The 43389-nt window shown below is 72.3% G+C and carries 29 protein-coding genes and 1 other RNA gene (1 of these 30 running past the window's edge); 12 read left to right on the top strand and 18 right to left on the bottom strand.

What is annotated here, in order from left to right; genetic code table 11:
- Together QQX09_RS13570 and QQX09_RS13565 are read right to left on the bottom strand one after the other, a co-directional pair.
- A partial coding sequence (locus tag QQX09_RS13570) for an Ig-like domain-containing protein (RefSeq protein WP_301135714.1) occupies window positions 1-4983 on the bottom strand: 4983 nt, incomplete at its 3' end.
- Between the two features lie 271 nt (window positions 4984-5254).
- Window positions 5255-6271 (bottom strand): LacI family DNA-binding transcriptional regulator, encoded by a 1017-nt coding sequence (locus QQX09_RS13565; protein ID WP_301135712.1) that lies wholly within the window; start codon window positions 6269-6271, stop codon window positions 5255-5257.
- Window positions 6272-6791: 520 nt separating this feature from the next.
- On the opposite strand from QQX09_RS13565, the gene QQX09_RS13560 reads away from it, so the two are divergent.
- From QQX09_RS13560 to QQX09_RS13545, 4 genes are read left to right on the top strand one after another with little or no spacing between them, the layout of a single operon-like run.
- Window positions 6792-7865, top strand: a complete 1074-nt coding sequence (locus QQX09_RS13560) for a LacI family DNA-binding transcriptional regulator (RefSeq protein ID WP_301135710.1) — start codon at window positions 6792-6794, stop codon at window positions 7863-7865.
- Between the two features lie 45 nt (window positions 7866-7910).
- Window positions 7911-9266 carry an ABC transporter substrate-binding protein gene (locus QQX09_RS13555; RefSeq protein WP_301135708.1) on the top strand — a complete coding sequence of 452 codons (1356 nt, stop codon included), beginning with the start codon at window positions 7911-7913 and terminating at the stop codon, window positions 9264-9266.
- Window positions 9267-9274: 8 nt separating this feature from the next.
- Window positions 9275-10243, top strand: a complete 969-nt coding sequence (locus QQX09_RS13550) for a carbohydrate ABC transporter permease (protein WP_301135702.1) — start codon at window positions 9275-9277, stop codon at window positions 10241-10243.
- Window positions 10244-10248: 5 nt separating this feature from the next.
- Complete coding sequence (locus QQX09_RS13545; RefSeq protein ID WP_301135700.1) at window positions 10249-11175, top strand: carbohydrate ABC transporter permease; 927 nt, start codon at window positions 10249-10251, stop codon at window positions 11173-11175.
- Between the two features lie 271 nt (window positions 11176-11446).
- Here the strand turns inward: QQX09_RS13545 and QQX09_RS13540 are convergent, their stop codons facing one another.
- The 4 genes from QQX09_RS13540 to uxaC are packed head-to-tail and all read right to left on the bottom strand — an operon-like array spanning window position 11447 to window position 16120.
- Window positions 11447-12550 (bottom strand): sugar kinase, encoded by a 1104-nt coding sequence (locus QQX09_RS13540; protein WP_301135698.1) that lies wholly within the window; start codon window positions 12548-12550, stop codon window positions 11447-11449.
- Between the two features lies 1 nt (window position 12551).
- On the bottom strand, window positions 12552-13208 hold the full coding sequence (gene eda / locus QQX09_RS13535; RefSeq protein ID WP_301135695.1) for a bifunctional 4-hydroxy-2-oxoglutarate aldolase/2-dehydro-3-deoxy-phosphogluconate aldolase: 657 nt from the start codon (window positions 13206-13208) through the stop codon (window positions 12552-12554).
- Window positions 13205-14647: a Gfo/Idh/MocA family protein gene (locus QQX09_RS13530; RefSeq protein ID WP_301135719.1), complete on the bottom strand. Its 1443-nt coding sequence runs from the start codon at window positions 14645-14647 to the stop codon at window positions 13205-13207. The genes eda and QQX09_RS13530 overlap by 4 nt, the downstream gene beginning before the upstream one ends.
- 39 nt (window positions 14648-14686) lie before the next feature.
- The gene (gene uxaC / locus QQX09_RS13525; protein WP_301135717.1) at window positions 14687-16120 is read right to left on the bottom strand and encodes a glucuronate isomerase; all 1434 of its coding nucleotides are present in this window, start codon (window positions 16118-16120) and stop codon (window positions 14687-14689) included.
- A 218-nt stretch (window positions 16121-16338) separates the two neighbouring features.
- On the opposite strand from uxaC, the gene QQX09_RS13520 reads away from it, so the two are divergent.
- On the top strand, window positions 16339-17316 hold the full coding sequence (locus QQX09_RS13520; protein ID WP_301135693.1) for a LacI family DNA-binding transcriptional regulator: 978 nt from the start codon (window positions 16339-16341) through the stop codon (window positions 17314-17316).
- 18 nt (window positions 17317-17334) lie between these two features.
- A complete protein-coding gene (locus QQX09_RS13515) occupies window positions 17335-18882 on the top strand; it encodes a mannitol dehydrogenase family protein (protein WP_301135691.1) in 1548 nt (515 codons plus the stop codon).
- Window positions 18883-18971: 89 nt separating this feature from the next.
- Here the strand turns inward: QQX09_RS13515 and manD are convergent, their stop codons facing one another.
- Both manD and uxuA read right to left on the bottom strand, forming a co-directional pair.
- Entirely contained in the window at window positions 18972-20180 is a 1209-nt protein-coding gene (gene manD, locus QQX09_RS13510; RefSeq protein ID WP_301135688.1) for a D-mannonate dehydratase ManD, read from the bottom strand.
- Window positions 20177-21391 carry a mannonate dehydratase gene (gene uxuA, locus QQX09_RS13505; RefSeq protein ID WP_301135685.1) on the bottom strand — a complete coding sequence of 405 codons (1215 nt, stop codon included), beginning with the start codon at window positions 21389-21391 and terminating at the stop codon, window positions 20177-20179. Before uxuA ends, manD begins: the two co-directional genes overlap by 4 nt.
- Window positions 21392-21626: 235 nt before the next feature.
- Between uxuA and QQX09_RS13500 the strand changes: the two genes are divergently transcribed.
- A complete protein-coding gene (locus QQX09_RS13500) occupies window positions 21627-22613 on the top strand; it encodes a LacI family DNA-binding transcriptional regulator (RefSeq protein ID WP_301135682.1) in 987 nt (328 codons plus the stop codon).
- Complete coding sequence (locus tag QQX09_RS13495; RefSeq protein WP_301135679.1) at window positions 22610-26185, top strand: glycosyl hydrolase 115 family protein; 3576 nt, start codon at window positions 22610-22612, stop codon at window positions 26183-26185. Before QQX09_RS13500 ends, QQX09_RS13495 begins: the two co-directional genes overlap by 4 nt.
- Before the next feature lie 5 nt (window positions 26186-26190).
- On the opposite strand, the gene QQX09_RS13490 is transcribed toward QQX09_RS13495, so the two are convergent.
- Window positions 26191-26652, bottom strand: coding sequence for a hypothetical protein (locus QQX09_RS13490; protein WP_301135676.1), 462 nt, complete (start codon window positions 26650-26652; stop codon window positions 26191-26193).
- 147 nt (window positions 26653-26799) lie between these two features.
- Here QQX09_RS13490 and QQX09_RS13485 point away from each other — a divergent pair, with 147 nt between their 5' ends.
- A complete protein-coding gene (locus QQX09_RS13485) occupies window positions 26800-28518 on the top strand; it encodes a CocE/NonD family hydrolase (protein ID WP_301135673.1) in 1719 nt (572 codons plus the stop codon).
- A gap of 15 nt (window positions 28519-28533) precedes the next feature.
- On the opposite strand, the gene QQX09_RS13480 is transcribed toward QQX09_RS13485, so the two are convergent.
- The 5 genes from QQX09_RS13480 to rnpB all read right to left on the bottom strand — a co-directional run bounded on the left by QQX09_RS13480 (window position 28534) and on the right by rnpB (window position 35710).
- A complete protein-coding gene (locus QQX09_RS13480; protein ID WP_301135671.1) occupies window positions 28534-29844 on the bottom strand; it encodes a S1C family serine protease in 1311 nt (436 codons plus the stop codon).
- Between the two features lie 325 nt (window positions 29845-30169).
- Window positions 30170-31753, bottom strand: a complete 1584-nt coding sequence (locus tag QQX09_RS13475) for a bifunctional phosphatase PAP2/diacylglycerol kinase family protein (protein ID WP_301135668.1) — start codon at window positions 31751-31753, stop codon at window positions 30170-30172.
- Window positions 31754-31842: 89 nt separating this feature from the next.
- Window positions 31843-33993, bottom strand: a complete 2151-nt coding sequence (locus tag QQX09_RS13470) for a DEAD/DEAH box helicase (RefSeq protein WP_301135665.1) — start codon at window positions 33991-33993, stop codon at window positions 31843-31845.
- A 249-nt stretch (window positions 33994-34242) separates the two neighbouring features.
- A complete protein-coding gene (locus tag QQX09_RS13465) occupies window positions 34243-35277 on the bottom strand; it encodes a hypothetical protein (protein WP_301135663.1) in 1035 nt (344 codons plus the stop codon).
- A 56-nt stretch (window positions 35278-35333) separates the two neighbouring features.
- An RNA gene (gene rnpB / locus QQX09_RS13460) (RNase P RNA component class A) lies at window positions 35334-35710 on the bottom strand.
- Window positions 35711-35884: 174 nt separating this feature from the next.
- On the opposite strand from rnpB, the gene QQX09_RS13455 reads away from it, so the two are divergent.
- Window positions 35885-37066 carry an aminotransferase class I/II-fold pyridoxal phosphate-dependent enzyme gene (locus QQX09_RS13455; protein WP_301135661.1) on the top strand — a complete coding sequence of 394 codons (1182 nt, stop codon included), beginning with the start codon at window positions 35885-35887 and terminating at the stop codon, window positions 37064-37066.
- 48 nt (window positions 37067-37114) lie between these two features.
- Window positions 37115-37888 (top strand): YaaA family protein, encoded by a 774-nt coding sequence (locus tag QQX09_RS13450; protein WP_301135658.1) that lies wholly within the window; start codon window positions 37115-37117, stop codon window positions 37886-37888.
- A gap of 15 nt (window positions 37889-37903) precedes the next feature.
- Here the strand turns inward: QQX09_RS13450 and QQX09_RS13445 are convergent, their stop codons facing one another.
- Window positions 37904-38668, bottom strand: coding sequence for an SDR family NAD(P)-dependent oxidoreductase (locus QQX09_RS13445; RefSeq protein WP_301135655.1), 765 nt, complete (start codon window positions 38666-38668; stop codon window positions 37904-37906).
- Window positions 38669-38855: 187 nt separating this feature from the next.
- On the bottom strand, window positions 38856-39641 hold the full coding sequence (locus QQX09_RS13440; protein WP_301135653.1) for an SDR family NAD(P)-dependent oxidoreductase: 786 nt from the start codon (window positions 39639-39641) through the stop codon (window positions 38856-38858).
- A 154-nt stretch (window positions 39642-39795) separates the two neighbouring features.
- On the opposite strand from QQX09_RS13440, the gene QQX09_RS13435 reads away from it, so the two are divergent.
- Window positions 39796-40659: a formate/nitrite transporter family protein gene (locus QQX09_RS13435; protein ID WP_301135651.1), complete on the top strand. Its 864-nt coding sequence runs from the start codon at window positions 39796-39798 to the stop codon at window positions 40657-40659.
- Window positions 40660-40772: 113 nt separating this feature from the next.
- On the opposite strand, the gene QQX09_RS13430 is transcribed toward QQX09_RS13435, so the two are convergent.
- Both QQX09_RS13430 and QQX09_RS13425 read right to left on the bottom strand, forming a co-directional pair.
- Complete coding sequence (locus QQX09_RS13430; RefSeq protein ID WP_301135649.1) at window positions 40773-42383, bottom strand: phenylacetate--CoA ligase family protein; 1611 nt, start codon at window positions 42381-42383, stop codon at window positions 40773-40775.
- Window positions 42380-43389, bottom strand: the 3' portion of a protein-coding gene (locus tag QQX09_RS13425; RefSeq protein WP_301135647.1) for a nitroreductase family protein. It continues 13 nt past the right edge of the window; only the last 1010 of its 1023 coding nucleotides appear in the window; its start codon lies beyond the right edge, outside the window; the stop codon is at window positions 42380-42382. Before QQX09_RS13425 ends, QQX09_RS13430 begins: the two co-directional genes overlap by 4 nt.

Genomic DNA, 43389 nt, shown 5'->3' with positions numbered 1-43389 from the left:
GGTGATCTCGATCGAGGAGGTCACCACGGCGTTGCCGGTCACCCGGACCTGCACCTCGGCGGTCTTGGGATCGCCCGAGTACATCGTCACCTCGACCGCGAGGGTCGTGGTGCCCTCGGTCCAGCCCTGGAGCGCGCCGGTGTCGGGGTCGATCGTCGCGACGGCGGGGTCCGAGGACGCCCACGCGATGCCGGCCACGTCGGAGTCGCCGTCGCCGCCGGTGAGCCGCGCGATCAGCTGCTTCGGGTCGCCCGCGTCGATGTCGAGGATCGTGGCGGCGCCGCCCTCCTCGAACACGGTCGCGCCGTCCTCGTCCTCGATCCAGAAGAACTCCGAGGCGCGGATCGTGTCCGTCACGGTGACGGGCACGTCGACGTGGAGGTCGGGGTCGGCGACCGAGGTCGCGCGCACCGTGGTCGTGCCGGACACCACCTCGCCGAGGCTCTGGACGAGGTTGGTCGCGCTCACGAGCCCGTCGCCCGTGACGGTCGCGACGGACGCGTCGGCGGACGACCACACGACGCCCTGCGAGGCCCCGGCGGGCAGGACCGACGCGGTGAGCTGCGCGCGCGCGCCCAACGTGCCCTCGATGGGGATGAGGCGCACCGCGTCGATGTTGGTCTCGATGCTGCGCGGGGCGGGCGCCGCCGCGTACACGGCGACGTCGTCGAGCATCGTGGTCCACGTCATGGCGCCGGAGCGGGTGGTCCACGTCTGCAGCGTCGCGACGTCGCCCGTGTAGTCCATGTCCGCGAAGGGCACCGTGTGGGTGGCGGTCAGCGTCGGGTCCTCGACGCTCGTGATGGTGAACACCGTCTCCTCGGCACGGAGGTCGATCTCCGCGTGCACGCGGTACCAGGTGTCGTTCACGTCGAAGCCCTCGCCCACGGGCGTGGTGCCGCTCAACGGGTCGTTGGAGGTGCCCGCCGAGGACTTGCCGCCGCTGCTGAACACCAGCTCGGTGCTCCAGTTGGTCTGGATGCTGAGGTACCGCTGCTGGGAGCTGTCGGTGATCGTGACGTACGCGCCCTTCGACCCCTCGGGCGCCCCGACGTTCCAGTCGAAGTCGACCGCGACGCGGTCGTTGACGAGCCCGTCCCCGAAGGACTTCTGCAGGCCACGTCCACCGGAGCCGCTGCCGCTCGCGACCAGGACCTGGTCGCCGTCGACCGCCTGGACGCTGCCGGTCATGTAGCCGCCGTAGCCCGGGATCGGGCCCGTGCCCCAGGCGTCGCCGATGGCGATGTTCTCGAAGCTGTCGCTCGAGCTCGGGACGTACACCGGGATCGTGGCCGCGTGCTCGCCGTCCGCGGTGGCCGCGGTGATCCGGGCGACGCCCGGACCGACGGGCGTGATGATGCCGAAACCGTTGACGCGGGCGACGGACACGTCGTCGGAGGTCCAGGTCAGCGCATCGTCCGTCGCGTCGGCCGGCGACACCGTCGCCTCGACCGTGAGGGTCGGGACGGGGCCCGTCGGCGCGTAGGTGGAGAAGGCATCCGCGCGGAACCAGTGCTCGTCGAGGTCGAACGCGACGCCGGTCACGGGGACGGCGTCCTCCTGGACCGTGACCACGGCGCTCGCCGTGAAGCCGCCGTCGTCGGCGGTGGCGGTGACGGTCGCCTGGCCTAGGGCGACGCCGGTGACGGCGCCGTCGGCGTCGACGGTCGCGACGGACTCGTCGTCCGACGCCCACGTGACGGCGGTGTTCGCCGTGTCCTCGGGCAGTACGAGCGCCTGCAGCGCCTTGGTGGTGCCGAGCTGCAGCGTCATGGTCTCGCGGTCGAGGATGACGCCGGTGGCCCGCACGGGGACCACGTGGATGAGCGTTTCCCCGAAGACGGTGTCGTCGTCCTCGGCGATCGCGCGGATGGTCACGTCGCCCTCGGCGACCGCGGTCACCAGGCCGCTGTCGTCGACCGTGGCGAGCGCGGGGTCGGAGCTCTCCCAGGCGAGGTGGTAGAAGCTCGCGTCGGCGGGGAGCACGGTCGCCTCGAGCTGCAGGGTCCGACCGGTGTCGAGGGTCGCCTCGGCGACGTCGAGCTCGACCGCGGTGACGGGCACCTTGGTCGCGTCGACGGTGAACGAGACGCTCGCGCCGCCGTCGACGGACTCCACCGTGATGGTGGTGGTGCCGGCGGCGTGGATGTCGAGCTGGACCAGCGATCCTGCGTCGGTGCGCTGCATCGCGCGTCCGGCCACGGTCTGGTGCGTCTCGCCGAAGAACGAGGCGACCTCCGGATCCGACGAGGTGTACACGACCGCCTGGCGGCTGGCGTCGGCGAGGGTCGCGGAGAGGTCGAGGCCCTCCTTGACCTCGGCGGCCACGGTCCCGCCGTCGGAGACGTCGGTGCCGTCGACGGTCACCGCGATCTCCGTGGCGGGGACGACGTCGGGGACGGTGACGGACATCGAGGCCGAGTGGCCCGCCGCATCGGTCGCGGTGACGGTCGCGGTTCCGGGAGCCACGCCGATCACGAAGCCCTCGTGGGTGACCTTGACGACCGAGTCGTCGCTGCTCGTGTAGGCGACGACGCTGTCGGTCAGCACCGCGTCGGTGGGCGTGACCACGGGCTTCACGTGCCGCTTGGTGCCCGCCTCGAGCGTGATCGCGGAGTCGACGAGGGAGATGCCCGTCGGCTCGGCAAGGTCCACGGCGTAGACCCCGTCGGCGTAGCCGTTGTCGGTGCCCAGCGGCGTCTGGACGTCCGCGTCCTTCTGCTTCGGCACGCCGCGCATGAGGTACGCGTAGAGGCTGTCCATCGCGTCGCCCGACTTGCCCGGCTGCGCGCTGCCCATCTCCTGGATCGAGACGTCGCCGTTGTTGAAGAGGATGCGGTTGTTGACGTCGGCGGTGCCGCCGTCGCTCGAGCCCACGCCGGGCGTGGGGATCCAGACGGCCTCCCAGTAGTAGAAGCCGCGCTTCTGGCCGTACGGGTTGGGGTAGTCGAGCGGCGCCTGCATGTAGTCGAGCAGCCAGTTGTACTGGCCGTTGGGGCTGTTGCGGTAGTACTGCGACTGGCCCAGCTGGGTGGTCTGCTGGTCGTGGGTGGGCTTGTACCGGGTGAAGCTGAAGCCCGCCTCGACGTCGATGTACTCGCGGTAGCGGCGGTCCGCGTCGGCGTTGATCGCCTCGCCGATCTCGATGATGTTGCCGCTGGAACGGCCGCCGTACAGCGAGTAGTTCTCGCCGTCGAAGAGCGCGCCGGCCGCCTCGAGGCCGTCGAAGAAGTTCGCGCTCGCGCCCGTGTCGTAGCCGTTGTTGGTGTGGACCGAGGTGATGACCTCGGGCGCGACGTCGGCGACGGCCTCGTAGGTCGCGGTGATGATCGCCGCGTGCCCCTCGGAGGTGGCGCCGCGACCCGCGGGCCAGAGCAGTCCGCCGTTCTGCTCGTTGCCCGCCTTCACGCCCGCGATGTCGACGTCGAGCGCGACCAGGTCCGTCATGAAGTCGTGGACGTAGGTGTAGACGACGTCCTCGAGGTGGGCGAGGTCGCTGTGGCTGCGGTTGCCGTCGTAGTCGACGTTCGTCCAGACGGAGGGCGTGTAGGCCTTCGCGGCGCTCACCCACGCGTCGCTGTAGTGGAAGCTCGGGTGGTAGCTCATGCCGAGCTCCGTGGCCCGGACGGCGAGCTCCTGCGTGTGCTCCTCGTCCCAGTAGCCGCCCTGGATCATCTGCTTCGGGTACGGCTGGCCGTCGGGGCCGGTCCAGCTCTGGAACACCGGCAGCAGGTTGTCGTAGCCGATGATCTGCTCGCCCGCGTCGACGAAGATCATGCTCGTCACGGAGTTGACGCCGCGGTTGGCGAGGATGCGCAGGGCGTCCTGCTGGACGCCGTTCGCGAAGTACTTACCGCCCAGGTCCTCCTCGGCCTGGAGGAAGGACACGTCCGCGCCCTTGATCTCGTTCTCGTCGTCGAGGACGAACAGGTCGAGGTTGTCGATGTACGCGGAGTCGCCGCCGTTGCCGGTCCACGAGTCGGCTCGCACGGCACCCGCGGCGGTCTCCACCGTCACGGAGTCGACGTACGCCGCGTCGTGGACGGTGTTGGCGTAGATCTCGACCTCGTGGTCGTCGGGGCCGGTGACGAAGGTGGCCGTGACGAGCCCGTAGCCGGCGGTACCCGACGGCGCCTGCCGGAGCACCATGCCGTCGACGGTGCGCACGCCCAGGTTGACCCGGTCGCCGAGCGACGTGCGCGCGACGGTCTCGCCGTCGCGCCCGCGCCAGCTCTCGTGCCCCGTGGTCTCGAAGGTGTCCGCGCGGTCGACCTTCGCGCGCATCGTCACGGCGTACCGGGTGCTCGGCTCGACGGCGACGGTCTGCGAGACCTCGGCGCCGGCCTCGAGCCGCACGGCGGCCTCGCCCGTGTCGGCGTCGGTCGAGCTCACGCTCGCCGGGCCGGACGCGGTCCAGCCGGTGAGGCCGTCCTCGAAGCCCCAGTTGGCGAGCGAGCCGTCCGCCGCATCGAGCGACAGCACCAGGTCGTCGATGTCGAGGGCGGAGGAGCCCGCGGTGATCGTCACCGTGGCCTGGCCGTTGTAGACAAGGACGTTGCGGTGCGCGGTGCGGGACCACGTGTCCGCGCCGTCGAGGGCGCTGTCGAGCAGCACGACCGAGTCGGGGCCGCCCGCCTCGGACACGACCACCTTGGCGTTGTTGTCGCTCGCGCCGCCCCGCAGGCGCAGGTCGAGCGTGTAGCTGCCCTGCGGGAGCCCGGTGAGCGTCGCGGTCAGGGAGGTGCCTGGCGTGAGGGCGGCGTATGCGCCGCCGTCGTGACCGCCCGTGCCCTGCGCGCTCGCCAGCCCGGTGGCGTCCCACCCGGACAGCCCGTCCGAGAAGTCGAAGGAGACGGGGCTGGAGCCCCCCGTCGGCACCTCCGCGGCCGCGGCCGGTGCGCTCACCGCCAGCGTCGAGAGCGCGATCGCCGCCAAGGAGATCGCACCGATGGTCTTGTGCCGAAGGTCGCCCTTGACCGTCATCTTCCACCTCATCGTGTCCACAGCTTCTGGGTCGCGGGCGGAGGATCGCCGGCGATCGTGGTCAGCATTACGGACGGATGACGCCATGTCAAGAAACCGGTTCCCCGCCGGGGCGTTCCGGGCGTGTCGCACAATTCGGGCAGGTATCCGGGCGGATCGAAGGGGGACCGCTCACAGGTGTGCGCGATGAGCGTGGGCAGCTCTCACGCTTCAGGAAGGGACGATGCAACGGCCGCCCGCGCGGTCGCGCCTCAGGAGGTCGCGGGGCGCGTCAGGGCGCGAGGCCGACGCTCGCGCGCTGCACGAGCGCGGGCGTGAACACGCGCAGATCCGCGTCCACGACGCTGCGGAGCCGGTCCTCGAGCGCTCGCCAGGCTGCCTCGCCGACGGCCTCGAGGTCCACGCTCATCGTGGTGAGCGGCGGCGTGGAGAAACGCGCGAACGGGATGTCGTCGAAGCCCGCGACCGAGAGCTCGTCGGGCACGACCACCCCTCGCTCGCGTGCCGCTCCCAGCAGGCCGAGCGAGACGAGGTCGTTGAAGCCCAGCACGGCGGTCGCCCCTGTGCTCATCACCGCGTCGAAGGCCTCGTAGCCGGCGTCCATCGAGGACCCGCCCGGCATCCGCAGCAGCTCGATGTCGGGGTTCTCCTCGGCGATCAGCGTGAGCCCGCGCATGCGTGCCGCCTGGGCGTTGGACCCGATCGGCCCATCGAGATGGAGGATGCGGCGGTGGCCCAGACGGATGAGGTGCCTGCACATCGAGGCGACGCCGCTCGCGGAGTCGACCACGACGCGGGTCGCGGGCAGCGGCTCGTCGCGGTTGATGAGGACCGCGGGCTGGACGCGCGGCAGCAGTGCCTCGAGCTCGTCGGTGCGCATGCGCGGCGAGCAGACGATCACGGCGTCGGTACGGCGCCTGACGTCCTCCACGAGCGGCGGCTCGTCCTGCGCGCTCTCCGCGGAGTCGGCGACCAGCACGCGGTAGCCGGCCGTCGCGGCGGCCTGGTTCACGCCGTGGAGGATCTGCTGGAAGGTCGGGTTCCCGAGGTCCGGGACGATGACGCCGACGGTGAGGGTCTTGCCGAGCGACAACGACTGCGCGACGCGGCTGGGGTTGTAGCCGAGCTCCTCGACCACCTGCCGCACCCGCGCCGCGATCTCTGGGCTCACCGTGGGGCGACCGTTCATCACACGCGACACGGTCGCACGCGACACGCCCGCGGCCTCCGCCACGTCGCTGATCGTCGCTCCCGCGCTCGGACGCGTGCGTCCCGGACGTCTCGCCATGTGCCTCGTTGCCCCACCGTTCTCCGGCGCGCCTGTGCGCGCTCTCGCTCGGACTATAGCCCGGAATCGGTTTCCCACGCCTCAGGCGGGCCGCCTTCCACGCGGAGATGGCTCGGGCCCGAGGCGTAGGGAGGTCGACGTACGGCGCCCGCTGCGGGAAACGCGCGGGAGCCCGGTTTCCCCGTCTGTAGCCCTGGTCGCCGACCTTCGGCCGCGGAGCCCGGATCGTGCACCCGCACCCCGCTCCGACGGGGTCGACACGGCCCCGCCTCCAGACCTTCGTACACGCAGAGTGGGCCGCACGCTCCGCCCGAACGCACGCATCGCCCCAGGTAAATACCGCTACTAGCGCGAGCTCGAGGCGCCGGGCGCCGCGACGCGGCGGCCTCGCGCGCCGGGTATCGATTCGGTAACACGCGCCGCGCCGGTTGACATCCCGGCCGCCCGGGATTAGCGTGCGAGGCACACGGAAGTGAGAAACCGGTTACTCAGTGGAGAGGCCGGAACGGTGGAGGCAACGATGCACAACCAGGTGACGGGCGAGCAGCCCCAACCGACGGTCACGCGGATCGTCGGCGCCTCCGGCCGCCCCACCATCCGCGAGGTCGCCCAGGTCGCAGGGGTCTCCCGCGGGACCGTGTCGCGCTACCTCAACGGACAGAAGTGGGTGGGCGCGGACAGCGCCACCGCGATCCGCCAGGCCATCGACACCACGGGCTACAGCCCCAACCGCGAGGCCCGCTCGCTGGCCTCGGGCCGTGCGACCACCGTGGTGTTCCTCCTCACCGCGAGCCACGAGGACCTCTTCAACTCGCGCATCTACTCCATGCTGATGAGCGACATCTCGAACGCTCTCCTCGAGCGCGGCATGTCGCTCGTGCTCATGACCGCGTGCAACGCCGCGGAGCGCGCAGCCGCCCTCGAGTTCGTGCGGGGCGGTTCGGTGCACGGCGTCATGCTGCTGGCCTCGCGGGTCGGCGACCCGCTCATCGGCCACCTCGCCGCGGCGGGCGTGCGCACGGTGTGCTGCGGTCGGCCCATGGCCTGGGAGTCGCAGGTGAGCAGCTCGTCCGCGGACGACCGCACGGGCGGCCGGGAGGCCACCGCGCTGCTGGCCGCCGAGGGCCGTTCGCGCATCGGCATCATCACCGGCCCGCTCGGCGTCGGCGGTGCGGTCGACCGCCTGGAGGGCTACCTCGAGGCGCTGGACGCCGCCCACCTCCCCCGCGACATGGGACGCGTGATCGAGGGCGACTGGACGCGCGACAGCGGTCGGGCGGGCGCCGAGGCGCTGCTCGCCGCCGATCCCTCCCTGGACGCCGTCTTCGCGTCCAACGACTCCATGGCCGCCGGCGCGATCGACGCGCTGCGCGCGGCCGGGCGGTCGGTCCCCCACGACGTCTCGGTCGTCGGCTTCGACGACTCCGGCCTGGCGGCTACCCTCGATCCGCCGCTCACCACGCTCCGGCAGCCGTTCGCGGCGATCGGCCGCGAGATGGTCCGCCTGCTGCTGGAGCAGCCTGCTGACCAGATCACCCACACCACCCACCCCGCGCAGCTTGTGGTGCGGGGCTCGACACGCGGCGAGTCCTGACTCCTCGCACCACCTGAGAGAACCCACCACCGAAAGGGGACACCGATGTCCAACCTCTTCTCGAGCCGCCGGTTCCGGCTCGCTACCGGCAGCCTCGCGATCGCCGGCACCGCGATGGTGCTCGCGAGCTGCAGCTCGGGCGGCGGCTCCGAGGCCGGTGCCAGCGCGGGCGGCAGCCTCGGCACCGCCGAGGACCCGGTGACCGTGACGGTGATGTACGGCTCCTCGGACTTCACCGAGGACATGATCGCCGAGTTCGAGTCCGAGAACCCGAACATCGACATCAACTTCATCGAGTACGACGCGACCCGCCTCAACGCGATGCTCACCGCGGGCGACGCCCCCGACCTCGTGCGCGGCGGTCCGAACGCGAACCTCTTCGCCAAGGGCCAGGCCACCCCGCTCGACGACTACATCGCGAACAGCGACGTCGTCACCGCGGACGACCTGGTGTCGGCGAACGACGCGTGGCGCTTCGACGGCACCACCCGCGGCGAGGGCGAGTACTACGGCCTCCTCAAGGACTGGAGCCCGGACACCACGATCTGGCAGAACGAGGCGCTCTTCGAGGGCACCGGCGTCGACCCGCTCGACCTCACCGAGCCCGCGAGCTGGGACGAGGTCCTCGAGAAGGCGAAGGCGCTCAAGGAGGCCGGCGTCAAGTACCCGCTCGGCATCGAGTGGCAGTGGGGCCTGTCGAACCTGCTCATGACGATGGTGCTCCAGCAGGGCGGCGCGGTCTACTCCGAGGACATGGCGACCGTCGACCTCGAGACCCCCGAGGCCGAGCGCGCGCTCCAGTGGCTCATCGACTACGGCCAGTCGGGCGTCGGCATCACCACCGGCAACCCGCTGCCCGACGGCCAGGACGCCCCCACCTTCGTCGCTGGCGAGATGGCGATGACGATGGACGGCTACTGGTTCGGCGGCAACCTCCAGAGCGACGAGGCGGCCGCGGTCGCCGAGACCGCCTCGATGGCGCCCGCGCCGACCTTCGGCGAGCGCATCAGCCCGATCTTCGGCGGCGTGGGCGCGTACATCCCGGCCACCGCCAAGAACAAGGACGCCGCCTGGGAGGTGCTCGAGTACTTCGTGAGCAGCACCCCCGCCGAGCAGCGTGCCGCGACCGGCTGGGGCCTTCCCGCCCTCGAGTCGCTGTGGGACCTCCTCCCCAGCGAGCAGCCGTTCCAGGAGCAGGCCAAGGAGGCCGCGCTCGCCGAGACCGACTACGTGCAGCCGCTGCCGGACTCGATCTACATGACCAACAACCAGTGGGACCAGGTTGTCGACGCCGAGCTCATGAAGGGCATCGACGGCGGCGCCTCGGTCGAGGATGTCGCGAAGTCCATCGAGGACCAGATCAACACCCTCCTCGCCCAGGGCAAGGACCAGCTCGGATAATGTCCACCATGACAGAAGCTCCGGTCGCGGTCGCGGGTTCGTCCCGCGGCCGCGGCTGGCGCCGTTACCGCACCTCCACGTTCTACCTGTTCGCGTCGCCCTGGATCCTCGGGTTCCTGGTGCTGACGCTGATGCCGGTGGTCTACACCTTCGGCGTCAGCCTGACGAACTACGACGGCTACTCGCCCCTGTGGCGCTGGGTCGGCTTCCGCAACTACATCGAGGTGCTGACCGCCGACCCGGGCGCGCTCGCATCGATGGGCCGCTCGGTGGTCTTCGCCGCCGTCGTCGTGCCCCTCACGGTTGCGCTCGGCACGGCGCTCGCCCTCCTCGTCAATCGACGCCTCAAGGCGCGTGGCGTGTGGCGTGCGATCTTCTTCCTGCCGTCCGTGGTGCCCGTCGTGGCGACCGCGATCATGTTCCGCCTCATCTTCAACCGCGATGCGGGCCTGCTCAACTACATCATGGGCTTCTTCACCGACGCCAAGATCACGTGGCTCGCGGATCCGTACGCGTTCTACGTGCTCATCCTCATGATGCTCTGGGGCGTCGGCGGCGGCATGATCATCATCCTCGCGGCGCTCCAGGACGTGCCCGTCGAGATCGAGGAGGCGGCCCGCATCGACGGCGCCTCGTACTGGCGCATCGTGCGGAGCATCATCCTCCCGCTGATCTCGCCGGTCCTGTACTTCCAGGTCATCACCGGCGTCATCGGATCCCTCCAGATCCTCGTGCAGCCGATGCTGCTCGCGGAGACCAGCTCGATCGCGACCTCGGCCAGCGTCCCCAGCAGCACGACGCTGCTCATGGTGGACGTCTACAACGAGTTCTTCTACAACCAGCGGTTCGGCTACGGCTCGGCGATGCTCTGGCTGTTCTTCATCATCATCCTCACGCTCACCCTGGTGCTGCAGCGGCTCTCCAAGCGCTTCGTCTTCTACCAGGTCGAGTCCGGCACCGACACCGACAAGGGGTGAGCACCATGGCCACCACCATCGACTCCGAGATCCGCATCCCGATCGCGCACGACGAGAAGCCCGAGCCCAAGTCGCGCAGGCGCACCCGCAAGCCCAAGGAGCCGCCGACGGGCCCCCCGGCGACGTTCGGGACCTACCTCATCGCGATCATCGCCGCGACCGTGTTCCTCATCCCGCTCGCGTGGCTGGGGCTGGCCGCGATCGCGACCCCCGCGCAGTTCTCGCAGGGCGCCGCGGGCCTCCTCGACGTCCAGCCGACGTTCCAGAACTTCTACGAGGCGGTCACGCGCATCAACTTCGGCAAGTTCACGCTGAACTCGCTGATCCTGTCGACGATCATGAGCACGCTCACGACCGCGACGAGCGCCACCGTGGGCTTCGCGTTCGCGCGACTCCGCGGCCGGGGACAGAAGCCGCTGTTCACGCTGCTGCTCGCGACGATGATGATCCCCCACGTCGCGCTGCTCATCCCCACGTACATGCTCTTCGCCCGCATGGGCCTCGTGGGCACCTACTGGCCGTGGGTCCTCTGGGGCCTCGCGGGCACGCCGTACCTGATCTTCCTCTTCAAGCAGTTCTTCGCGGCCATCCCGCTGGACCTCGAGGAGGCGGCGATCATCGACGGCTGCGGGTGGATCCGCATCTACCTGCGCGTGTTCCTGCCGCTGGCCAAGCCGGTGCTCATCACCTCGCTCATCCTGTCCTTCGTGTGGGCATGGGCGGACTACCTGGGTCCCGCGCTGCTGCTGAACTACGACAACACCACGTTGTCCGTGGCGACGGCCTCCGGATACCTGGACCCGCTGGGCAACGGCCTGCCGACCATCCAGGCCGCCGGCGCGCTGCTCTACCTGCTGCCCGTGGTGTTCATCTTCCTGTTCGCTCAGAAGCGCTTCATGGGCTCCGCCGTGAGCTCGGGCGTGAAGGGCTGACGGCTCAGCTCTCCTCCTCTCCGAAGGGCCGGTTCGCGATCGCGGACCGGCCCTTCGGCGTTCCTGGGCCCCTCAGCCCCGCTCCCGACACCGTCGCGGCGACCGGCGTTCGGGCGCGACCGCGCTCGGGGCGACCAGGGACGATGCGCATCGTGCCCGCGCTCATGCGCCGGTTGCGGAGGGGTGACGGCGGCGGGTGCCGGTGGCGGGGCCCCGGACACGCCGAAGCCCCCGCCGGACGGATCCAGCGAGGGCTTCGAAGCGGATCGGGTCAGCGGTCGACGCGTGCGCCGCCGCCGCCTGCGAGCTTGTAGACCTCGGCCTTGGTGGCCATGGTGGTGTCGCCGGGGGTGGTCATGGCGAGGGCGCCGTGGGCGGCGCCGTAGTCGACAGCGGCCTGGAGGTCCGTGCCCTCGATGAGCCCGTGGATGAGACCCGAGGCGAAGGAGTCGCCGCCGCCCACGCGGTCGAGGATCTCGAGCCCGTCGCGCTGGGTGGCGCGCACCACGCCGGAGGCGGGCGACCAGGCCAGGGCGCCCCAGTCGTTGACGGTCGCGGACCGCACGGTGCGCATCGTCGTCGCGATGACCTTGAAGTTCGGGTACGCGGCCGCGACGTTGCCGATCATGGCCTGGAAGCCGGCCACGTCGAGCTCGGCGAGCGACTCGTCCACGCCGGGGACCTCGAAGCCCAGGGACGCGGTGAAGTCCTCCTCGTTGCCGATCATCACGTCGACGTGCGGCGCGATCGCCCGGTTGACCTCCTGGGCCTTGTCGATGCCGCCGATCGCCTTCCACAGCGAGGGGCGGTAGTTGAGGTCGTACGACACGACGGTGCCGTGACGATGCGCGGCCTCCACGGCGGCGATCACGGTCTCCGCGGCGGTGTCGGACAGCGCCGCGTAGATGCCGCCGGTATGCAGCCAGCGGACGCCGAGTTCACCGAACAGGTGGTCCCAGTCGACGTCCGCGGGCGCGAGCTGCGAGGCCGCGGTAAGGCCGCGGTCGGACACCCCCACCGCGCCGCGCACGCCGAAGCCGCGCTCGGTGAAGTTCAGCCCGTTGCGCACTGTACGGCCGATGCCGTCGTACGGCATCCACCGGATGTGCTGCGTGTCGACGCCGCCGGCGAGGATGAGGCCCTCGACCAGGCGGCCGACCTCGTTGTCCGCCAGCGCCGTCACGACGGCGGTGCGATAGCCGAACGCGCGCGACAGCCCGCGCGACACGTTGTACTCGCCGCCACCCTCCCAGGCATCGAACCGCCGCGCGGTGCGGATGCGGCCCTCACCGGGATCCAGGCGCAGCATCACCTCGCCCAGCGACACCGCGTCGTAGCGGCACTCCTGCGCGGGACGGACTTCGAGAACGGCCACGTCAGGCCTCCTTCCCCGCCGCCAGGGCGACGGCCTCGGCCACGAGCGCGGCCACCTTGTCGAACTCCCCCGCCGCCACCAGGTCGCGAGGCACCATCCACGATCCGCCGACGGCATGCACGCTCGGCAGCGCGAGGTACTCGTGCAGGTTCGCGGGTCCGATCCCGCCGGTGGGCACGAACGACACCCCTCCGAAGGGCGCCGCGAGCGCCGCGATCGCCTTGGCGCCACCCGACGTGCCCGCCGGGAAGAACTTCACGGTGGTCAGGCCCAGCTCGAGCGCGGCCTGCACCTCGGTCGCGGTGACCGCGCCGGGCAGGACGGCCACACCGTGCTCCTGGCAGCGCTCGACCACCGCGCGGGACAGGCCCGGCGACACCACATAGGACGCGCCAGCGTCGACGGCACGGTCGACCTGGTCGACGGTGAGAACCGTGCCCGCGCCCACGAGCACGTCGCCCCGGGCCGCCATGATCCGGATCGACTCCTCGGCCGCTGCCGTGCGGAACGTCACCTCGGCCACGGGCAGGCCGCCCGCCACGAGCGCGCCTGCGAGGCCGTCGGCATCCTTCGCGTCGTCGAGGACGACCACGGGCACGAGGCGCGCGGCTCCCAGGGCGGCGAGCACGTCGAGGCTCGCGGGTGTGGTGGCGGTCATAGGTCCTCCCCAAGGTCGAGGGTTGAGATGTCCACGGCCTGTCCGGTCGTGAGCGAGATGTTCGCGGCGATGCCGACCGCGACCGCGCGGAGGCCGTCGCGGTAGCCGGCGGCGCGGCCGAGCGGGTCGTCGCCTGTCCGCAGGTGGCGTCGCAGGACGTCCATGAGCAGGATCGCGTCGCCCCCGCCGTGGCCCCCGAGGCCCTCGGGGATCTCGATCTCGCGTGCGACCTCCCAATGGCGCTGCACGACGAGGCGCTCGCCCTCCGGGCGCAACGCGGAACGGCCGAGAGCCTCCGGGGTCGCGGACGGGTCCAGCACGGCGCGTCCGTTCTCGTCGCGGATGACCGCGCCGCGCTCGATCACCTCGAGCTCGGCGCGACCCTCGGTGCCGTTGACGGTCACCTTGTAGCCCTCCCACGGGCTGTGGGCGTTGAGCGAGTACGTGAGGACCGCACCGCCGCGGTAGTCGACGACGAGAGCCAGGTTGTCCTCGATGGTGATGCCCTCGGCGAAGGGGTCCCCGTCGCGGCGGTAGCCGTCGTGCGTCTCCGGCTCGAGGTAGAGCGCGGCGAGGCGCGGGTCGTCGTGGAGGTCGAGCGAGAACGGGTCGTTCCGGGAGCCGGTGCCGCGCTCGGGGCGCGGCCACAGGCCGCGCGCCTTCGCATTCTCGGCCCCGTAGAACTTCAGCCCGCCGCGCGCGTACACACGCGTGGGAACGTCGCCGATCCAGTAGTTGACGAGGTCGAGGTGGTGGCTCGACTTGTGGACCGCCAGGCCGCCGGAGCTCTCCTTGTCGCGGTGCCAGCGTCGGAAGTAGTCGGCGCCGTGAACGGTGTCGAGCGCCCACTCGAAGTGGATCGACGTGACGTCGCCGATCGCACCGGAGCGGATCACCTCGCGCAGCGAGGAGTTCCGTGGCGCGTAACGGTAGTTGAAGGTCATGACCACGTCGCGGCCCGTGTCCGCGACGGCGTGGACGATGCGCCGGCAGCCCTCAGCGGTGGTGGTGAGCGGCTTCTCGACGACGACGTCGGCGCCGGCGCGCAGCGCGCGGTCGACGAGCTCGGCGTGCGTCGAGTCGATGGTGGTGACGATGACGGCGTCGACGGCGTTCTCGGCGATCATCCGCTCGAGTCCGTCGGCGCCGTAGCGCGGCAGCCCGGCAGGGCCGTCGAGCCCTTGCGCCCGTCCGAGCGATGCGTCGTAGTAGTCGATGCGTCCGGGATTGCGGTCGAGCCAGGCGACGATCTCGCCGACGTCGCGGTGAGGCCCGTTCAGGGCGTCGACGTACATACCGGCCCGATGGCCGGTGCCGGCGACCGCGTAGCGACGACGCGGCGCATCAGGCTCGGGCTCGGCGAAGCGAGGGACCACGAGCGGGCTCGGCCCGCCCGCTCCCGCGCGCGCACGCGGCGCGGTCGGGTTCTGGTCCGTCACCTCGGTCACGTCGTCGTATCCGCTCTCTGCCGGCTCGCGTCAGCCCCGGCGCAACGGTCGGTAGAGCTCGCGCGGAATCGTGTAGGCGAGGTCCACGGCCGTCTCGACGGCCTCGTCGAGCGGCAGCCTGTGCTCCGCGACGAGCCGCGCGAGGTGACCCGCGTCGATGCGACGCGAGACGTCGTGACGCGCCGGGATCGACAGGTAGGCCCGGGTGTCGTCGACGAAGCCCGCGGTGTTGTAGAAGCCCGCGGTGTCGGTCACGGTCTCGCGGAACCTCCGCATGGCGTCGGGGGTGTCGAGGAACCACCACGGCGCGCCGAGGCGCACGGCGGGGAACACGCCCGCGAGGGGCGCAAGCTCCCGCCCGAACACGTCCTCGTCCACCGTGAAGAGGACGAGCTTGAGGTTGGGATGGTGACCGTAGCGGCTCAGCAGCGGGCGCAGGGCGCGCACGTAGTCGATGCGGACGGGGATGTCGTAGCCGACGTCGTTGCCGCGGTGGGTCGCGACAGCCGGGTCGTAGTTGCGCAGGACGCCGGGGTGCAGCTGCATCACCATGCCGTCCTCGCTCGCCATGCGCGCCATCTCGGTGAGCATGTGCCCGGCGAAGGCCCGCGCGGACACGGCGTCGACCTCGCCGCGCAGCGCGGCGCGGAAGATCCGGTCGGCGTCGGCCTCGTCGAGCACCTCGGTGTCCGCGTAGAGCTGGCCGTGGTCGGTCGCCCTGGCGCCGGCGGCGAGGAAGGCGGCACGCCGGCTCTCGATCGCCGCGATGTAGCTGCGGTAGTCGACGACGTCGATGCCGGCACGTGCACCCATGCCCGCGACGCTCTCGCGCCACCCGGGCGCGTCGACGTTGGTGACGGCGTCCGGCCGGAGCGTGGGGACCACGCGCTCGCCGTAGCCGCGTCCCGCGAGGTCCGCGTGGCTCGCGAGCGGGTCGTCCGCACCGTCCGTCGTCGCGAGGATCTCGATCTTGAGCCGGTCGAGCAGCGCGAGCGGACGGAAGGCCGGCTCTGCCAGGCGCCCGGCGATCGCGTCGTAGATCTCGTCGGCGGTGTCCGCGCTCAGGGCGGACGACACGCCGAGCACCGCCTCGAGCACGTGCTCCATCCACATGCGCGTCGGCGTGCCACGGAACAGCTTCCAGTGTGATGCGAAGGCGCGCCAGATCTCCCGCGGGTCGGTCTCGACGGGGCCGCCGTCGCGGCGCGGCACGCCGAGCGAGTCGTGCGGCACCCCCTGCGACACGAGCATGCGGACGAGGTAGTGGTCGGGCACCACCAGCAGGCTCGCAGGGTCCTCGAACGGCTTGTCGGCCGCAAGCATCGCCGCGTCGACATGCCCATGCATCGACACGATCGGCAGGTCGCGCACCGCCGAGTAGATCTCGCGGGCGATCGGACGCTCCGCAGGCTGGGACGGCAGCAGCCGGTCCTCATGGAGCACGCGGGGCAGCGCTGGCGACATCGTCACCTGGACCTCCTTGTCGACGGTCTGAATGAAACGCAATGAATGCGCTTTCAAATCTGCGCACCACTATGTCACGCACGCCGCCGCGAGGCAACTTCTCGCTTGCCGCGGCAGGATCTTGTGGCATCATGAGGCGCGTACCGGGTCGACACTCACGGCAATCTCGTGAAATCCTGAAACCGCAATCACCGCATCGTCGACGGCAAGGAGGTCCCATGGCGACACTGCGCGACGTCGCGATCGCCGCGGGGGTCTCCCCCGCCACCGCCTCCCGCGCCCTCAGCGCTCCGGACACGGTCTCCGCCACGCGACGCACCAAGGTGCTCGAGGCCGCCGAGCAGCTCGGCTACCAGCCCAACAGGTCCGCGCAGGCGCTGGCCTCGGGCCGGAGCCGGCATCTCGGGCTGGTCGTGCCGGACCTGTCGAACCCGTTCTTCGCGACGGTCGCGAAGGGCGTTCAGGCTCAGGCCCGCGGCACGCGCAACGCCGTCCTCGTCGCCGATACCGATGAGGACCCCCGCATCGAGCACGAGCTCGTCCGCGACCTCCAGACGAGCGTCGACGGACTCGTGCTGTGCTCGCCACGCATGCCGGCCGCTCTCGTCCAGGAGTGCGCCACCCAGGGGCCGATCGTGCTCGTCAACCGGGAGGTCGAGGGGATCCCGTCCGTCACGTTCGACGTCGCGAGCGGCATCCGGCAGGCGCTGCTGCACCTGCGCGCCCTGAGGCACCGCACCGTCGCGTACATCGGCGGGCCCGCGACCTCCTGGTCGGAGGCGCAGCGCCGCACGGTGCTGGGCGAGGTGGAGGGCATCCGCGTGGTCGACATCGGCCATCACCGGCCCGTCTACCCGGCGGGCTTCGCCGCGACCGACCTGGTGCTCGAGTCCGGTGCGACGGCGGTCCTCTGCTACAACGACCTCGTGGCGCTCGGCGTCATGAGCCGGCTGCGTGCGCGCGGCGTGCGCGTCCCCGAGGACATCTCCGTCGTCGGCTTCGACGACATCCCGACGGCCACGTACGTGACCCCGATGCTCACCACCGTGTCGCTGCCGCTCACCCGCGCAGGCCACGAGGCGGTGACCATGCTCGACGCCGCGCTCGCGGAGGACGGCACGACGCCGACGACGGCACCGCTGCCAGTCGAGCTCGTCGTGCGCGAGTCCACCGCGCCGGCCCACGAGTCCCCCTGACCCTCCGAGAGGACCCTCATGACCACGCTCCCCCGGCTCTCCCGCGCGACGCTCGCCACGCTCGCGGATGCCGGTCTCGACCCGGCGGTCCGGCTGCCGGCCTCCGCGACGACCGCGTTGTCCACGGGCATCGTGCATCTCGGCATCGGAGCGTTCCACCGTGCACATCAGGCGGTCTTCACGGAGCGGGCCATCGAGGCGACCGGCGACGACCGGTGGGGCATCCTGGGCGTGACGCAGCGCTCGGCCACGGTGCGCGACCAGCTCCTGCCGCAGGACGGCCTCTACGGCGTGCTCGAGCTCTCCGACCGCGGCGGCGGCGCGCCGCCGCTCGAGCTGATCGGCAGCATCCGCGACGTCGCGTACCCGGCGGAGGAGACCGCACGCGTGCTCGCGACGATCGCGGCGCCGGCCACGCACATCGTCTCGCTCACCGTGACCGAGAAGGGCTACCGGCGGGCCGCCGACGGCGGCCCGGACCTGGCGGATCCCGCGCTGTCCTTCGACCTCGCGGTGCTCGCGCGCGAGATCGACCGTGCCGCCACCGACGACGACGAGCCCTCGCGCAGCGCTGTCGGCCTGCTGGTGCGCGCGCTGGCGCGCCGCTGGCGTGCCGGGGGCGACGCCCTCACGGTCGTCGTCTGCGACAACCTCATGGACAACGGCCCGCAGGTCGAGCGCCTCGTGCATGCGCTCGTCGGGGCCTGCCCCGCCGCGGGCGCGGGCGAGCTGCTCGACTGGATCCGTGCCCGGGTGACCTTCCCGGCGACGATGGTGGACCGCATCGTCCCCGCGACCGCGGACGCGCACCGTCGTGCCGCCGAGCGCGTGCTCGGCGCCACCGACGCGGGCCTCGTCGTCGCCGAGCCGTTCCGCCAGTGGGTGATCGAGGATCGGTTCGCCGGCCCCCGACCCGCATGGGAGCTCGCCGGGGCCACCTTCACGTCCGACGTGGCGCCATACGAGCACGCGAAGCTGCGCCTGCTCAACGGCACCCACTCGTTGCTCGCCTACGCCGGTGCCCTCCGCGGCCACGCGACCATCGCGGAGGCGGTCGCCGACCCCCTCCTGTACGGGCTCGCGCGCACCATGCTCGACGAGGACTCGATCCCGTCGCTCGGCGCGGGCTCCGAGATCGACCTCGAGGCCTACCGCGACTCGGTCCTCGAGCGCTTCGCCAACGCCGCGATCGGCCACACCACGGTGCAGGTCGCGATGGACGGCTCGCAGAAGCTGCCGATCCGGCTCCTCGGCATCGCGCGTGACCGCCTCGCCGTGGGGCAGGCGCCCGAGGCGGTCGCACGTGCCGTCGCGGCGTGGATGCTCTTCGTCCACGCCGCCGCCGCGGGCTCCCTCGAGGTGGCGGGCTCGCCGGTGGGGCTCGACGACCCGGCCGCGCAGGCCCTGGGGCAGGCGGCCGCAGGTTCGATCGACGGCCTCGCCGACCGCATGCTCGACCGCTCAGGGGTCTTCCCCGCCGCGCTCGCGGGCGACGACCGCTGGCGTACGGCCGTGCGCTCGGGAGTCTCGGAGCTCTCCGGCATCGGCGCCGCGACCGCGCGCTGAGACGATGCGCGCAGCGCCGCACGCATGCGGCGACGGCCCGGATCCCGAGGGGGGATCCGGGCCGTCGTCGCCTCAGCGGACGATGCGCGTCACCAGTCGTGGACGGAGCCGTCCAGGCGGCGCGCGACGGGCAGGTACTTGGGGCTGTAGGGGAAGCGCGCGGCGGCCTCGTCGTCGTACTCCACGCCCAGGCCGGGCGCGTCGGAGACGTGGAGGTGGCCGTCGGCGTAGGTGACCCCCGTGCGGAACACCTCGGACACCTGCTCGGGATAGCCCATGTGCTCCTGGATGCCGAAGTTGGGGATCGCGGTGTCGAGGTGGATCGCCGCCGCCTGGCACACCGGCGACAGGTCCGAGGCGCCGTGCGAGCCGGAACGCACCTGGTAGAGCGCCGCGAGGTCGAAGATGCGGCGCAGGTGCGTGATGCCGCCTGCATGCACCACGGTGGTGCGCACGTAGTCGATGAGCTGCGCCGTGATGAGGTGCTGGACGTCCCAGATGCTGGTGAGCGCCTCGCCCACCGCGACCGGGGTGGTGGTGTGCTCGCGGATGAGCCGGAACGCGTCCTGGCTCTCGGCCGGCGTCGGATCCTCCATCCAGAAGAGGCGGACGTCCTCGACCTCCTTGCCGAAGCGCGCCGCCTCGATGGGGGTGAGGCGGTGGTGGACGTCGTGGAGCAGGTGGAAGTCGAAGCCGAACCGCTCGCGCACCGCCCGCAGATACGTGGGCGCGAAGCGCAGGTAGTCCTCGGTGGACCACGGCTGCTCCTCGGGCAGCGACGAGTTGGCGGGCTCGTACCTCCCGTTCTTCTTCACGCCGTAGGTGCCCGCGATGCCGGGGACCGCGGCCTGGGCGCGGATCGCCTGGTAGCCGAGGTCCTGGGCGCGCGCGACGTCGTCGAGCAGCGCCTCGGTGTCCGAGCCCGAGGCGTGGGTGTACACGAGCACGCCGTCGCGCGAGCGCCCGCCGAGCAGCTGGTAGACGGGCAGGCCCGCGACCTTGCCCTTGATGTCCCACAGCGCGGTGTCGACCGCGGCGATCGCGGTCATCGTCACGGGGCCGCGGCGCCAGTAGGCGCCCCGGTAGAGGTACTGCCACATGTCCTCGATGCGCGCGGGGTCGCGCCCGATGAGCAGCGGGACGATGTGGTCCTCGAGGTAGCTCGCGACCGCGAGCTCGCGGCCGTTGAGGGTCGCGTCGCCGAGGCCGGTCACGCCGTCCGAGGTGGTGATGCGCAGGGTGACGAAGTTGCGGCCGGGGCTGGTGATCAGCACCTCGGCCCGCTCGATGGTGGTCACTGCAGGGTCCCTTCGGTGATCGGGGTGGGGTCGGGCAGGAGCGCACGCACCGCGGTCTCGACGCCCCGCAGCTCGGCGAGGCCCTTCATGCGGCCGAGCAGCGTGTACCCGGGGTTGGTGGGGCGGCCGGGCTCCTGGTCGGTGAGGATCCGGTGGCCGTGGTCGGGTCGCATCGGCAGGCGCGGCCCGCCCTCTCGCGCGCGCCGACGCTCCTCGAGGAGCAGCTCGCGGATGACGGCGACCATGTCGACGTCGCCGTCGATGTGGACGGCCTCGTGGAAGCTGCGGGGGTCGGCCTCGCGCCTGGTCGCGCGCAGATGCACGAAGTGGATCCGCGCGGCGAGCTCCCGTGCCATGGCGACCAGGTCGTTGTCCTCGCGCACGCCGTACGAGCCGGTGCAGAAGGTGAGCCCGTTCGCGGGCGACCGGACCGCGTCGAGCAGCCACCGCGCATCGTCCGCCGTGGACATCACGCGCGGGAGGCCGAGCAGCGGCATCGGCGGGTCGTCGGGGTGGATCGCGAGGCGCACGCCCGCCTCCTCGGCCGCCGGGGCGACCGCCGCGACGAAGCCGCGCAGGTGGGTGCGCAGGTCGTCGGCGGAGACGCCGTCGTAGCGGCGCAGGTCCTCGCGCAGCGACGCGAGCGTGTAGGACTCCTCGGCGCCGGGCAGCCCCGCGATGACGGTCCGGACCAGGCGGTCGCGCTCGTCCTGGGACATCGCCGCGTGGCGGGCCTGCGCCGCGGCGAGGTCCGCCTCCGCGTGGTCGGCCTCCGCACCGGGACGGCGGAGCAGGTGCACGTCGAAGACGGCGAGGTCGACGTGGTCGAAGCGCAGCGCCCACGAGCCGTCCGGCAGCACGTACGCGAGGTCCGTGCGGGTCCAGTCGAGGACCGGCATGAAGTTGTAGCAGACCGTGTCGATGCCGCACGCGCCGAGGTTGCGGACCGTCTGCGCCCACGCCTCGACGTGGCGGTCCGCGCCGCGCTCGCCGCTCTTGACGTCCTCGTGGACCGGGATCGACTCGACGACGGACCATGTGAGGCCGGCGGCCTCGATCTCGGCCCTGCGAGCGGCGATCGCCTCGACCGGCCAGACCTCGCCGTTGGGGATCTCGTGGACCGCGGTCACCACCCCGGTGGCACCGGTCTGGCGGACCTGCGCGAGCGTGATCGTGTCGGCCGGGCCGAACCAGCGCCACGTGTGCTCCATGCGCGTCGCACCTCTCCCTCGAGGGTCGTCCCGCGCCGGCGGCGACGGGCCGGGCGGCATCTCCGGCCATGTTGGCATCGTTTGCAATGTGTGTCAAAGCGACGCCCGATCACCCCGCTCGCGCGGCCGTGTGAACGGAGAAAAGCCGGGTGACATCGTTTGCAGTGAATTTGCAGCGACGCGAGTGCGGCGCTACTGTCGAGAGCATCCCGCCCGTGCCATCGAAGGAGCTGACGTGAGCGCGACCATCACCGACGTCGCACGCGCCGCAGGCGTGTCGCCGTCCACCGTCTCGCGCGCCCTCGGCGGCGGCCCCGTGAACGATGCGACCCGCGCGACCATCGTCCGCGTCGCGGAGGAGCTGGGCTACCGCCCCAACCGCGCGGCGCGCGAGCTCATCACCGGCCGCACCGGCACCATCGGCCTCCTGGTCCCCGACCTGGGCAACCCCTACTTCTCGGAGATCATCAAGGGCGCCTCGTCGCGGGCCCGGGCCGGCGCGCTCCCCATCTTCGTGTCCGACACGGACGAGGACGTGGCCCGCGAGCGCGAGGCGATCGCCTCGCTGCGGGCGACCACGGACGGCCTGCTGCTCGTGTCGCCGCGCGGCTCGGACGAGGAGCTCGCGGCGCTCGCCGCGGGCGGCCCGACGGTCGTGGTCAACCGCGAGGTGCCCGGCCTGCCCGCCGTGATCTCCGACGCCGCCTCGGGCATCGCCCAGGCCCTGCAGCACCTGGGAGCGCTCGGGCACACGCGCGTCGCCTACGTCACGGGCCCGCACGGCTCGTGGTCCGACCACCGCCGTCGCGAGGGCCTCGCGTCCGCGACGGGGCTGGGAATCGAGATCGTGCACGTGCCCGCCGCGACGCCGACGTTCCACTCGGGGGTGCTCGCCGCGGACCTGGTGCTCACCACGGGCGCGACCGCGGTGATCGCCTTCAACGACCTCATCGCGATCGGCGTGCTCGACCGGCTCGCGGCGCGCGGCGTGCGCGTGCCGCACGACCTCAGCGTGGTGGGCCACGACGACATCGCGATGGCGTCGATGTGCTCGCCGCACCTCACCACCATCGCCGTGCCCAAGGAGCGCATGGGCTCGATGGCGGCGGACATGCTGCTGCGCACGCTCGACCGGAGGGGCGCGTCGGACGACCGCGACCCGTCCGTGCTGCTCCCCTCGACCCTGATCGTCCGCGACTCGACCGGAGAGGTGAAGGCATGAGCTACCTGGTGAACGAGGGCGGCGTGCTGCTCGCGCGCCGCGGCGGGAAGGCCGCGATCGCGGTGGACCCGCGCGAGGACGGGGCGCTGCTGCGCGCCGTCGGCGACCTCGCCGCCGACCTGACCGACGTCGCCGGCGCCGCGACCACCGTGGCCGGCGGCATCGCGGACGCGCGCATCGTGGTCGCCACGCTCGGCTCGCCCCTCGCCGCCGAGGCGCACGCGGCCGGCGTCGACACCTCGGGCCTGCTCGACGAGGACGGCCGCCCGCGGTGGGAGGGCTACGTCCTGCACGCCGCCGACGACCGGCTGTGGATCGTCGGCACCGACCGCCGCGGCGCGATCTACGGCGTCTACGACCTGTGCGCCGCCATGGGCGTGTCCCCCTGGCGCTGGTTCGCGGACGTGCCGGTGCGCACGCGCGACGAGGTGCGTGTCGCGACCGGCACGCTCGCCTGCGAGCATCCCTCGGTGCGCTACCGCGGCATCTTCATCAACGACGAGGAGGCGCTCGAGGCCTGGGCCCGCGCCCACACCGCGGACGGCACCATCGGGCCCGAGCTGTATGCGCGCGTCTTCGAGCTGCTGCTGCGCCTGCGCGCCAACCACATCTGGCCCGCGATGCACGTCAACCACTTCAACGGCGACCCCCGCAACGGCCGTCTGGCCCAGGACATGGGCATCGTCGTCGGCACGTCCCACTGCGACATGCTGTCCCGCTCGAACGAGAACGAGTGGCGCCCGTGGGTCGAGTCGGTCGGCGAGGACGTCGAGTACGACTACTCGATCCCGGGCCGCAACCGCGAGCTGCTCCAGGACTACTGGCGCGGCGGCATCGACCAGAACCGCGAGTACGAGATGGGCTGGACCGTCGGCATGCGCGGCATCCACGACTCCGGCTTCGTCACCTCGCGCATCGACGACGACCCGTCCCTGTCCCCCGGCGCTCGCGACCGGGCCAAGATGGACCTGCTCGGCCAGATCATCGCCGACCAGCGCGGCATGCTCGACGGCGCGCTCGGCCCCAACGACGGCACGCGGCTGTCGACCTTCGTGCCGTACAAGGAGGTCCTGGGCCTCTACGACGCCGGCATGGCGATCCCCGAGGACGTCACGATCATCTGGGCGGACGACAACTTCGGCTACATCCGCCGCTTCCCCACCGATGAGGAGGCCGCGCGCCCCGGCGGCCAGGGGCTGTACTACCACTCGTCGTACTGGTCGGAGCCGCCGCGCTCCTACCTGTTCATCGGCTCCACGCCGCTCGCGCACATGAAGCTGGAGCTGGGCAAGGCGTGGGACCACGGCATCCGCACCCTGTGGATCGACAACATCGGCTCGCTCAAGCCGCTCGAGCAGGACACCGAGTTCTTCCTCCGCTACGCGTGGGAGGTGGGCAAGGAGTCCACCACGGCCGACGTCACCGCGTTCACCGCCGGGTGGATCGACCAGAACTTCTCCGGCAGCCACGGGTCCGAGGTCGCCGCGATCTACGACGCGTGGGCCCAGGAGGCCAACCAGCGCAAGATCGAGCACCTCCACACGCGGTCGTTCTCGCACACCGCGTACGGGGACGAGGCCGGCCGCCGGCTCGCGACGATGCGCGACCTGTACGACCGCGTCAACGCCGTGATGGCGGCCCTGCCCGAGGCCGAGCGCGACGCCTTCTTCCAGCTCATGGGGATGAAGGTGCACGCGTCCTACCTGGCCTCCGCGAGCTTCGCGTACGCGGACCGCTCGCTGCTCGCGTACGACCAGGGCAAGATGCGCGCGGCCGACCGGTTCCTCGAGATCGCCCGCACGCTCGACGGCCACAAGCGCGCGATGATCCGCCACTACAACACCGTGATGAGCGACGGGAGGTGGGACGGGATCCTCAACCCCGAGAACTTCGCGCCGCCCACCACCGCGCTCTTCCCTGCCGCCCGGCCCGCGCTCGAGATCGGCGCGTCCACCCTCGGCGTCACCGTGTGGGGCGACGATGCGCCCGTCGCCCGCCCGCGCATCGTCCTGTCGCCCGACGGCGCCCCCAAGTGGCTCGAGGTGTTCTCGACCGGCGCCGACGACGTCGACTTCTCCATCGACGGCGACCCGTGGATCGCCGTCGAGGCCCGCGGCGGCACGGTGGGAGCGGAGCGCCGCCTGACCGTCCGGGTGGACGATGCGGCGGCGGCCGGACGCACCGGCACCCTGACCGTGACCGGGCCGGGGTGCGAGGTCGTCGTCGACGTCGTGGCCGAGGCCCGCGCGGACGCGCGGCCCGGCGACCGCGTGGAGTCCGACGGCACCGTGTCGCTGCTGGCCGACGCGCCCTCGCGGATCGCGTCGCACGCGACGAGCGGCTGGGGGACGGTGCCCGTGGTCGGGCGGTTCGGCAACGCCCTCACGACCGCGGTGGGAGCGGCGACCCCGGAGGCCCCGGGTGCGGCGCTCGAGTTCGACGTGCACCTCCGCACGCCCGGCGCGCACCTCCTCGAGCTGCACCGCTTCCCCACGCTCGACTCGACCGGTCGCATCCGCCTCGCGGTGTCCGTCGACGACCACGCCCCGGTCGTGGTCGAGTCGCCCACCACCGACGAGAAGCGCGGCGACTGGTACCAGGTGGTGCTGGAGAACGTCGAACGCCTCGAGCTGCGCCTGCCGTTCCTCGAGGCCGGCCCGCACACGCTCCGCCTGCACGTGGTCGACCGGCACGTCGCGCTGTCGAAGGCCGTCATCTACACGGCAGCCCGGCGCGGCAGCGCGCTGGGACCCCTGCCGTCGCCGGGCGCGGGCACGCCCGTCCCGGCGGCCGATCCTGACCCGCTGGCGATCGACCTCGCGGGCCTCGACGTGGTCGCACGCGACGTCTACCGCGTGACGCCGGTGGACATCGAGCCGCATCCCGCCGTCTACGCCGACTCGCACCACTGGGACGGCAATCCCACGTTCCGCGTGCCGCGACGCATCCCCCAGCCCGTGCTGGGCGCGCCCCGCCACGGGGCCGGTCCGGACGGCCGCAAGGACGTGCGCGCCGCGATCCCTGCGGGCGCGATCGGCGAACACCGCCCCGGCGTGCTCGCGATCCGCGCCGAGCGCGCGCTGCTCGGCTCACCCGACGGCTACGTGACGGCGAGCCTCGACGCGCCGTCCGTCGCATGGCGCCACACGAACGCCGAGACGGATGGTCGCACCGGCCTCGCGATGCACGTCGACGCGCCCTTCCGCCGCTGGACGGACCCGGCCGAGGCGCCCGGCATGCACGTGCGCGTCCGCGTCGAGACGCCCGGCCGCTACCGCGTGTGGATGCTCACCAAGTGCGACAGCCACGACGACGACGGCTGCTTCCTCGCGCTCGACGGCACACCGCAGCCGCTCGAGGAGCAGTTCTGCAAGGGCCGCCTCTACACGTTCGGCACGCAGCAGGTGTGGACGTGGGCGCACCTGTCGGACCTGGAGATCGCGGCGGGCGAGCACACGCTGTCCGTGCTCGCGCACGAGGCGGGCCTGCGGGTCGCGCGCCTCTACCTCACGCAGGGCGACGAGCTGCCGCCGATCGACGCCGAGTGGCCCGAGGACGCGATCGCGCGCTGAACCCGCTACTCCGTGGGCAGCTCGCGCACGAGCTCGACATCGGTCTCGACGAGGCTGGAGAGGTGCGACCAGTCGGTGGTGGCGACGAGGTAGCCGGAGCCCTGGACGATCGCGGTGTCGGTCGAAGCGGCCTCGACGGTCGCGAGGTCGGTCTCGAGGTCCGCGTCGTCGGCGTAGATCCTCAGCGTGGTCTCGACGACGTCGTCGCCGTCGACGTCGCAGGTGTACTCCCAGCCCGCGACGACGCCCTCTCCGGCGACCTTGCCGCCGGCCCAGGTGCCGCCGAAGGCCTCGCAGCCCGTGACGGTGTTGACATCGGCGACGATCGCCGCGACGTTCGGCGCCGCATCGGCGGACGCGCTCGCGCTCGACTCCGCCGCGCTGTCGGTGTCGGCCGCACAGGCGGTCAGGAGGAGGCCGGCGGTGGCGGCGACGAGCGCCGTCTTGGCGCCAGGGGTGATGCGCATGTGCGTTCCTTCGTGTCAGGGCCCGGTCCGGGCAACCGGGACATCGTAGGTCCGCTTCTGACACCCCATGTCAGCCTGAGGTCCCCCCCACCCTCGAGGCACCCCTAGCCTGGGAACGGCACACCCGCGAACGTCCCGAGGAGCAGCATGACCACCCTTCGCCAGCGGATCACCCGCGCGCTGGACGCGCGCTCGCATCGCGGCGTGGCACCGGGGCCGCACGACATCCGGATCGAGCGCGACCTCGAGGTCCCCATGACGGACGGCACGGTGCTGCTCGCCGACCGCATCGTCCCCCTGGAGGCGGATGCGACGCTCCCCACCATCCTCATCCGCGGCCCGTACGGGCGGCGCGGCCCGCTCGCGGACGCGGCGCGGATGCTCGCCTACGAGGGCTACCCGGTGGTGTTCCAGTCGTGCCGCGGCACGTGGGGCTCGGCGGGCACCTTCACGCCGCAGGTCGACGAGCAGCGCGACGGCATCGACACCGTCCGATGGCTGCGGGCACAGCCGTGGTTCACGGGCCGCCTCGTGATGTACGGCCAGAGCTACATGGGCTACACGCAGTGGGCGGTCGCCGGCCGGCTAGCGACGGAGGAGCCCGCGCTCGCGCCGGACGCCCACATCATGCTCATCACGATGCCCGACTTCGGCGCGGTCACGTGGGACAACGGGGCCTTCTCGCTGCGCAACTCGCTCGGCTGGACGCGCATGATGGTGCGGATGCGCAAGGGCGGGCTGGCGCTGCTCGGGCAGGCGCTGCCCGACCGTCGGCTCGCGCGGGCCTTCGACGTCCTTCCGTTGGGTGCGGGCGACCGTGCGGCCGCGGGCGAGACGGTCCACTGGTACCAGGACTGGCTGCGTCACGAGAGCCTCGCGGACGAGTACTGGACGCAGCAGTCGCACACCGCGTCGGTGACCGACGTCACCGCGCCGATCGCGATGGTGACGGGCTGGTACGACATCTTCCTGCCGTGGCAGCTGCGCAGCCACCGACGGCTCGTCGCGGCGGGCAACGCGCCGCGGCTCACGCTCGGGCCGTGGGGCCACGTCTCCCCCGGCCTCAACGCGCCCGCGCACCTCGACACGCTCGACCTGCTGCGCTCGACCTTCTCGGACGAGCCGTCCACTCGCGCGAGCCTGGTCCGGGCCTTCCAGACCGGCGCCGAGGCGTGGCACGACCTGGAGGAGTGGCCGCCCGCCGATGCGGTGCCGCAGGCCTGGTTCCTGCACCCGGACGGCACGTTCGGGACCGGCAGCCCCCGCGGCGGGACCACGGCCTACGACTACGACCCCCAGGAGCCGACGCCCGCGGTCGGCGGCCCGAGCCTCAACCCCGACAGCGGCCCGGTCGACAACGCCGCGCACGAGTCGCGCGCGGACGTCGCGGTGTTCCGCGGCGCGACGCTCGCGGCGCCCTTGGACGTCGCCGGCGAGCCCGTCGCGCGCATCCGGGTGCGCGCGACCGCGCCGAGCGTCGACGTCTTCGTGCGGCTCACGGACGTGCACCCCGACGGCCGCTCCATGACCGTCTGCGACGGGATCCGACGCGTGGGCTCGGTGGCGACCGCCGCATCGGACCCCGAGCCGGACGCCGACGGGTTCCGGGAGGTCGAGGTGCGCCTGTGGCCCACGTTCCACCGGTTCCTACCGGGCCACCGCGTGAGCGTCCAGGTCTCCTCCGGCGCGCACCCGCGCTACTCCCGCAACCCCGGCACGGGCGAGCGGGCGCTCACCGCGGAGGAGACCGTCGTGGCGCACGTGGAGCTCTCGCATGAGGGCCCGCACGCCTCGCGTCTCGAGCTGCCGGTGCGAGACGCGGCACGCGACGCGTCGGGCTCCCCCGCGTCCGGCGAGGGAGCCTGACAGGGCGCCGCATCCCTAGATCGCGGGCCCCTCGATGAGGGTGACGGTCGCGGCCTGGGCCGCCCCGGCCGCGTCGGTCCAGCCGATCGTGACGGAGTCGCCCGGCTCGTACGTGTCGAGCAGCGCGGCGAGCTCCGAGCCGCTCGCGACCGCGGTGCCGTCGACGTCCGTGACCACGTCTCCCGCCGCGAGGCCCGCGTCCGCGGCCGGGGTACCGGCGTAGACGTACTGCACCTCGGCACCCTCGGTCGTGGAGGCCTGCGCGGCGCGCCCGCCGGGGCCGAAGGCGAACTGCTGGTCGCTCGCGATCGCGACACCGAGCATCGCCGGGTAGCCGAGGGTGACGCCGTCGGACTCGTCGCCGGCCTGGATCTGCGCGACGATCGCGAGCGCGTCCTCGATGGGGATCGCGAAGGCGGTGGTGACGGCGGTGCCGGTGGACGCCGCGGTGGTCATGCCGATCACCTCGCCCTCGTCGTCGAGCAGCGCGCCGCCCGAGTCGCCTCCGACCACGTCGGCGGAGAACTCGATCATGCCGTCGAGGGTCTCGCTCGCGGTCGTGAAGTCGGCCGACGTGGTGACCGACGACTCGAGCGCGGTCACCGAGCCGTCCGCCGCCATGAGCACGCCGCCGCCCTCGGCGTTGCCCACCGCGGTGACGTCGTCGCCCGCGGTGACGCCGTCGTCGTCGACCGTCACTGTGGTGAGGCCCGAGGCGCCGTCGAGCTGGAGCAGCGCGACGTCGTCCGCATCGTCCACGCCCACCACGGTCGCCGCGTACGTCTCGCCCGTGTCCGCGATGGTGACGGAGATCTCGGTCGAGTCCTCGATGACGTGGTTGTTGGTGAGGACCAGGCCGTCGCTCGTCAGCACCATGCCGGTGCCGGCCGCCTCGGCGTCGTCGTAGCCGAGCACCGTGTCGATGAGCACGATGCCGGTCGCCTCGGTGTCGCTCGCGGCGGTCGCCTCCTCCTGGGTGGCTGCCGCCGCGCCGGACGATGCGCCGCCGCCCGCCGTCGACCCGTCGCCGGGCCAGGTGCCGCCGGACGGGAGGCGGGCCGCGCCGCCAGGCACGGCGGGGAGAGCCGACGTGTCCCCGAGGCTCGCGGGCGCATCGGCCTCGAGCGCGGCGGCCCCGGCCGTCGTCGTGGACGTCGTGGGACTCACCGCGGTGGTGGTCAGGCCCGTCGCGACGGCGCCGAGCACGAGCGCGGAGGCCGCGGCCGCGACGGCCGCGTGGCGTCCGCGGAAGCGCCTCCGCGGCGGGGCCTCGGGCTCCGGCTCGATCGTCACCGGTGCGGCAGGTGCGGGCGTCTCGTCGCTCATCGTGTCCTCCTCGGGATGCTGTCCTGATACCACTCCACTCGGGCAGACCGGGAGGAGGCTCGGAGGATTCCGGGAGTTCGCGAAGAACGAGGGCGGACGGCGCCGTCAGAGCGCGGGCGAGGGTGCGGCGGGCGCGCGACGCGGCGGCCGCCTGGGCGACTCCTCGCCAGGCTGGGGGGCAACTGGCGAGGAGCCGCGTGACCACGTTATGGGCGCCCGTGCACATCGCCCCGCAGGCCGTGGCACGTGTCGCGCAGTGTGACGAACTCCGCACGAATCACGCGTCGAGCGGGGCGTCTGCCGCCCGAACGATGCGCGAGAAGGCTCAGTCCGCGGGGCGCGGAGCCATCACCAGGAGCGCCTCCGGCAGCACCTCGGCCGAGAACGCCCGCGTCGACCCCTCGGTGTCGCCGTCGATCTGGAACGGCACCTCGCGGTCGAGCTCCGCCTCGACCCGCGTGCCGGACACCCTCCGCATCGGCGAGCCGGGACCATCCTTGCCGAGGGTGCCGACCAGCTGCACCCACCCGCGCACGCCCCTGGCGCGCGCGACCAGGACATGGAGGCGACCGTCCGCGGCCTGCGCCTCGGGCAGCAGGTTGACCCCGCCCTGCAGCTTCCCGACGTTGCCCACGAGCGCCATGATGGCGCTGCCGTCGTGGACCACACGCCCGTCGACCTTGATCCTCGCCTTGAACGGCTCGGTGCCCACCTGGCGGATGCCGGCGACCACGTAGGCACCGCCCTTGACCACCTTCTTGAGGCGGGGGTCGGTGTCCCGCATGATCTGCGCGTCGAGGCCCACGCCGGCCATGACGGCGAACGTCGCATGCGTGCCGCCGGCGGACCAGCGGATCATGTCGACCGGCTGAGGCACGCCGTTGAGGGCGGTGTCCAGCGCCTCGTCCTCGTCGAGCGGCACCCCGAGGTTGCGGCCGAGAAGGTTGCCGGTGCCGGCGGGGATGATCGCCACGGGGACGCCGCCGCCCGCCAGCTCCTCGCACACCGCACGCACCGTCCCGTCGCCGCCGGCGACGAGCACCAGGTCGACGCCCCTCGCGCGGGCGTCCCGGGCCATCTGGTGGCCGGGATCGTCCTGCTCGGTCTCGAGCCACACGGGCATCTCCCACCCGGCCTCGGCCATGGCAGCGCCCACGCGGCGGCGGAACTGGTCGAACTCGAGCACCTTCGTGGGGTTGTAGATCACCGCCGCGCGCTTGCCGGACCGATCGGCGGCCCGGCGCCGCCGCCACGGCAGGTCGCTCCGCTCGATCCCGCTGATCCACAGCGCTGCGGACGCGATCACCATGCCGAACAGCCAGCCCCCGACCATGTCCGACAGGCGCACGGCGCCGAGCGCCCACTGGTCGAGGCACGTGAAGAAGATCAGCGCGCCCCCGAGCACCCTGACCCGCACGCGCGAGGCGGTGGACAGCCGCTGCGCGTTCGCGACCGTCACGAGCACCCACACCAGGATCGTCACCGCGAGCACATGGCCCGACGGGTACGACGAGCCCGCGGCGGACAGCGAGTCCGCGAAGGCGCCCTCCGGGCGGGGCCGCGCGATCACGCTACGGAGGATCTGCGCGAGCGGCATGCCCAGCGCGGCGACCGTGAGCGCGACCGCGACCTGGCGCTGGCGCCTGCGGTACGAGCGCAGCGCGAGCGACGCGGTCACCAGGGTCACGAAGATCGGGCTGGTGGCGAGCGAGAAGGCCTCCAGCACCTGGCCGAGGTAGCTCCGCGCCGGCACGGTCGACGCGGGCAGCCAGGTGTCGACGGTGCGGTCGGCCCAGCCGGTCGTGACGGCGATGGTCCACGCGACGAAGGCGGCGAGCGCGAGCCAGAACACGGCGGGCTCGAAGGAACGCCGGGCCGGCACGTGGTCCTGCGCTCCCGCCGAAGTCATCGACTACCTCCTGGTTCGCGCGCCGTGGGCGCGTCCCCACACCCTACGCGGAGGCGGCGTCGATGAGACAGGGACGAGCCCCGGGCGCGTCAGCCCTCCGCCTCGAGCGCCTCGACCAGGAGAGCGATCAGCGCCTCGAGCTGGACGTCGGCCGACGATGCCGCATCGTCCACCGCGGCGCCGTCGAGCGCGCGGGCCGCAAGCCCGGACTTGCTGTCGATGAGCTGCGCGATCTTGGCGTCGATGGTCTGCGCGGCGATGATGCGCCACGCCGTGACCGGCTCGGACTGGCCGATGCGGTGGATGCGGTCGATGGCCTGCGTCTGCTCGGCGTCCGTCCACGACAGCTCCGCGAGCACCATGTTGGAGGCGACCTGGAGGTTGAGCCCCACGCCGGCCGCCATGAGCGAGCACACCACGATCTGCACGTCGGGGTCCTCGGTGAAGGCCGCCACATTCTCCTTGCGGGCCTTCGCCGTCTGGTCGCCGCGGATCGAGGCGTAGCGGATCCCGCGGTCGGCGAAGATGCGCTCGGCCTCGTCCATGACGTCGACGTGCTTGGCGAAGAAGACGACCTTGCCGACGTTGCGCGCGAGCTGCACCGCGTAGTCCGCGGCCAGCCCGGCCTTCGCCTGGCCGATCTGGCGGACCATCGTGAAGACGTTCTCGCCCTTCTTCTTCGAGCTCGCGTCCTTGAGCTCGGCCGCGGCGATCCGCCGTGCGAGGTCGAGGTCGACGCCGTCCGTGTCTCCGGTGCGCGCCTGCACGGCACGCCTGTAGCTGTCCACCATGCGGGCCGCGAGCGCGGCCTCGGCGGCGCGGATGGACCGGCCAAGGGGTCCGTCGAGCTCGACCGGGAGGTCGGCCACGCGGCGGGCGGGGATGTCAGCAGCGACGTCCGCCTTGCGGCGACGCACGATGCCCTGGTCCACCACCGCCGCACGCGCGGCGCCGTACCAGCCGCGGTCGGTGGGGATGAGTCCGGTGTCCTCGAGCGCGGTCATGAGCCCGCCGAGCGGCTTGTCCTCGTCGACCCAGCCGAGGAACTGCCAGATCGCCCGGAAGTCCTCGATGTCGTTGATGAGCGGGGTGCCCGTGAGCGCCATGAGGAGGGGCCGCGCGGTGCGCTGGCGGATGCGCTCCGACAGCTCGAGGACGTGCTGCGAGCGCTGGGAGCCCTTGTTCTTGATGAAGTGCGCCTCGTCGAGGACCATGCCGCGGAAGCCGTGCTCGCCGAACCAGCCGACGTGCCGGTCGAGGATGTCGTAGTTGATGATCACGACGTCCGCGAAGGCGTCGACCTCGTCGCCGTCGCCGTGGACCACGGTCGCGCGCCGGTGCGGTGTCCACAGCTCGACCTCGTGCGCCCAGTTCGCCTTGACCACGTTGGGCACCACGACGAGCAGCGGGTAGGCGTCGGCGGCCTGCGCCGCGAGCAGCGCCTGGGCGGTCTTGCCGAGGCCGGGCTCGTCGGCGAGCAGGAACGTGCGGTGGCCGCGCGAGGCGGCCGTGACGAGCTGGGTCTGGTGGGGCATGAGCTCGCGGCCGAGCGGCAGGCGCACGGGCGGGGTGGACGATGCGGGGGTCTCGGGCAGCGCCATGCAGGCGCGCGCGCCGGGGGCGTCCTGCTCGAAGGAGCGGAACAGCGGGTCGAGGAGCTCCCAGCCGGCGAGGCGGCGGGGGCGCGCGGCGGCCCGCTCCCCCGCGGCGGAGAAGTCGGGGGCGAGGAACGGGTTGGCGAGCTGGCGCGAGATCGCCGACTGCGGCACCACGCGCTTGTCGTTGCCCGGAGGCGGGGTGACCGGCGCCGGGGGCTCGGGCTCCTCCTCGACCTCGCGGCCGGCCGCGCGCAGCACGGTCGCCTTGTAGTCGCGGGCGGAGTCGGACACGCGCGCGTCCTCGGCGAGCAGCGCGAGGAGGGAGGTGTCGCGGGCGGCGATCTTGGCGAGCATGGTCGCGACACCGTCGAGGCGCCGGCGCTCCTCGTCGCGCTTGGAGGCGGACAGCGCATCGTCCGCCTTGACGCGGGCGCGCTCCTCGCGCACGAGCAGCGCGACCACCTGGAACTTGGTGCGCGCGGCGCCGCGCGTGGGCGGCTGCTTGACGGCGCGGTCGACCTCGCCGGTCAGCGCCGCGAGGAGCGGGATGAGGCCCTTCTCGGTCGGGCGCGCCGAGCGCCGGCGCGTGGTGCCGCCGCCGCTGCGCGAGCCTCCGGACCGTCGCTGCCCTGCTCGTGACACTTCTTCTCCTACTCGATCCCGTGCCGCCTGTGCGGCACGATGCGCCGCCCGGGGATGCCCGCGGATGCGCGGGATCCTGCCCCTCGGTGTCCTCGCGCGGACCGCGGGCCCGTCAGATGGGCCGGCGGAGCGTCGGCCGGTGCCGATGCCGAGGCGGGCGGATGCGTGTCGCGCCGTGGCGCGATCGCTGGTGCGTCTGCATTGTACGGCGTGCGGGCCGGGACCCGCGAGAGGCGGGCGTCCGGCGCGTCAGCGGCGTGACGCCTCCGCCCGGCGGTCACGGAACTCCTCGGGGATCCAGCGCCGAGGGCGGCGCGCGAGAGCCACCACGCCGCTCGCGAGCAGAGCGAGCGTCCCGGCGGCGAACACGGCGAGCCCGACGTTCTCCAGCCACACTCCGCCCTGCAGAAGCCACGAGGCGCCAACGAGGAGGAACGCGACGGCGTAGAGCGCGAGAGCGACCGCCCCCACGTAGAAACCGCGGGTCAGGAATGCCCTCGTACAGCGGTCGCGCGACCCGGCGTTCACCGCCAAGCGCGCGAAGTAGTCGGCGCGAAACTGCGGGTCACGCATGCGTCGGCCCATCCACGCGCCGAAGCCGAGCATGAGCCCGCCGACCGCGAAGAAGAACACGCTCATGACGTCGACGCGGCTGACGTCGACGTACCGTCCGAGCACCACCGCCGCCAGGCCCCCGAGAGCGTATGCAATGTCGGACCCTTGCGGACGTCGACGCCGCGACGCCATGTCCGGGGCGTACCGCACCGAGGCGGACTCGTGCCAGTCGATCCGCTCCGGCGGGATCCGGGACACCAGCACGTCGGGCAGCGCCGCACGGAGCCGTGCGTGGTCGATGCACCCAGGCCCGCACTCGCCCCGGTGGAGGCGATCGACGGCGGCCGCCGCAAAGGCCCCGCCCGCAGTCCTCACCACGAGCACGTTGCCCCGCCGGGTCATCGCCACCTCGGCGACCTCGCTGTAGGCGACGGCGACATCGGTCCATACGGTGCGGATGATCAGCCCCTCGTCGGTCGCGCGCAGCTCCCCTGACACGGTACGCACGAGCACCATCCCGAGAAGGCTCCCGAGGATCGCGAAGACCACGCCGTAGAACCACTGGCCGGCGGCGATCATCGCCGCCCCGGTCATCCACGAGAGCAACGCGCCCGCGAGCGCGTAGAGGCCATACGCACGACGCATCCGCGGGGTCGCGGCGATCACGCTCCAGCCCTCCGTCAGGCGCCCTCGCGCCGCTCCCCCAGCTTCCGCGATCCCATCCGTCATGGCGGGCAGACTAGCGGCGACGACCCGGGGCACCAGCGACGTCACGCCGGGCAGAGCGGATGAGCTGGCCGATACGCCGGGTTTTGTCGCTCGCTCGCGTCGCCGCTCACGAGGGGCGGCCATCCATCTACGACGCACGTTGCCGTACGCCTCTAGCGACCTACCCGGATGCTCGGGCGGGCAGCCCTCGAACGCATCCTGTCTGGCCTTGCTCCGGGTGGGGTTTACCTTGCCGCTCCTGTCACCAGTCGCGCGGTGAGCTCTTACCTCACCCTTTCACCCTTACCTCCCGACCGAGGTCGAGAGGCGGTCTGCTCTCTGTGGCACTGTCCCGCGGGTCACCCCGGGTGGCCGTTAGCCATCACCCTGCCCTGCGGAGCCCGGACGTTCCTCGGGACCCCCGAGGGGGCCACGCGGCCGCCTGGCCAGCTCATCCGCCCTGCAAGGATACCGGGCGCGCCCACCTCGTGGCACCCCGCTGCAACCGGCGTACCGATCGCACCTGCCCGGCATCTGCCCTGGTGCCACGTATCGGCCCGCGATCCGTACGGCGGTTGGCGACGGGCATCCGGGAGGATGGTGCCCGGACCCGACCGGAGGAGCGACCATGCAGGTCTCGCGGCGCGCGCAGGCGATCGAGCCGTTCCACGCGATGGCCTTCGGCGACCTCGCGAGCGAGCTCGAGGCCGCCGGCCACCGCATCGTCCGCCTCAACCTAGGCGAGCCCGACTTCGGCGCCCCGGCCGCGGTGCGGCGCGCGATGGTCGGGACGATGGACGGGCGTCGCCTCGCGTACACGTCGTCGCAGGGCACGCCGGAGCTGCGGGCCGCGATCGCCAGCTTCTACCGCGACCGCCACGGTGTCGAGGTGGATCCCGCGCGCATCGCGGTCACGATGGGCGCCTCGGCGGCGCTCGTCCTCACCATCGCCGCGACCGTCGACGAGGGCACCGACGTGCTCATGGCGGACCCGAGCTACCCGTGCAACCGGCAGATCGTCGCGTCGTTCGGCGGCCGCGCGGTCGCGGTGCCCACCTCTCCCGCCACGCGCTTCCAGCTCACCCGCGACCTGGTCGACCAGGCATGGACGCCCGCGACCGGTGTCGTGATGGTCGCGACACCGTCGAACCCGACGGGCACCACCATCCCCCGGGACGAGCTCGCCGCCATCTCCGACCTCGCCCGCGAGCGCGGTGCGTGGCGGCTGGTCGACGAGATCTACCTCGACACCGCCGACCGCGACCCCGACGGCTCGCCCCAGCGCACGGTCCTCGCCCACGACCCCGATGCGATCGTCCTCAACTCCTTCTCCAAGGCTTTCGGGATGACGGGCTGGCGCCTCGGGTGGTGCGTGCTGCCCGAGGCGCTCGTCACGCCGGTCGAGCGCCTCGCTCAGAACTACTTCCTCTCCGCGTCGGCCCCCGTGCAGATCGCCGCGCTCGAGGCCTTCACGCCGGAGTCGCTCGCGGAGGCCGAGGAGCGCCGCCTCGACCTGCTCGCCCGCCGCGGCACGATGCTCGACGGGCTCGCGCGCATCGGTCTGCCCGTGCCCTCGGCGCCGGACGGCGCGTTCTACGCGTTCGCCGACGTGTCCGGGACCGGCCTGGACGCGTGGGACCTCTGCGGGCGCGCGCTGCGGGAGGCGCACGTCGCGCTGACCCCCGGTCGCGACTTCGGGGCCACGCACGGCGACACGCACGTGCGTCTGTCCTACGCCGCGTCGCACGCCGACATCGTCGAGGGCCTCGATCGGCTCGAGAGGTGGCTGGGGTCGCTGCGGTCCGCCTAGGACGGACGGCGCGCGGCGGCGCCCCCGCGACCGCCTACCCTGGTCCCCGTGCTGATCCTGCTCCCGCCCTCCGAGGGCAAGACCGCCCCCGCCTCGGGAGCCCCGGTCGACCTCGCCGTCCTGTCCCACCCCGCGCTCGAGGCGCACCGCCGCCGCGTGGGCGACGCGCTCGCCAAGGTCAGCGGTCAGCGCAACGCGATGGAGGCGCTCGGCGTCGGCGCGTCCCTCCACCAGGAGGTCGAGCGCAACCGGACGGTGTGGGACAACCCCGCCGCCGCATCGTCCACCGTCTACACGGGCGTCCTCTACGACGCCGCCGGCATGGCCGACTGGGACGCCGCGACCCTCGACAAGGCGCGCGAGAGCGTGCGGATCGTGTCGGCGCTGTGGGGCGCCGTCTCCCCCGCCGACCGCATCCCCGCGTACCGCCTCTCGATGGGCACCAGCCTGGGCCGGCTCGGAGGCCTCGCGACCTACTGGAAGAAGCACCTGCCCGCCGAGCTGGACGCCCTCGCCGACGGCGGCCTCGTCATCGACTGCCGCAGCGCCTCGTACGTCGCGGCCTACCGCCCCGCCGAGTCCCCCTGGGTCGCCGTCTCCGTGCAGCGGGAGCTCAACGGCAAGCGCGCGGTGGTCAGCCACATGGCGAAGCACACGCGGGGCCTCCTCGCGGCGCACCTCGTGCGGGACGATGCGCGGCCCGAGACCGCGGCCGACCTCGCCGACGCGGCGGCCGGCATGATCGGCGACGCCCTCGTCGACGTCACCCTCACCGCGAAGGCGAAGGGCCCGGACGAGCTCACGCTCGTCATCGCCGGCTGAGACGCGCCTCCGGCATCAGACGAGGGCCATGCCGCCGTCGACCGCGAGCGTCTGACCGGTGACGAAGCCGCAGGTCATGAGGAACAGGTACGCCTGAGCGACCTCCTCCACGTCGCCGGTGCGCCCGAGCGGGATCACCTCGTCGAAGTGCCGCCTGGTCCGTGCGACATCCGCCTCGGGCACGTCGCGCCACAGCGGCGTCGGTGTCCAGGTGGGCGCGACCGCGTTGACGCGCAGCCGAGGCGCGAGCTCGACCGCGAGGCCCCTCACGAGCGTTGCGATGCCCTCGTTGCCGAGGTAGGCCCCGGACGCGGTCGCGGGCGAGCCGCCGGTGCCGGCCGTGAGCGTGATCGAGCCGCCCGCGCGCAGCCGAGGCGCGAGGGCGCGCACGAGCGCGAGGTTGTCGAAGACCTTGCCCTCGACCGTCGCGCGGATCTCGGCGAAGGACGCCTCCATGAACCCGCCGCCCATCGCGCCGCCGAGCGTCGACACCAGGTGGTCCGCCTCCCCCACCGCCGCCGCGATCGCCTCGAGACCGGCGGGCGTGGTCGCGTCCGCGCCGAGCGCGACGGCCTCGCCGCCGAGCGCGCCTGCCTCGCGCGCGACGTCCGCCGCCTTGGCCGCGTCGCGCCCGATCACCACGACTCGCGCGCCGGACTCGGCGGCGTCGAGCACCACCTGCCGGCCGAAGCCCGAGGATCCGCCGACCACCACGACGGTGGCGCCGTCGAGGATGCCGGGGACGATGCGGGGGCGGGTGGACGAGGACGGGTGCGGCATGGTGCTCCTTCCGGGGGTGTGCACCGGTACGAACGCCTGCGGCGCGACCGGGATTCCTCGGACGCGACGCTGCCCGCGCCGCGGCAACCGGCGCATCGTCCCGACCTCATCCACCGTGACCAGGCCGTTCGCCAGCAGAACCCGGATCCATACGCCGGTTACCGCGGCGTGCGCGGCGAGGTGACGGTCAGGTGAGGGAGTAGCCGCCGTCGACCGCGATGGTCTGGCCGGTGACGAAGTCGCTCGTCATGAGGAAGAGGTACGCCCGTGCGACCTCGCGGATGTCCGCGGTGCGGCCGAGCGGGATGCGTGCCTCCATCTCCCGGCGCATCGCCACGACGTCCGCGTCCGAGTGGTGCTTCCACAGCGGCGTCTGCGTCCACGTGGGCGCGACCGCGTTGACGCGCAGCCCCGGCGCGAGCATGAGCGCCTTCTCGCGCACCAGCTGCTCTATCTCCTCGTTGCCGGCGACCATCGCGCGGGCGCCCTCGCCGCCGTTGCCCCGGGTCGAGCCGGCGGTCAGCACGAAGGACCCGCCCTCGCGCACGCTGCCCGCGAGCGCGTCGACCAGGTGCCGGTTGTGGTGGACCTTCCTGCGCGCGATCTCCCGGACGACGTCCTCCTCGTCCTCGGGGACGTCGTCCTCGAGGCGCCCGCCGAGCGTCGACACCACGTGGTCGACCTCGCCGACCGCCTCGACCAGCTCGCGGCGTCCGCGGTCGGAGCTCACGTCGATGGCGAGCGCGCTCGCCTTGCCCCGCGCGAGCGCGCCCGCCTCCTGCGCGGTCGCGTGGGTCTTGGCGGAGTCCCGCCCCACCACCACGACGTCGGCGCCGGCGAGGGCCGAGTCGAGCGCGACCTGGCGTCCGAATCCCGACGATCCGCCGACCACCAGCACCCGCTTCCCCGCGAGCGAACGACGCGCGACGATCGGGTCCTCGTAGGCCGACGGCGGCCTCAGTGCTGTGGACATCGGATCTCCTCTCGAGAAGATGCTCCTCTAGGGCAACGTCCGGCCGCCGCCATTGATTGCCAATGACAAGGGTGAAGGGTGTGACTGTCGGGTCCCGGGTGGTTGCCGGGCGAGGTCCCGCCCCGTCCCCGTCGCACTGTGGGAGCCTGGGGCCATGAGCGATACGAGCCGGCTGTTCCCAGGCAAGCAGTTCATCTCGACCGTGCTCGATGCGCTGGAGACGAAGACCGCGATGAGCGGCGGGCTGGCCCGCGTGTACCTCATGCGCGCCGCGATGGCCGGCGTGATCATCGGCGTCATGTACCTCACGACGTTCGCGGTGAACGCGGCGTTCGAGAGCGTGGGCGACGGCGACTGGCTCAACGTCGGCAAGATCGTCGGCTCGATGGTCTTCGGCTTCGCGCTCGTCTTCATCTACTACAGCAAGTCCGAGCTGCTGACGTCGAACATGATGATCGTGTCCATCGGCGCGTACTACCGCCGGACCACGCCGCTCAAATCGCTGCGGATCCTCCTCATGTGCTACGGCGGCAACTTCATCGGCGGCCTCGCGCTCGCCATCATGGTCGCCGGGTCGAGCATGGCCGACGGCGCGATGGGCGCCCAGCTCGACGCCGCCGTCGAGCACAAGCTCGAGTACTTCGACCACGGCCTCGCGGGCATGTCCGACCTCTTCATGCGCGCCGTGCTGTGCAACTTCATGATCAACCTGGGCATGCTGCTCGTCTACAACGGCGTGATCAAGGAGGACCTCACCAAGATCGTCGCGATGGTGATGAGCGTCTTCGTCTTCGCCTTCGTGGGCTTCGAGCACTCGGTCGCGAACACCGTGGTCTTCACGGTGTCGGCCCTCACCCACGGCCTCGATTACGGCCTCGCGCTCGCCCAGCTGGGCATCGTGCTGTTGGGCAACTTCGTCGGCGGCGGGCTGCTCATCGGCTGGTACTACGCGTACGCCAACGACGACCGCCGCTACCTGCGCAAGCAGCTCGCGCGTCACGCCGACGACGGCGAGTAGCGCGTCGCGCAACGCGCCGCACCGGCGTACGTATCCCGCGCCGGGCTCCGTCGCGCCTGCTCGCGCGCGCAAGGTCCGGACCGGTACGCCGGTTGGTGCTGCGGACCGGTCCGTCAGCCCGCAGCGGTCCCCCGCGTCGCCGCGACGTGCCGCGGCGCCGTGAACCCCGCGCGCAGCCCCCAGGCCTCGTGCTCGCCGGTGTCGAGCATCCACACGTACTCGTTCTTGAGCTTCGCGCCGTCGTTGGCGAACGGCCCCGTGCGGTACGGGTAGACCGCGATCGTCGGCAGCGTGCCGTCGGGAGACGTGCGGATGGCGTTCGAGAAGTCGCCGTTGGCGCGCCGCATCGCCGCGAAGAGCAGCGCCCCCACCGCGGCCTCGTCGACCTCCGGACCGCGCTCGATGCGCTGCAGCGCGATGTGGAGCTGGCGGTCGCCGCGCGCGTCCTCGTAGCTGACGAGCCGGTGGTTCTCGATCGCGTCGGCGAGGCCCGGTGCGTCGTAGATCGCGTCGCGCACGGTGTCGGGCGCGACCACCGCGCCGTTGAAGTCGACCGACATGTCCGAGCGGCCGTAGAGGAACAGCAGCGGCAGGTCGGTGATGCGCGCCCGCGTCACCTCGGACAGCCCCAGCTCGTCGAGGACCGGGTCGAGGTCGCGCAGCCGCAACGTGTGCCCGCGGTCGTGGATGTTGTACCGGATGCGCGGGTTGATGTTGCTGCCGCGCGTGATCGTGACGAGCAGCTCGCCCGCCTCGTTCGACTCCATGAGGTAGTCGAAGGGGTTGAACTGGAACACCATGGGCAGCACGCCGTACTCGTCGCGCTTCGTGATGCGTGCCGCGAGCTCCGGCGACGCGGCGATCGCCTGCCGCAGCTGCACCGAGAAGTCCGTCTCGATCGCGATGTTGATCTCGAGGTCCGAGGCGCCGTACGAGCCGAACACCGCGGCGGCGTTCTTGCCGATGATCGCGCGCATCCGCTCGCTGATCCCCTCGCCGCCGAATGCGGTGACGATGTCGTAGCCCGACCAGTCGAGCCGGTCGTCCTCGAACAGGGCCTTGAGGAAGGGCGGGTATCCGAGGATCACGTACGTGAAGCCCGGGCCGAACTCGCGCATCGTCTGGACCACCTTGTCGCGGTCGGGTCCGATCGACTTCATCATCGTGATCTCGGTGAGCGAGGCGGAGATGTTCATCCCGGTCGCCCAGGCCCCGAGCGAGAAGCAGTTGAGCACGAACGGCTGCTTCGTCAGGGTGCGGGACGTCCGCGAGTAGCCCATCTGCAGCAGCTGGCGCGTCGCGAGGCGTTCGTCCGGCCCCCGCACCCAGCTGGTGGGCACGCCGGAGGAGCCCGAGGACTCGTCCACCACCACACCGCGCCGCGGCAGGCGGCCGTCGAGGCTGCGCTCCACCACCGTCCAGCGGGCGATGTAGCCCGCCTTGTCCATCTCGGGCAGCGCACCGAGCGCGTCGGCGAGCGAGCCCCCCTTGGCGAGGTCCGGCCCGTGACCCGCCTCGGCGAGGAACGCGCGGTACGCGGGCACGCGGCGGGAGGCGACGTGGAAGGTCCGCCACGCTCGTGCGCGTCCGAGCCACCAGCGCAGCGGCTCGATGCCCGGGCCCAGGAGGAGACGATGCGTCGTCGGCTTGCGTGCGAGCACGCGGATCACGGCGTCGAGCGCCGCGATCCCGGCGAAGGCGGGGTACTTGAGCAGGCCTCTCATGCGACGAGCATCTCCTCGAGCGGGCGCCGGTGGGCGACGGGCGGGGTCTTGGCGTAGCCGAGCCGGACGAGCATCCAGGCCATCCGGCCGTCGGACTCGTCCGCGCCGGCGATCTCGACGAAGCGCGCGTGCGAGCGGGGGTTGGTGATGACGGTGCCGAACGGGTGCAGAGACACGCCGCGCGCCGTCAGCTCGAGCCAGCACCGCATGAACACTCGGCCGGCCTCGACGTAGTCGCGCGGCCCGTCGAAGGGCCCCTCGAACCATGCGAGCTGGCGCACCCCGCGCATCGTCCTCAGGTACATCGCGCGGATCGCGGCGCCGATCACGGGCGCCTGCCACAGCCCGCGGTGGCCCATCGCGAAGCGCAGCAGGGGCCCGGGCATGAGCATCGCCGCGGCGCTGAGCCCGTCGCCTCGCTCGACGGCATCACGCTCGGAGAAGCGCAGCCACTCCATGATCTCGGCGTAGACGGCGTCGTTGCGCAGATCGTCGAACAGGGTCTCCTGGTTGGTGCGGATGAGCGGCGCGACCACGCGCGCCTCGCCGCTCCACGTGAACCGCTGCCCGAGCCCGGCGGCGAGGTCCTGGACCTCCTCGAGGTCCACGCGCGGCACGGGGCGATCGTCGTACGGCCGACGGTTGGTGCGGCGCATACGGAACGCCTCGGCCACCCGCAGGTCCGCCGCCCCCGGCTGCTGCGGCACGAGGGTCACCGTCCCGAGACGATGAAGCCGGTCCGAGGCCTCGAAGTCCATCTCCTCGAGCTCGAGCGCCTCCTCGACGCCGTACCCGGCCTCCGCGGCGACGACGCGCAGCGACTCGAGGAACACGCCCGCGCACACGTGCCCGAAGGGGATGCCGAAGTCCTCCGCGGGCAGCCCCCGGTCGAGGTCGTAGAACACGTCGGCCCGCGACCCGTCCAGCACCCGCACCCGGATGGGCTGCGAGTTATGCGGGGACGGGTACCGGCGGACGTGCTCGAGCAGAGGGAGCCATGGCCCCG

Source organism: Demequina litoralis, assembly GCF_030418455.1.
Taxonomy (GTDB): Bacteria; Actinomycetota; Actinomycetes; order Actinomycetales; family Demequinaceae; genus Demequina; species Demequina litoralis.
Note: the sequence above shows the minus strand (reverse complement) of the source record. Positions and strands in the feature narration are given on the sequence as shown.

What these genes read in the sequence shown, in the direction of transcription:
- QQX09_RS13565 (WP_301135712.1), bottom strand. Translation starts at nt 6,271, where the DNA reads ATGGCGAGACGTCCGGGACGCACGCGTCCGAGCGCGGGAGCGACGATC.
- QQX09_RS13560 (WP_301135710.1), top strand. Translation starts at nt 6,792, where the DNA reads ATGCACAACCAGGTGACGGGCGAGCAGCCCCAACCGACGGTCACGCGG.
- QQX09_RS13555 (WP_301135708.1), top strand. Translation starts at nt 7,911, where the DNA reads ATGTCCAACCTCTTCTCGAGCCGCCGGTTCCGGCTCGCTACCGGCAGC.
- QQX09_RS13550 (WP_301135702.1), top strand. Translation starts at nt 9,275, where the DNA reads ATGACAGAAGCTCCGGTCGCGGTCGCGGGTTCGTCCCGCGGCCGCGGC.
- QQX09_RS13545 (WP_301135700.1), top strand. Translation starts at nt 10,249, where the DNA reads ATGGCCACCACCATCGACTCCGAGATCCGCATCCCGATCGCGCACGAC.
- eda (WP_301135695.1), bottom strand. Translation starts at nt 13,208, where the DNA reads ATGACCGCCACCACACCCGCGAGCCTCGACGTGCTCGCCGCCCTGGGA.
- uxaC (WP_301135717.1), bottom strand. Translation starts at nt 16,120, where the DNA reads ATGTCGCCAGCGCTGCCCCGCGTGCTCCATGAGGACCGGCTGCTGCCG.
- QQX09_RS13520 (WP_301135693.1), top strand. Translation starts at nt 16,339, where the DNA reads ATGGCGACACTGCGCGACGTCGCGATCGCCGCGGGGGTCTCCCCCGCC.
- QQX09_RS13515 (WP_301135691.1), top strand. Translation starts at nt 17,335, where the DNA reads ATGACCACGCTCCCCCGGCTCTCCCGCGCGACGCTCGCCACGCTCGCG.
- uxuA (WP_301135685.1), bottom strand. Translation starts at nt 21,391, where the DNA reads ATGGAGCACACGTGGCGCTGGTTCGGCCCGGCCGACACGATCACGCTC.
- QQX09_RS13495 (WP_301135679.1), top strand. Translation starts at nt 22,610, where the DNA reads ATGAGCTACCTGGTGAACGAGGGCGGCGTGCTGCTCGCGCGCCGCGGC.
- QQX09_RS13490 (WP_301135676.1), bottom strand. Translation starts at nt 26,652, where the DNA reads ATGCGCATCACCCCTGGCGCCAAGACGGCGCTCGTCGCCGCCACCGCC.
- QQX09_RS13485 (WP_301135673.1), top strand. Translation starts at nt 26,800, where the DNA reads ATGACCACCCTTCGCCAGCGGATCACCCGCGCGCTGGACGCGCGCTCG.
- QQX09_RS13480 (WP_301135671.1), bottom strand. Translation starts at nt 29,844, where the DNA reads ATGAGCGACGAGACGCCCGCACCTGCCGCACCGGTGACGATCGAGCCG.
- QQX09_RS13475 (WP_301135668.1), bottom strand. Translation starts at nt 31,753, where the DNA reads ATGACTTCGGCGGGAGCGCAGGACCACGTGCCGGCCCGGCGTTCCTTC.
- QQX09_RS13465 (WP_301135663.1), bottom strand. Translation starts at nt 35,277, where the DNA reads ATGACGGATGGGATCGCGGAAGCTGGGGGAGCGGCGCGAGGGCGCCTG.
- QQX09_RS13455 (WP_301135661.1), top strand. Translation starts at nt 35,885, where the DNA reads ATGCAGGTCTCGCGGCGCGCGCAGGCGATCGAGCCGTTCCACGCGATG.
- QQX09_RS13445 (WP_301135655.1), bottom strand. Translation starts at nt 38,668, where the DNA reads ATGCCGCACCCGTCCTCGTCCACCCGCCCCCGCATCGTCCCCGGCATC.
- QQX09_RS13440 (WP_301135653.1), bottom strand. Translation starts at nt 39,641, where the DNA reads ATGTCCACAGCACTGAGGCCGCCGTCGGCCTACGAGGACCCGATCGTC.
- QQX09_RS13435 (WP_301135651.1), top strand. Translation starts at nt 39,796, where the DNA reads ATGAGCGATACGAGCCGGCTGTTCCCAGGCAAGCAGTTCATCTCGACC.
- QQX09_RS13430 (WP_301135649.1), bottom strand. Translation starts at nt 42,383, where the DNA reads ATGAGAGGCCTGCTCAAGTACCCCGCCTTCGCCGGGATCGCGGCGCTC.